Origin of the sequence: Methylobacterium oryzisoli (assembly GCF_046557895.1) — a bacterium.
Classification (GTDB): Bacteria; Pseudomonadota; Alphaproteobacteria; order Rhizobiales; family Beijerinckiaceae; genus Methylobacterium; species Methylobacterium oryzisoli.
This window is the reverse complement of record NZ_JBKIBX010000010.1, coordinates 1-55,030: the sequence shown is the minus strand read 5'-3', so window position 1 is coordinate 55,030 and position 55,030 is coordinate 1. Positions and strand designations below refer to the sequence as shown.

At 71.6% G+C, this 55,030-nt stretch carries 52 protein-coding genes, 1 tRNA gene and 1 pseudogene (1 of these 54 cut by a window edge); 26 read left to right on the top strand and 28 right to left on the bottom strand.

All coding sequences use genetic code 11. From position 1 onward, the window contains the following. On the top strand, positions 1-914 hold the 3' portion of the coding sequence (locus ACKUB9_RS12020) for an NADP-dependent isocitrate dehydrogenase (RefSeq protein ID WP_407522177.1). The gene continues 301 nt to the left of window position 1, outside the view; the window shows 914 of its 1,215 coding nt (coding positions 302-1,215); its start codon lies beyond the left edge, outside the window; the stop codon is at positions 912-914. Positions 915-960: 46 nt separating this feature from the next. On the opposite strand, the gene ACKUB9_RS12015 is transcribed toward ACKUB9_RS12020, so the two are convergent. The 6 genes from ACKUB9_RS12015 to cobD form a co-directional block, all read right to left on the bottom strand. Next, positions 961-1,632 (bottom strand): intradiol ring-cleavage dioxygenase, encoded by a 672-nt coding sequence (locus ACKUB9_RS12015; protein WP_407522175.1) that lies wholly within the window; start codon positions 1,630-1,632, stop codon positions 961-963. Positions 1,633-1,648: 16 nt separating this feature from the next. Then, complete coding sequence (locus ACKUB9_RS12010; protein WP_407522173.1) at positions 1,649-3,253, bottom strand: histidine kinase famiy protein; 1,605 nt, start codon at positions 3,251-3,253, stop codon at positions 1,649-1,651. A 153-nt stretch (positions 3,254-3,406) separates the two neighbouring features. Continuing rightward, complete coding sequence (glgX, locus tag ACKUB9_RS12005) at positions 3,407-5,680, bottom strand: glycogen debranching protein GlgX (RefSeq protein ID WP_407522171.1); 2,274 nt, start codon at positions 5,678-5,680, stop codon at positions 3,407-3,409. Positions 5,681-5,790: 110 nt separating this feature from the next. Next, complete coding sequence (locus tag ACKUB9_RS12000; protein WP_407522169.1) at positions 5,791-6,057, bottom strand: hypothetical protein; 267 nt, start codon at positions 6,055-6,057, stop codon at positions 5,791-5,793. A gap of 49 nt (positions 6,058-6,106) precedes the next feature. Beyond that, on the bottom strand, positions 6,107-7,411 hold the full coding sequence (locus tag ACKUB9_RS11995) for a KpsE/RkpR family capsule polysaccharide export protein (protein WP_407522167.1): 1,305 nt from the start codon (positions 7,409-7,411) through the stop codon (positions 6,107-6,109). A gap of 209 nt (positions 7,412-7,620) precedes the next feature. Further along, a complete protein-coding gene (gene cobD, locus ACKUB9_RS11990; protein WP_407522165.1) occupies positions 7,621-8,625 on the bottom strand; it encodes a threonine-phosphate decarboxylase CobD in 1,005 nt (334 codons plus the stop codon). Positions 8,626-8,637: 12 nt separating this feature from the next. Here cobD and cbiB point away from each other — a divergent pair, with 12 nt between their 5' ends. Beyond that, positions 8,638-9,624, top strand: coding sequence for an adenosylcobinamide-phosphate synthase CbiB (gene cbiB, locus ACKUB9_RS11985; RefSeq protein ID WP_407522163.1), 987 nt, complete (start codon positions 8,638-8,640; stop codon positions 9,622-9,624). A 6-nt stretch (positions 9,625-9,630) separates the two neighbouring features. Here cbiB and ACKUB9_RS11980 read toward each other — a convergent pair whose 3' ends face one another. From ACKUB9_RS11980 to ACKUB9_RS11945, 8 genes are all read right to left on the bottom strand, one after another. Beyond that, a complete protein-coding gene (locus tag ACKUB9_RS11980; protein ID WP_407522161.1) occupies positions 9,631-10,686 on the bottom strand; it encodes a GSU2403 family nucleotidyltransferase fold protein in 1,056 nt (351 codons plus the stop codon). Between the two features lie 145 nt (positions 10,687-10,831). Then, positions 10,832-12,157, bottom strand: a complete 1,326-nt coding sequence (locus tag ACKUB9_RS11975; protein ID WP_407522159.1) for an MFS transporter — start codon at positions 12,155-12,157, stop codon at positions 10,832-10,834. Between the two features lie 81 nt (positions 12,158-12,238). After that, a complete protein-coding gene (locus ACKUB9_RS11970; protein WP_407522157.1) occupies positions 12,239-13,192 on the bottom strand; it encodes an efflux RND transporter periplasmic adaptor subunit in 954 nt (317 codons plus the stop codon). Between the two features lie 12 nt (positions 13,193-13,204). Further along, positions 13,205-13,408 carry a DUF1656 domain-containing protein gene (locus ACKUB9_RS11965; protein WP_407522155.1) on the bottom strand — a complete coding sequence of 68 codons (204 nt, stop codon included), beginning with the start codon at positions 13,406-13,408 and terminating at the stop codon, positions 13,205-13,207. After that, entirely contained in the window at positions 13,408-15,471 is a 2,064-nt protein-coding gene (locus ACKUB9_RS11960; protein ID WP_407522153.1) for an FUSC family protein, read from the bottom strand. Before ACKUB9_RS11960 ends, ACKUB9_RS11965 begins: the two co-directional genes overlap by 1 nt. Positions 15,472-15,674: 203 nt before the next feature. Further along, positions 15,675-17,015 carry a lipopolysaccharide biosynthesis protein gene (locus ACKUB9_RS11955; RefSeq protein ID WP_407522151.1) on the bottom strand — a complete coding sequence of 447 codons (1,341 nt, stop codon included), beginning with the start codon at positions 17,013-17,015 and terminating at the stop codon, positions 15,675-15,677. Between the two features lies 1 nt (position 17,016). Further along, positions 17,017-17,976 (bottom strand): homoserine O-succinyltransferase MetA, encoded by a 960-nt coding sequence (gene metA / locus ACKUB9_RS11950; RefSeq protein WP_407522149.1) that lies wholly within the window; start codon positions 17,974-17,976, stop codon positions 17,017-17,019. A gap of 29 nt (positions 17,977-18,005) precedes the next feature. Beyond that, on the bottom strand, positions 18,006-19,304 hold the full coding sequence (locus tag ACKUB9_RS11945) for an O-acetylhomoserine aminocarboxypropyltransferase/cysteine synthase family protein (RefSeq protein ID WP_407522147.1): 1,299 nt from the start codon (positions 19,302-19,304) through the stop codon (positions 18,006-18,008). 331 nt (positions 19,305-19,635) lie between these two features. On the opposite strand from ACKUB9_RS11945, the gene ACKUB9_RS11940 reads away from it, so the two are divergent. After that, positions 19,636-21,417 carry a long-chain-acyl-CoA synthetase gene (locus ACKUB9_RS11940; protein WP_407522145.1) on the top strand — a complete coding sequence of 594 codons (1,782 nt, stop codon included), beginning with the start codon at positions 19,636-19,638 and terminating at the stop codon, positions 21,415-21,417. A 389-nt stretch (positions 21,418-21,806) separates the two neighbouring features. On the opposite strand, the gene ACKUB9_RS11935 is transcribed toward ACKUB9_RS11940, so the two are convergent. Beyond that, the gene (locus ACKUB9_RS11935; protein ID WP_407522143.1) at positions 21,807-22,796 is read right to left on the bottom strand and encodes a substrate-binding domain-containing protein; all 990 of its coding nucleotides are present in this window, start codon (positions 22,794-22,796) and stop codon (positions 21,807-21,809) included. 68 nt (positions 22,797-22,864) lie between these two features. On the opposite strand from ACKUB9_RS11935, the gene ACKUB9_RS11930 reads away from it, so the two are divergent. Genes ACKUB9_RS11930 through ACKUB9_RS11920 form a run of 3 tightly spaced genes read left to right on the top strand, consistent with a single transcriptional unit; the run spans position 22,865 to position 25,088 of the window. After that, positions 22,865-23,560, top strand: a complete 696-nt coding sequence (locus ACKUB9_RS11930) for an ABC transporter permease (protein WP_407522142.1) — start codon at positions 22,865-22,867, stop codon at positions 23,558-23,560. Continuing rightward, positions 23,557-24,279, top strand: coding sequence for an ATP-binding cassette domain-containing protein (locus ACKUB9_RS11925; protein ID WP_407522141.1), 723 nt, complete (start codon positions 23,557-23,559; stop codon positions 24,277-24,279). Before ACKUB9_RS11930 ends, ACKUB9_RS11925 begins: the two co-directional genes overlap by 4 nt. Beyond that, positions 24,249-25,088, top strand: a complete 840-nt coding sequence (locus tag ACKUB9_RS11920; protein ID WP_407522139.1) for an ABC transporter substrate-binding protein — start codon at positions 24,249-24,251, stop codon at positions 25,086-25,088. The genes ACKUB9_RS11925 and ACKUB9_RS11920 overlap by 31 nt, the downstream gene beginning before the upstream one ends. A 79-nt stretch (positions 25,089-25,167) precedes the next feature. On the opposite strand, the gene ctrA is transcribed toward ACKUB9_RS11920, so the two are convergent. After that, the gene (gene ctrA, locus ACKUB9_RS11915) at positions 25,168-25,869 is read right to left on the bottom strand and encodes a response regulator transcription factor CtrA (protein ID WP_407522137.1); all 702 of its coding nucleotides are present in this window, start codon (positions 25,867-25,869) and stop codon (positions 25,168-25,170) included. Positions 25,870-26,317: 448 nt separating this feature from the next. Between ctrA and fliI the strand changes: the two genes are divergently transcribed. From fliI to mntR, 3 genes are all read left to right on the top strand, one after another. Then, on the top strand, positions 26,318-27,679 hold the full coding sequence (fliI, locus tag ACKUB9_RS11910) for a flagellar protein export ATPase FliI (RefSeq protein WP_407522135.1): 1,362 nt from the start codon (positions 26,318-26,320) through the stop codon (positions 27,677-27,679). Positions 27,680-27,817: 138 nt separating this feature from the next. After that, the gene (gene fliJ, locus ACKUB9_RS11905) at positions 27,818-28,225 is read left to right on the top strand and encodes a flagellar export protein FliJ (RefSeq protein WP_287748372.1); all 408 of its coding nucleotides are present in this window, start codon (positions 27,818-27,820) and stop codon (positions 28,223-28,225) included. Positions 28,226-28,396: 171 nt separating this feature from the next. Beyond that, positions 28,397-28,858 carry a manganese-binding transcriptional regulator MntR gene (mntR, locus tag ACKUB9_RS11900; protein ID WP_407522132.1) on the top strand — a complete coding sequence of 154 codons (462 nt, stop codon included), beginning with the start codon at positions 28,397-28,399 and terminating at the stop codon, positions 28,856-28,858. 33 nt (positions 28,859-28,891) lie between these two features. Here the strand turns inward: mntR and ACKUB9_RS11895 are convergent, their stop codons facing one another. The 3 genes from ACKUB9_RS11895 to ACKUB9_RS11885 all read right to left on the bottom strand — a co-directional run bounded on the left by ACKUB9_RS11895 (position 28,892) and on the right by ACKUB9_RS11885 (position 30,644). Next, a complete protein-coding gene (locus ACKUB9_RS11895; RefSeq protein WP_407522130.1) occupies positions 28,892-29,938 on the bottom strand; it encodes a MaoC family dehydratase in 1,047 nt (348 codons plus the stop codon). Between the two features lie 94 nt (positions 29,939-30,032). Next, positions 30,033-30,347 carry an ACR/YggU family protein gene (locus ACKUB9_RS11890; RefSeq protein WP_407522128.1) on the bottom strand — a complete coding sequence of 105 codons (315 nt, stop codon included), beginning with the start codon at positions 30,345-30,347 and terminating at the stop codon, positions 30,033-30,035. 9 nt (positions 30,348-30,356) lie between these two features. Beyond that, entirely contained in the window at positions 30,357-30,644 is a 288-nt protein-coding gene (locus tag ACKUB9_RS11885) for a YggT family protein (RefSeq protein ID WP_407522126.1), read from the bottom strand. 107 nt (positions 30,645-30,751) lie between these two features. Between ACKUB9_RS11885 and ACKUB9_RS11880 the strand changes: the two genes are divergently transcribed. After that, a tRNA-Ala gene (locus ACKUB9_RS11880) sits at positions 30,752-30,827 on the top strand. A gap of 509 nt (positions 30,828-31,336) precedes the next feature. Here the strand turns inward: ACKUB9_RS11880 and ACKUB9_RS11875 are convergent. From ACKUB9_RS11875 to ACKUB9_RS11860, 4 genes are all read right to left on the bottom strand, one after another. After that, entirely contained in the window at positions 31,337-32,728 is a 1,392-nt protein-coding gene (locus tag ACKUB9_RS11875; protein WP_407522124.1) for a flagellin N-terminal helical domain-containing protein, read from the bottom strand. A gap of 272 nt (positions 32,729-33,000) precedes the next feature. Further along, the gene (locus ACKUB9_RS11870) at positions 33,001-34,158 is read right to left on the bottom strand and encodes a TAXI family TRAP transporter solute-binding subunit (RefSeq protein WP_407522122.1); all 1,158 of its coding nucleotides are present in this window, start codon (positions 34,156-34,158) and stop codon (positions 33,001-33,003) included. A 22-nt stretch (positions 34,159-34,180) separates the two neighbouring features. Next, positions 34,181-35,275 (bottom strand): hypothetical protein, encoded by a 1,095-nt coding sequence (locus tag ACKUB9_RS11865; RefSeq protein WP_407522120.1) that lies wholly within the window; start codon positions 35,273-35,275, stop codon positions 34,181-34,183. Positions 35,276-35,771: 496 nt separating this feature from the next. After that, complete coding sequence (locus ACKUB9_RS11860) at positions 35,772-35,996, bottom strand: hypothetical protein (protein WP_407522118.1); 225 nt, start codon at positions 35,994-35,996, stop codon at positions 35,772-35,774. 529 nt (positions 35,997-36,525) lie between these two features. Between ACKUB9_RS11860 and ACKUB9_RS11855 the strand changes: the two genes are divergently transcribed. Together ACKUB9_RS11855 and ACKUB9_RS11850 are read left to right on the top strand one after the other, a co-directional pair. Next, positions 36,526-36,969 (top strand): Ros/MucR family transcriptional regulator, encoded by a 444-nt coding sequence (locus ACKUB9_RS11855; protein WP_407522116.1) that lies wholly within the window; start codon positions 36,526-36,528, stop codon positions 36,967-36,969. Positions 36,970-37,161: 192 nt separating this feature from the next. Then, complete coding sequence (locus ACKUB9_RS11850; protein ID WP_407522114.1) at positions 37,162-37,602, top strand: Ros/MucR family transcriptional regulator; 441 nt, start codon at positions 37,162-37,164, stop codon at positions 37,600-37,602. Between the two features lie 89 nt (positions 37,603-37,691). Here the strand turns inward: ACKUB9_RS11850 and ACKUB9_RS11845 are convergent, their stop codons facing one another. Then, entirely contained in the window at positions 37,692-38,522 is an 831-nt protein-coding gene (locus ACKUB9_RS11845; protein ID WP_407522112.1) for an FkbM family methyltransferase, read from the bottom strand. Positions 38,523-38,741: 219 nt separating this feature from the next. On the opposite strand from ACKUB9_RS11845, the gene ACKUB9_RS11840 reads away from it, so the two are divergent. Further along, positions 38,742-39,506 (top strand): alpha/beta fold hydrolase, encoded by a 765-nt coding sequence (locus tag ACKUB9_RS11840; protein ID WP_407522110.1) that lies wholly within the window; start codon positions 38,742-38,744, stop codon positions 39,504-39,506. A gap of 162 nt (positions 39,507-39,668) precedes the next feature. On the opposite strand, the gene ACKUB9_RS11835 is transcribed toward ACKUB9_RS11840, so the two are convergent. Both ACKUB9_RS11835 and ACKUB9_RS11830 read right to left on the bottom strand, forming a co-directional pair. Continuing rightward, a complete protein-coding gene (locus tag ACKUB9_RS11835) occupies positions 39,669-39,926 on the bottom strand; it encodes a DUF6894 family protein (protein WP_407522108.1) in 258 nt (85 codons plus the stop codon). Positions 39,927-40,334: 408 nt separating this feature from the next. Further along, positions 40,335-40,925 (bottom strand): hypothetical protein, encoded by a 591-nt coding sequence (locus ACKUB9_RS11830; protein ID WP_407522106.1) that lies wholly within the window; start codon positions 40,923-40,925, stop codon positions 40,335-40,337. A gap of 157 nt (positions 40,926-41,082) precedes the next feature. On the opposite strand from ACKUB9_RS11830, the gene ACKUB9_RS11825 reads away from it, so the two are divergent. The 5 genes from ACKUB9_RS11825 (at position 41,083) to ACKUB9_RS11805 (ending at position 44,064) form a co-directional block, all read left to right on the top strand. Beyond that, positions 41,083-41,898: a phosphodiester glycosidase family protein gene (locus ACKUB9_RS11825; protein ID WP_407522431.1), complete on the top strand. Its 816-nt coding sequence runs from the start codon at positions 41,083-41,085 to the stop codon at positions 41,896-41,898. A gap of 71 nt (positions 41,899-41,969) precedes the next feature. Further along, a complete protein-coding gene (gene coaD, locus ACKUB9_RS11820) occupies positions 41,970-42,470 on the top strand; it encodes a pantetheine-phosphate adenylyltransferase (protein WP_407522104.1) in 501 nt (166 codons plus the stop codon). Positions 42,471-42,555: 85 nt separating this feature from the next. Continuing rightward, a complete protein-coding gene (locus ACKUB9_RS11815) occupies positions 42,556-43,116 on the top strand; it encodes a peptidylprolyl isomerase (protein ID WP_407522102.1) in 561 nt (186 codons plus the stop codon). Between the two features lie 49 nt (positions 43,117-43,165). Then, a complete protein-coding gene (locus ACKUB9_RS11810) occupies positions 43,166-43,594 on the top strand; it encodes a UCP034077 family protein (RefSeq protein WP_410823416.1) in 429 nt (142 codons plus the stop codon). Next, positions 43,591-44,064, top strand: coding sequence for a peptidylprolyl isomerase (locus tag ACKUB9_RS11805; protein WP_407522098.1), 474 nt, complete (start codon positions 43,591-43,593; stop codon positions 44,062-44,064). Before ACKUB9_RS11810 ends, ACKUB9_RS11805 begins: the two co-directional genes overlap by 4 nt. 414 nt (positions 44,065-44,478) lie before the next feature. Here ACKUB9_RS11805 and ACKUB9_RS11800 read toward each other — a convergent pair whose 3' ends face one another. Both ACKUB9_RS11800 and trxA read right to left on the bottom strand, forming a co-directional pair. Next, positions 44,479-45,147, bottom strand: a complete 669-nt coding sequence (locus tag ACKUB9_RS11800; protein ID WP_407522096.1) for an LON peptidase substrate-binding domain-containing protein — start codon at positions 45,145-45,147, stop codon at positions 44,479-44,481. A 187-nt stretch (positions 45,148-45,334) separates the two neighbouring features. Beyond that, a complete protein-coding gene (trxA, locus tag ACKUB9_RS11795) occupies positions 45,335-46,243 on the bottom strand; it encodes a thioredoxin (protein WP_407522094.1) in 909 nt (302 codons plus the stop codon). A gap of 246 nt (positions 46,244-46,489) precedes the next feature. On the opposite strand from trxA, the gene ACKUB9_RS11790 reads away from it, so the two are divergent. The 8 genes and pseudogenes from ACKUB9_RS11790 to ACKUB9_RS11755 form a co-directional block, all read left to right on the top strand. Beyond that, complete coding sequence (locus ACKUB9_RS11790; RefSeq protein WP_407522092.1) at positions 46,490-47,830, top strand: ABC transporter substrate-binding protein; 1,341 nt, start codon at positions 46,490-46,492, stop codon at positions 47,828-47,830. Positions 47,831-47,984: 154 nt separating this feature from the next. Further along, positions 47,985-49,328, top strand: a complete 1,344-nt coding sequence (locus tag ACKUB9_RS11785) for an MFS family transporter (protein ID WP_407522090.1) — start codon at positions 47,985-47,987, stop codon at positions 49,326-49,328. A 67-nt stretch (positions 49,329-49,395) separates the two neighbouring features. Continuing rightward, complete coding sequence (locus ACKUB9_RS11780) at positions 49,396-49,701, top strand: hypothetical protein (protein WP_407522088.1); 306 nt, start codon at positions 49,396-49,398, stop codon at positions 49,699-49,701. Between the two features lie 131 nt (positions 49,702-49,832). Continuing rightward, positions 49,833-51,782 (top strand): acetate--CoA ligase, encoded by a 1,950-nt coding sequence (gene acs / locus ACKUB9_RS11775; protein ID WP_407522086.1) that lies wholly within the window; start codon positions 49,833-49,835, stop codon positions 51,780-51,782. 542 nt (positions 51,783-52,324) lie between these two features. Next, positions 52,325-53,002: a hypothetical protein gene (locus ACKUB9_RS11770; protein ID WP_407522084.1), complete on the top strand. Its 678-nt coding sequence runs from the start codon at positions 52,325-52,327 to the stop codon at positions 53,000-53,002. A gap of 168 nt (positions 53,003-53,170) precedes the next feature. Beyond that, on the top strand, positions 53,171-53,761 hold the full coding sequence (locus ACKUB9_RS11765) for an acyloxyacyl hydrolase (protein ID WP_407522082.1): 591 nt from the start codon (positions 53,171-53,173) through the stop codon (positions 53,759-53,761). A gap of 60 nt (positions 53,762-53,821) precedes the next feature. Beyond that, the gene (locus tag ACKUB9_RS11760; protein ID WP_407522080.1) at positions 53,822-54,397 is read left to right on the top strand and encodes a cob(I)yrinic acid a,c-diamide adenosyltransferase; all 576 of its coding nucleotides are present in this window, start codon (positions 53,822-53,824) and stop codon (positions 54,395-54,397) included. A 186-nt stretch (positions 54,398-54,583) separates the two neighbouring features. Next, positions 54,584-55,030, top strand: a pseudogene (locus ACKUB9_RS11755) (electron transfer flavoprotein subunit beta/FixA family protein); the annotation flags it as partial.

Sequence of the window (55,030 nt, the reverse complement as noted above, 5' to 3'; positions counted from 1 at the left end):
ATATCCTCGGCGGCGTGATCTTCCGCGAGCCGATCATCTGCCGCAACGTGCCCCGCCTCGTGCCGGGCTGGACGCAGCCGATCGTGGTCGGCCGTCACGCCTTCGGCGACCAGTACCGCGCCACCGACTTCAAGGTCCCGGGCAAGGGCCGCCTCAGCATCAAGTTCGAGGGCGACGACGGCACCGTCATCGAGCGCGAGGTGTTCAAGTTCCCGGACGCCGGCGTCGCGCTCGCCATGTACAACCTCGACGAGTCGATCCGCGACTTCGCCCGCGCCTCGATGAATTACGGGCTCGCCCGCAAGTTCCCGGTCTATCTCTCGACCAAGAACACCATCCTCAAGGCCTATGACGGCCGCTTCAAGGACGTCTTCGAGGAGGTGTACCAGAACGAGTTCAAGCAGAAATTCGACGCGGCCGGCATCACCTACGAGCACCGGCTGATCGACGACATGGTGGCCTCGGCCCTGAAGTGGTCGGGCGGCTACGTCTGGGCCTGCAAGAACTACGACGGCGACGTGCAGTCGGACACGGTGGCGCAGGGGTTCGGCTCGCTCGGCCTGATGACCTCGGTGCTGCTCACCCCGGACGGCAAGACCGTCGAGGCCGAGGCCGCCCACGGCACCGTGACGCGCCACTACCGCGAGCACCAGAAAGGCAAGGAGACCTCGACCAACTCCATCGCGTCGATCTTCGCCTGGACCCGCGGCCTGTCGCACCGCGCCAAGCTCGACGACAATGCCGAGCTGGCGACCTTCGCCGCGACGCTGGAAAAGGTCTGCATCGACACCGTCGAGGCCGGCCACATGACGAAGGATCTCGCGCTCCTCGTCGGGGCCGATCAGCGCTGGCTGTCGACCACAGGCTTCCTCGACAAGATCGACGAGAACCTGAAGGCCGCGATGGCCGCCTGAGCCGCGCCATGAGGCGGGGGCGGGCGTCGCGGCGCTCGTCTCCGTCTCAGGCTCCCGCCCGCCTCACGCCCAGCGTCAGGAGGGCGGCGTATCCCTCCCCCTCCTCCAGGACCTGCGCCATCCCCCGGCGCTCCGGGTCGTCCTCGCGCAGGAGCCCGTCGCGGCCGTTGGTGATGCGGCCGCGGGCGGGCCGGCCGCCATAGGCGGGCGCCCGGTCGTGGACCGCCGCGTTCGCCGGGTCGGGAAAGTAGATCTGTCCGGTCAACGCGGTGCGGGTGTCGAGGATCACCTTGACGTGGACGTGCGTGGTGCGGCCGGGATACCAGCCCGGATAGATGGTGCGGAAGGCCGCGACGCCCTCGCGGTCCGTGAACTGGGTGCCGCGCAGGAAGGTCCGCCCGACCGTCGAGGCGCCCCGGTCGCCCTGGCCCGGGTAGCCCGAGTAGCGCCCCTGGGCATCGGCATGCCAGACGTCGACCCGCGCCCCCGCGAGCGCCCCGCAGGAGGGCGTCGCGACGACGCGCAGGCGCAGGTCGAGCGGCACGCCCGGCCGGTCCTCCCGGATGTCCGCCCGCACGAGCCGGGGGTCGAGGTAGAACGGTCCCTCGACGGCCTCCGGCGTCAGGGGGCAGACCTCGGCGGCCGAGACGGCGCGCGGTGCGAGGGTGCCGGCGGCGAGCACCGCGAGCGCGGTCCGGCGAGAAAACCCCTCGTCCATCGTCACACCCTCCCGGTCAGGTGACGCCGGTCGGACCGTCGAGGATCGTCCGGATCCGGCGCACGAGGTCGAGACGCCGGTAGGGCTTGTCGATCACCTCGAACTCGCTGCCGCCGATGTCGGTGCGCTCCACACTCGCCTCGGCGTAGCCGGTGGTCAACAGCACCTTCAGCCGCGGCTGGCGGCGGCGCGCCTCCCGCGCCAGCACGACGCCGTTCATGCCGCCCGGCGCCAGGAGGTCGGAGAACAGCAGGTCTACCTGCCGGCCGCCGTCGAGGATCTCCAGGGCCTCCCGGCCCTGCGAGGCCGCCAGCACCGTGTAGCCGAAATCCTGGAGGATCGTGCGGGCGAGGTCGGCCACGTCGCCGTGGTCGTCGACGATCAGGATCGTCTCGGTGCCGGGCCGCTCCGTGCCGCGGCTGCGGGGAGCTCCGGCCGGGCGCTCGTCCTCCCCGGCGGCCGGGAAGATCAGCCGCACGCTCGTGCCGCGGCCGACCTCGGACTCGATCTGCAGCGATCCGCCCGATTGCCGGACGAAGCCGTACACCATCGCGAGCCCGGCGCCCCGCCCCTCCTCCCGGGTGGTGAAGAACGGCTCGAGCGCGCGTGCGCGCACCTCCCGGGACATGCCGGTGCCGGTATCCGCCACCGTCACCGCGACGTAGCGCCCGGGCGGCAGCAGCCCGGGACCCACATCGTCCTGCGCGACGTCGTGGTTCTCGGTGGCGATGGTGACGCGACCGCCCTCCGGCATCGCGTCGCGGGCGTTGCTGAGGAGGTTCAGCAGCGCCACCTCGGTCCGGGTCGGATCGAGGCGGGCGTTGCGCAGGTCCGGACTCAGCGCGGTCTCGACCGTGACCGCCGCGCCGAGGGTGCGCCCGGCGAGGTCGCGCAGGCCGTCGACGAGGGTGCTGAGATTGATCGCCCGGCCCTCCAGGCGCTGGCTGCGGGTGAAGGCGAGGAGCTGCTGCGTCAGCGTGGTGGCCCGCTCGGCGGCACCCCGGATGGTCTCGGCGGCCTGCACGAGGCGGCCGGGATCGGCGTCGCGGTCGGCCAAGCCCGCCTGCAGGATGTCGACGTAGCCCACCACGACCTGCAGCAGGTTGTTGAAGTCGTGGGCGATGCCGCCGGTGAGCTGGCCCAGCGCCTCCATCCGCTGCGACTGGCGCAGCGCATCCTCGGCGTCCCGGCGACGCGACACGTCGAGCTGCGAGCCGAAGAAGTACACGAGGTCGCCGGCACGGTCGTGGACCGGCGAGATGAACAGCGCGTTCCAGAACGACGAGCCGTTCTTGCGGTAGTTCAGGATCTCCGTCGCGATCTCCCGGCCCTCCCGGATCGCCCGGCGCACCTCGTCGACGGTCTGCGGATCGGTCTCCGGCCCCTGCAGGAAGCGGCAGTTGCGGCCGACCAGTTCCTCCGGTTCGTAGCCGGTCATCCGCCGGAAGGCTTGGTTGGCGAAGATGATCGGATTGTCCGGCTGGCGCGGGTCGGTGACGATCATCGGCATCCGCGTCGTCTCGACGGCGGCGAAGAAGATGTCGCCGCGAGGATCGGTCGCCTCGCCCGCCGATCCCCGCGCGACGATCGGGCCGGCGGGCGTCGTATCGGGCGTCGTCATCCTGTCTCCGCTCGTGCTCGCACGGCTCGCCGCTAGACCGAGGAAAGTATCCCGAAGCGTCGGATTCTCAAGACGGGGCGTCAGGAGCGTACGAAGATGGATGAGACCGCGACGCAAGTCTGCGCCGCGGTCTTTCGTCCCTGCGTCAGGGGCTCAGGCGTCTTCGCCGGTCGCGAAGGCCACCGACTCCGATTCCGCCCGCTCGAAGGCCTGGATGACGTGCTGGTAGGAGCGCCAGGTCTCGGTGGCGTGGTCGACCCCGGCCGGCCGCAGGGCGAACAGCAGCATGGAGCGGCCGGTGACGTCGTAGGTGTCGCCGATGCCGAAGCGCGAGAGGTCCTGGGAGTCGGACAGGTTGGTGTCGAGCACCCGCATCCAGGCATCGCCCCCCACCACCTCGGGCAGCGTGAACTGCACCATGTCGTGGTAGGCGTTGAACAGCAGCAGCAGGGTCGCCTCGGAGCCCCGGCGGCGGATGCCGCTGGTCTGGGCCCGTCCGTCGAGCAGCACCGCCAGCGAGCGGGCGCCGCCGTCGTTCCAGTTCTCCTGGGTCATCTCGACGCCCGCGGGCGTGAGCCACGTCACGTCCCTGACGCCGAGTTCCTCGTCGTAGGCACCCGTCAGGAAGCGTCCGCGCCCCAGCATCGGCATGGCCTTGCGCAGGGTCAGCAGGCGCTGGGTGAACTCCGCGAGGTCGCGCTCTTCGGGGCCGATCGCCGTCCAGTCGACCCAGGAGATCGCGTTGTCCTGGCAGTAGGCGTTGTTGTTGCCCTGCTGGGTGCGGGCGAACTCGTCGCCCGCGAGCAGCATCGGCGTGCCGCGGGAGAGCAGGAGCGTCGCCAGCAGGTTGCGCATCTGGCGCAGGCGCACCGCCCGGATCTCCGGATCGTCGGTCGGACCCTCGACGCCGTAATTGGCCGAGAGGTTGTGCGAGTGTCCGTCGCGGTTGTCCTCGCCGTTAGCGGTGTTGTGCTTCTCGTTGTAGGAGACGGTGTCGTTGAGCGTGAAGCCGTCATGCGCGGTGATGAAGTTCACCGAGGCCCAGGGCCGGCGCCCGCGCTTGTTGAACTTGTCGGCCGAGCCGGTGATCCGCTCCGCCAGCGCCGGAAGCAGGCCCTCGTCGCCCCGCCAGTAGCCGCGCACGTCGTCGCGGAAGCGGTCGTTCCACTCCGCCCAGCCCGGCGGGAAGCCGCCCACCTGGTAGCCGCCCGGGCCGCAATCCCACGGCTCGGCGATCAGCTTGACCGAGGAGAGCACCGGGTCCTGGCGGCAGGAATCGAGGAAGCCGCCGCCCTCGTCGAACCCGTAGGGCTCGCGGCCGAGGATCGTCGCGAGGTCGAAGCGGAAGCCGTCGACCCGCATCTCGGTGGCCCAGTAGCGCAGGGAATCCGTCACCATCTGCAGCACGCGGGGGTGCGAGAGGTTCACGGTGTTCCCGGTGCCGGTGTCGTTGATGTAGTAGCGCTTCTGGTCGGGCAGCAGCCGGTAGTAGGAGGCGTTGTCGATGCCCTTGAAGGAGAGGGTTGGCCCGCGCTCGTTGCCCTCGGCGGTGTGGTTGTAGACCACGTCGAGGATCACTTCGAGGCCGGCGCCGTGCATGCGCGCCACCATCTCCTTGAACTCGGAGAAGGCGAAGTCCGGCACCGCCGCGTAGCGCCGCGCGGGCGCGAAGAACGACAGCGTGTTGTAGCCCCAGTAGTTCACGAGGTCCTTGTCGAGGAGGTAGCTGTCGTTCACGAAGGAATGGACCGGCAGCAGCTCCACCGACGTCACGCCGAGGCTGCGGATGTAGTCCAGCACCGCCTTGGTGCCGAGGCCCGCATAGGTGCCGCGCAGGCGCTCCGGCACCGCCGGGTGCAGCTTGGTGAAGCCCTTGACGTGGGTCTCGTAGAAGATGGTGCGGTCCCAGGGCACGTCCGGCTTCTGGTCGCGTCCCCAGGTGAAGGCCGGGTCGATCACCCGGCACTTGCGGTTGAACTGGGCGCTGTCGCGCTCGTCGAAGCTGAGGTCGTCGCCGCTCTCCATCACGTAGCCGAACAGCGCCGGGTTCCACGTCACCGAACCCACCAGCGCCTTGGCGTAGGGGTCGAGCAGGAGCTTGTTGGGGTTGAACCGGTGCCCGGCCTCGGGCTCGTAGGGGCCGTGGACGCGGTAGGCGTAGATCGTGCCGGGCCGCGCATCCGGCAGGTAGCCGTGCCACACCTCGTCCGTGTACTCGGGCAGGTCGATGCGCTCGATCTCGGTCTCGCCGCTGTCGTCGAACAGGCACAGCTCGACCCGGGTCGCATGGGCCGAGAACAGCGCGAAATTGACGCCGAGGCCGTCCCAGGTCGCCCCGAGGGGGAACGGCTGCCCCTCCTTGATCCGCGAGCGGCGGATGAGCGCCGCCTCGGGCGGCGCTGCTTTCGTCGTGATCTGAACGTTCATGGCGGGGGCCGGTCGATCCGTCGTGAGGGCGCGAAGCCTGACGGTGGGGAACGCATCGGCCGTGGATCAAGGTCCCGGCGCGCGGGAGATTTTTCGTGGCCGCCGGCCGGTCAGGGCGGCGGCGCGGGTCCCTTCTCGCGCTCGGCCGCGTCGATGGTCTGGCGGGCGAGATGGCGGGTGATCAGCCCCTCGACCTCCCAGATCGTCTCCTCGACGAAATGGGCCTGCAGCTGGGCGCGGGGATCCTCCGGGTCGAGGGCGTCGCGCTCCTGCAGCCGGCGCATGGCCTGGCGCACCACCCCGTAGACGGCCTCCCGCTCCGCGCGGGACATCGACGGGGAGACCGCGCGGGCGATCAGGTCGGTGAAATCCGACACGGCGGCGTCCCTCTCCGGGTCCAGGCCCCTGGTCAGAGCAGGCTCCTGCTCAGAGATTGTGGTCCTTGATGCCCGCGATCAGGAGCGACGTGCAGCCCCAGCCCACGAACAGGCAGAAGAACGCCACGAAGAGATCGTGGCCGCGCTCCGGCATCGCCGAGAAGTGCGGGATCGACGGCGGCACGAAGATCGCGAGGTAGACGTGCTGCTTGCTCGCCGCGATGCGGGCGCGCTCCAGGATCAGGATCGAGGATTCGTTCAGGCGCTCGGCGATGGTGCGCTCGATCTGCAGCTTCTCGAATTCGAGCAGCGCCTTGGCGGCGTTGGGCGCGTCGACCGCCACGCCCTCGCTGGCGATCGAGTCCTGCAGCACCTTCATCTGGTGGTCGATCGCCGCGACGTTGGCCACGATCGCCTGGATCGACCGGGATTTCTCGTCGAGCGACGAGGAGCGCAGCACCTGGAGGTCGTTCTCCAGCTTGATCTTGTCCTTGCGCAGCGTGAGCAGCGTGGTGAACGTCGCCTCCGCCGACTTGATCGGATCGATGATGCCCCAGCGATTGCGGAAGGCGTTGAGGGCCATGTGCGCGCGCTTCAGGCGTTCGCCGGCCTTCTCCACCTCCTCGCGGCTGTGGCGGACCATATCTTCCTGGGCGCGCCCCGAGATCTGGTTCACCAGCGCCTCGGCGCGCCCCACCACGTGCTTGGCGATCGCGAGCGAGTCGTCGGGGGTGAAGGCGCGCACCTTCAGGGTGATGATGCCCGAGATCAGGTCGATATGGGGCGTCACGTGCTGGCGCCAGTACTTCAGCAGCTCCTCGATCGGCGCCTCGCCGGAATACCGCGCCCAGAAATCGGCCTCGCGACGCGTGAACATGCCGGCCACGTTGAGCGCTGCCTGGGCGCTCTCCAGCATCGGCTTGCTGCGGATGAACTCCCGGACGATGTAAGTGTCCTGGCTGTTGTTCTTCTGGATCAGGCTCGAATACTCGTTCAGCCGGACGTCGCCGACCGGCTCGACCTCGCCGCGCACCGCGAAGCGGGCCTCGACCACGTACTGATCCGAGGCGATGGCGAAGAGGTAGAAGGCGATGAGCGCGGTCGGCAGGCCGACGAACAGGCCGAAGCTGCGCACGAGGCGCACGGCGATCTTCGGGGGCTTCAGTTCCTCCCCGGAGGCAGCCGGCACGCGGGTCCAGCGCAGGGGCTTCAGCACCTGCAGCAGGCGCGGGCCCTTCGGGGCATCCACGGGCTCGATCGTCTCGGCGTCCCGGCGCAGTTCGGGCAGGGAGCGCCGCGCGAAGGCGATGACGCTGCCGAGCCTGTCGCGCCGCTTGACCTCGTCCACGCTCATACCGCCTCGTCCTGCCTCCGTCCGCTCGGCGTCCCGGCCCCGTCGTCCCCGGCGCGTGCTCACGGCCACGCTTGGTTGTGCGCCCCTCGCCGGCGAGGGTCAACGAAGCGCGCCATAGGGCGGGGGAACGGGGCGGAACGGGCCCTGCGGGTCCCGCGTGAGGTCACGGTTTTTTGGGCCTTTTTGATGGCGCGGCCGTGTCGCCCCGGTCACGCCGGGGCGCGGTCGTGGAGGGCGTCCGCGAGGCGCCGCCATGCCGCCTCGTCCCCTGGCAGGCCGAAGCGCAGGCGGTCCGGCGCGGCCTCGAAGCGGCGCACGAACAGGCCGGCCCGGCCGAGCCGGGCGAAGAGGCCCGGCCCATCCGGGAAATCGGCGGTGCGAAACAGCCGCGTGCCGCCGACGATCCGCCCGCCCATCGCGGTCAGGAGACCGTCGAGGCGCTGCGCGTCCCGTCCCCGCTCCCGCGCCGCCCGCTGCCGCCACGCCGCGTCCGCGAGGGCGGCGCGCCCGATGGCGATGGCCGGCCCCGACACGGCCCACGGCCCGAGGGCCGCGCGGATCCGCCCGATCAAGGGAGCCTGAGCCACCGCGAAGCCGAGGCGCAGGCCCGCGAGCCCGTAGGTCTTGCCGAAGGAGCGCAGCACCACCGCCCCGTCCGGCACGGCCGCGCACAGGCTCTCGACCGGCTCCAGATCCGCGAAGGCCTCGTCGACGACGAGGAGGCCGCCCCGGGCCGCCAACCCGCCCGCGAGGGCCGCGAGGTCGGACCGGGCGCTCGTCCGCCCGTCCGGGTTGTTGGGAGTGACCACCACCGCGACCTCGGCCTCCGCCAGCCCGGCCGGGTCGCGCGTCTCGGCGACCGCGTGCCCGCCCCGCGCCCAGGCGGATGCGTGCTCGGCGTAGGTCGGCCCGAGCACCACGACCCGGCTCCGCGCGCGCAGCCGCGGCAACACCTCGATCAGCGCCTGCGTGCCGGGGGCGGCGGCGACGTGGTCCGGTTCGGCGCCATAGGCCCGCGCGGCCTCCTCCTCCAGGTCCCGCAGGGCGCCGGGGTCGGGCAGGCGCTGCCACAGGCTGGCCTCGAGCGCCGGGCACGGATAGGGGACCGGGTTGATCCCGGTCGAGAGATCGATCCAGGGCTCGGGCGCGTCGGGGAAGAGCCGGCGCGCCTCGCCCAGGTCGCCCCCGTGCCGGATCGGTCCCTGAGCTGCCATCTCCCGCCTACCATGCCCGCCCTGCTGCATCCGCCCGACAGCCTCCTGGTGCTCGCCCTCGCCCTCGCGGCGGAGGCGGCCTTCGGTTATCCCGACCGCCTCTACAGGGCGCTCGGCCATCCTGTCACCTGGATCGGCCGCCTGATCGCGGCCCTCGACCGCGGCCTCAACCGCGAGGGGGCCGCCCCGGCGCTGCGCCACGCCGCCGGCCTCCTCGCCCTCGCGCTCGTCCTTCTGGCGGTGGCGGCGGGCACCCTCCAGTTCGCCCTCATGGCGGAGGCGGCCGGGGCCGGGATCCTGCTCTGCGGCCTTGTCGCCGCGAGCCTGCCGGCGCAGCGCAGCCTGCACGACCACGTGGCGCGCGTCGCCGCGGACCTGACGGACGGGGGCCTCGCCGGCGGACGCCGGGCGGTGTCGATGATCGTCGGCCGCAACCCCGAGACCCTGGACGAGGCGGCGGTCTGCCGCGCCGCGATCGAGAGCCTCGCGGAGAACTTTTCCGACGGGGTCGTCGCCCCCGCCTTCTGGATCGGGGCGGCCGGCCTGCCGGGCGGCGCGCTCTACAAGGCGGTGAACACCGCCGACAGCATGATCGGCCACCGCACGCCGCGGCACGCCGCCTTCGGCTGGGCGGCGGCCCGCCTCGACGACCTCGTGAACCTCCCGGCCTCGCGCCTGACCGCAGCCCTGCTGATCGGGGCGGCGCTCCTGCACCCCGGCTGCTCGGCCCGCGGGGCGGTGCGGGCGGTGCGCCGCGACGCGCGCCGCCACCGCTCGCCCAATGCCGGCTGGCCCGAGGCCGCGATGGCCGGCGCCCTCGGTCTGCGGCTCGCCGGCCCGCGCATTTACGGCGCCACCCGGGTGGACGACCACTGGATGGGCGACGGCCGGGCGGAGGCGAACGCCGCCGACATCACCCGCGCGCTCGCCCTCTACCGCACGGCCTGCGGGCTCCTGTGGGGTTTGGTCCTCGCGGCGGCGTTCGTCGCGCTGCCGTGACCGGTCTCACCAGCCGGGCGTCAGACCGTCCTCGTCCTCATCGGAGGCCGGGCCGGCCACCAAGTCGGCCGAGAGGGCGCGCAGGGCCCGCGGCATGGCACTGAGGGCCGGATCATCGAAGCGCAGGTGCGGCAGGCGTGCGGTGACGAGGTCGGCGACGAGCCGGGCCTGCGCCGCATCCCGGCCCCGCTTGGCGGGATCCCGGTCGCCGCGTCGCGCGAGCCATGCCTTGTGCAGGGCGAAGGCGCGCGGGTCCGGCACGACGATGTCGAGAGGATAGCCCTTCTCGTCGATGATCGTCGTCGTGTGGCGCGGGACGTTGACCAGCCATGCGAGCCCTTCGATCTCGACGGCGGAGAGATCGTCGTCCGCCGAACCGATCCGGCCGCGGCGCGCGCGCGTCATCCGGTCGGTCGGCATCGGCTGGATCAGATCGACCATGTACCCATCCGCGTTCACCGCCCGGAAACTGCCCGCTCCCGTCGGTTCGAAGGAGCGGTCGACCTTGCGCAGGAGGCCGACGAGGCCGGTCGTCGCCACGCTCTCGGCAACCAGCTTCAGCCGGGCGCGGGCATCGAACAGGAGGTCGATGTCCGCGGTGGCCAGGGATTCGCTGGCGATGCGCACGCCGGCCATCCGTTCGTAGGCATAGAGCGCGTTGGTCCCGACGACCTCGATCGCCCGGCCCAGCAGGCCTGCGGCCCGGAGGGCCCGGACGATCCGCCCCGTCACCTGTGGCATGCGGCCGATGCGCAACGCGCGATTCACGGGCGCCATCGCGTCGAGGCGCCCGGTCAGCCTCGCCACGCGCTCCCGGACGCGCGATCGGCCGGCTTGGAACTGTTCGTAGGTCTTCTCGGTCTCGGCGCTGCGCGCGCCGACGGACTTCCAGATTCCGGACTTCTTCCGATACAGGTACGCGTGTCCCCCGACGGCCTTCCAGGACAGGGCGCCCGCGAAGCGTTCATCGAGTTCCTTGCGCGCGAGGCGATACGCCACGAAGACCTGCTCCGTGTCGACCATCTGGCGCACCTGCTCGCCCGTCCACTCGACGTACGACACCGCCGGACTCCGTTCGTGACGGAGGCATGATACCGGCTTCTCACATCAAAGCATTGAAAAATATGACGTTATCCCTTTCAGGCCGAGAAACTGATTCAAAGGGGATAATAGCCGCCATATCAGTGACTTAAGTCGTAGCAGCACCCTACCGCCCGGCCAGCGTCAGGTCGGACGGGGTGCTCGGGGCCGGGCGGCGCAGCACCGCCTGGGCGACGAACACCATCACCACGCCCACGAGCAGGCAGGCGGCCAGGAAGAGCATCGGGGTGAGATCGCTGCCGGTGCGGTCGCGGATCCACGGCACGGCGTTCTGCGCGACGAAGCCGCCGAGGTTGCCCACCGAGTTGATCGCCGCGATGCCCGCCGCCGCGGTGGCGCCGCGCAGGAAGGTCGGGGGCAGCGACCAGAAGACCGGCTGCCCCGCGAAGATGCCGGCGGCCGCGACGCACAGGCAGACGAATTTCAGGGCCGCGCCCGGCACCACGACGCTGAGCGTCAGGGCGGCCGCGCCGATCAGGGCCGGGCCGGCGATGTGCCACGTGGTCTCCCCGGTCTTCGCCGCGTGGCGGGGGACCCACCAGAGCGCGAAGGCCACCACCGCCCACGGGATCACGTTCAGGAAGCCGTTGACGGTGTTGGACACCCCGAAACCCTTCACGACGGTGGGCAGCCAGTAGCTCAGCCCGTAGGCGGCGAGCGGGAAGGCCACGTAGAGGAGCGCCAGGATCAGCACCCGCCGGTCGAGGAGCACCCGGAAGGGGTTGGCATGGTCGGTGCGCGGGGTGGTGGCGGCCTCGCGGGCCAGCGCGTCGGCGAGCCATTTCTTCTCGTCGGCCGGGAGCCAGCGGGCGGATTGCGGCCCGTCCGGCAGGGCGACGAAGACGTAGACGGCGAGCAGCACCGCCGGCAGGCCGGTCGCCACGAACACCCATTGCCAGCCGCGCAGGCCGAGCAGGCCGTCGAGATCGAGGAGCGCGCCGCCGATCGCCGCGCCGACCGCGTTCGCCAGCGCGCTCGCGATCATGAACCAGCCGACCATGCGCCCGCGGTGGCTCTGCGGGAACCACAGGGTGAGGGCGAACAGCACGCCCGGGAAGAAGCCGGCCTCCGCGGCGCCGAGCAGGAAGCGCAGCACGTAGAACATCGCCGTGCCCTGCGTGAAGCCGAGCAGGATCGTGATGAGGCCCCAGGTCGCCATGATCCGGGTGAACCACAGCCGGGCGCCGACCTTCTCCAGGATTACGTTCGCCGGCACCTCGAACAGGAAGTAGGCGACGAAGAACAGGGAGGCGCCGAGGCCGTAGGCGGCCTCGCTCAGCCCGAGATCCCCCACCATCTGCAGCTTGGCGTAGGAGATGTTCTGCCGGTCGATGTAGGCGATCAGGTACATCAGGCCGAGGAGCGGCATCAGCCGCCGGGTGATCCGCTGCACCGTGCGGGTGCCGAGCGCGTCCAGCTCCTGCTCTGCCATGGGATGATCCTCCCGAGCCGGCTTGCGGCGCCGGCTTCGTGGCAGGAACTAGGGCCGGTTCTCTCTCAGGGGAAGCGGCCTTCAGCTCCGGCGCAGCCCCGCCAGATTGCCCTTCAGCGCCTCCCAGCCGCGCCGGAGCGCGCCGAGGGGGCGCGGCTCGGGGCCGCCCGCGGGGTGCACCACCACGGTCGCGGTGCGCCCGACCGTCAGCTGGCTGGCCTCGGGCGAGGGGTCGAGGGCGATCCGCACCGGGACGCGCTGGGCGAGGCGCACCCAGGCGAAGGTCGGGTTGATGTTGGCCAGCAGATTCGAACTGGCGCCGCGTTCGCGGTCCTCGATGCCGGCGGCCACGCTCTCGACGCGGCCCGACAAATCCACGCCCCCGCCCATCAGGTGGATGCTGACAGGATCGCCGATCTGGATGCGGTGGAGCTTCGTCTCCTCGAAGTAGCCCTCGACGCGCAGCGTGTCGCCGTCGACGAGCGCCATCACGGCCCGGCCGGTCGCCACGTAGGCGCCGGGGCGCAGATCCAGGTTGGTGATGCGGCCGTTGACGGCGGCGCGCACCTCGGAGCGGTCGAGGTTGAGCTTGGCGAGGTCGCGGTCGGCCACCGCCTGGTCGTAGGCGGCCCGGGCGCCCTCCTCGGTGGCGAGCGCCGCTTCGAGCCGCTGCTGCGAGACCACGTTGTCGCTGAGCTGGCGGTAGCGGGCGAGGTCGGCCTCGGCCTGGGTCAGCGTGGCCTTGCGCCCGGCCACCACCGCCTCGGCCTGCCGCAGCGCCAGGGCGAAGCGCTCGGGATCGATGCGGAAGAGCACGTCGCCGCGCTTCACCGCCTGGTTGTCGTGCACCACCACTTCGCGGACCAGCCCCGAGACGTCGGGGGCGACGCCCACCACGTCGGCGCGCACCCGCCCGTCCCGCGTCCAGGGCGCCTCCAGATAGTAGTCCCAGAGGGCCGCCCCGACGATCAGAGCGAGGACGAGGAGCGCGCCGGTGACGGCGAAGCGGCCGAGGGCGTGGAGGAAGCGGGACATCGGAGGCGAGGCTCAGGTCAGGCGCCCGGCCACGGCCGCGATGGCGCCGAGGCAGACGACGGTCAGGGCGAGGTCGAAGAGCGGCCGGTGCCAGATGAAGCGGTAGAGCCCGGCCCGGGCGAGGAGGCGGCGCAGGACGAGGCTGACCCCGAAGGCCAGCACCGCATAGACGAGCAGGGCCGGCACGAACACGCCGTAGAGGTCGATGTCGGGCATCAGGCCGCCTCCCGCAGCCCGGCGGGACGGGGCTCGTAGGGCGGCGCGTCCGGGCAGAGGCCGCGGCGCAGGCCGGCGAGGCCCAGCAGCGCGTCGCGCCGGCCCTCCGGCCGGTCCCTGGGACCGGACTCGTCCTGCGGCCCGGGCTCGGCCCCGATCAGCCGCAGGGCGGCGTCGATGTCCGCGACGAGGGCCGGGTCGGCCGTGCCCTGCGGACGGCGGTAGTGGCGCGCGACGCCGTCCAGCACCCCGTCGAGGCGGGCGACGAGCGGGGCCGGCAGGGCGTGGCGGGCGCGGCGCAGCACGACGAGGTTCATGCCGACGCGCAGCTCCGTCAGGGTGTCGCCGCGCCGCAGCGCGCTCTCCGCCGGCGCGGCGGCGAGCCGGGGCACGAGGAGGCCGATCCGGTCGAGCATCAGGGACGCGAAGGCGACGCGGTCGCCCCGCCCGCGCCGCTCGGCCGCCCGCGCGAGGTCGCGGCGGTTCGCGGCGAGCAGCCGCCACGCTCCCTGCTCGGCCCCCACCGAGCGGGTGAGCTGCGTGACGAGGGCGGCGATCCAGATGCCGGCGATCAGCGCCATGCTCGAATTCACGAAGGTGGAAAACTCGGCGTTGTAGCGGTCCTGGATCGCCAGGAGCGCGTTGCCGTTGACGCCGAGCGCGGTGCCGGCGGCGGCGGTGGTGGGGTTCGCCATGAGGAGCCCGCAGAGCAGGAGCGGCGGCGCCAGCACCAGCGCCAGCGTCACGCCATCGTGCACCCGGGGCAGCACGCCGAACAGCAGCACGCCGGCCGCCACGGCCGCCACCGCCGACCATTGCGCGAAACCCAGGATCGACGGGGTCGGATCGTCCTTGGTGGCGAACAGGCAGCACAGCACGGCCGCCATCATGGCGGCGGTCGCCCCGTCCGGCCACGCGGTGGCGATCCACAGTGCCGTGCACAGGCTTATGGCGACCACCACCCCGAGGGCGGAGCGCAGGGCCATGCCGTGGTCGCGGTGGAGCGGCGCCCGGGCGGCAAATTCCCCCCCGAAGGCGAGGGTCTCGCGCAAGGGACCGCCACCGCGGGCGACGTGCTCCTCCAGCGTGCGGCAATCCCGCGACAGGGCGACGAGTTCGCGCAGCCGATCGAGCAGGCTCGCCCGCAGCAGGCAGGCCCAGTCGGGATCCGGCGGCAGGCCGCGCTCGGCCGCCGCGATGCGGGCCTGCAGCACGGGCTCTTCCTCGCGCGGGGCGCCGGCCTTCGACCACGCCTCGACGGCGCGCAGGAGATCGCGCAGGTCCGGCGTCAGGCCCGAGACGGCGCGCAGCGCCCGGATGCGGTCGTCGAGCGAGGACAGGACCGGCAGCAGCATCAGCATGCGCCCGCGCAGGGTCCGCACCCAGGGCGCGGCGGCCGCCTGCGCCGAGGTGTCGTAGGCGAGATGCGCCGCCAGCAGGTCGATCTCGCCGGCATCCGCCGCGAGGCGCAGGCGCTGCGCCCGCACCTCCGGATCCTCGGCGGCGCCCGACAGCACCTCACCGGTCCAGCGGCCGGCCTCCGCCAGCCACGCGGCGATGCGCCCGGCCACCACCGGCGCGACGGATTGCGGCAGGACGAGGCTCGACACCAGCGCGGCGCAGAGGATGCCGAGCGTGATCTCCTCGGCCCGGGCCACGGCGGTGTCGAAGATCGCGGCCGGATCGGTGACGGCTGGGAAGCCGATCAGCGCCGCCGTGTAGCCGCCGAGCATGAACAGGTAGCTGCGCGGGGTGCGGTCGAGCAGCGAGAGGTAGAGGCAGCCCGCCGTCCACAGCGCGAGCGCCAGGGTCAGGAGTTCGGGCGCGGCAACGAGGTTGGGCACCAGCACGACGGCCGCCGCGACGCCGATGAGGGTGCCGCCGACCCGGTAGGCGGCCTTGGCCCGCGTCGCCCCCGCGAGCGCCTGCGCGGTGATGTAGACGGTCGCCATCGCCCAGTAGGGCCGCGGCAGGTCGATCCAGAGCGCGAGGCCGAGCGCGAGCAGAGCCGCCGCGCAGGTCTTGGCGGCGAAGAGCCACGCGCGCCAGGAGGGAAGCGTCATCGCGCGCTCTTCGCCGCGCCGCCGGGCGCCGGGCCGATCCGGGAGTGCATGAGGCCACAGATAGGGAGCGGGCGCCGCGTTCTCCACCGGCGCGTTCCTCGCGACCGGTCGCGGTCGAGCGCGGGGAACCCCTCTCCCGTGCGGGAGTGGGGTTCCCGCGCGGCCGGTGTGTCCCTTTCAGGCGAGGGTGGAATGCCCTGGCCTTACGCCGCCGCGATCCGGGCGGGCCAGAGCGCCAGCACGTCGGTGCGGATCTCGCCGAGCCGCCGCAGCGTCACGGCGGTGCCGAGGATCCAGGCGGCGTAGCTCGCCAGCACCGAGAGCGCCGCCCCGGTGACGCCGAAGGCGGGCGTGAGCGCGAGGTTGGCGAGCACGAGGACGGCGAGCGCCGCGACGCTGAGGCGGGCGTTGAGCCCCTGCGCGCCCGTGAGGATGAGGAGCTGGGCGCTCGGGCCGGCGAGCGCCCGCAGCAACTGGCTGCCGATCAGGATCGCCAGCGCGGGCACGCCCTGCCGGAACTCGGGGCCGAACAGGCCGAGCAGCGGCTCGCCCGCGAGGAGAACCAGCGCGAGGGCACCCAGCGTCGCGGCGGTCGGCAGCCGCATCGCCCGGCGCACGATGCGCCGCATGGCCGGGAGGTCGCCCACCCGGCGTGCATCCGCGAAGTCCGGCACCGCCATCTGCTGGGTGACCTGCACCACGTAGCCCACGAGAAGCGCGAGTTTCAGGCACAGGCCGAACACCGCGACCTCGGCCGGGGCGAGGATCGGCGCCACGCACAGGATGCCGAGATCGGCGAAGATGTTGGTGTAAAGCGAGAGCAGCACCAGCGCGCGCGCCTCGGCCCGCCAGCGGCGCGCGAGCCGCCGCTCCGCCGGCTGCGGGCGGCGCCACGGCGGCAGGTGGCGGCGCATCAGCCGGAATTGCACCACGGCGATGAGCCCGGTGAGGCCTGCAAAGAGCCCCGTCACCACCGCCCCCGAAACTCCCGGCCACGCGAGCCCGAGCCCGACCACGAGGAGCAGGAAGCAGGCCGGCCGCACGATGCCCTCGGGCACGTAGCACAGGCCGAACAGGCGCAGCGCGCCCGCGAGATTCGTGAAGGTGGTGAGCGCGGTGGTCGCCGCGACCATCAGGCCGGCGATGACGCCGCAGGCGCGCGTCTGCGGCGGCAGCCCCGGCCAGAGCAGGCTGCCGGCCACGATGAGCGCCCCGAAGGCGAGCGCCGCCGTGAGGCCGTCGAGGACCGCGCGCGTCACGAAGGCGGCGAACAGGGGCTGCCGGGCCGCCGCCCGGTAGCGGGCGGCGAAGCGCGGGGCGATTTGCGGGTACCCTTGCGCGGCGACGAGCCCGGCGACGATCGCGAGGCTCGTCGCGGCGTAGAACAGACCGAGTTCGTCCGCGCCGACGATTCGGGCGAGCAGGGCCTGGGCGGCGAAGCCGAAGCCCGCGCCGCCCAGGCGCAGCGCCGCGAGTGCCGCCGAGCCCCGCATCAGCCGGGACAGGCGGGCGGCCAGAGGGGCGGGAAGCAGGCCGAGGAGCATTTCAGGACGCCGCGAGCGCGTCGGCCCGGGCGAGGTGGCCCCGGCGCGCGGCCACCAGCGCCAGCCAGTTCGCGACGAGGCCCGTGGCGGCGTCCGGCCAGGGCGCGTGGGCCGGGGCGCGGCAGGGCGGCGGTTCCTCATGCCCGCCGGGGGCGAGCCGCGCCGCGAACGCCGCGAGGTCGGCGGCGACGTCCGGGTCGAAGTAATGGGCGGGCGGGTGCGGCCGGTCGCTGCGCGCCCCGTCGCGATAGCGCAGGAGGTCGCGGCGGTACTCGCGGGCGAGGCTGTCGGAATCGTATTCCGGATGCCCCTGCAGGAAGACGAGCAGGCTCGGTCCCGGTTTCACGAACAGGTCGACGCCCGCCTCCTCGGAGCGCGTCAGCACCGCGTAACCGGCGGCCGCGAGGTCGGCCTCGGGCAGGTCGTTGTAGCGGGAATGCGGCACCGGGAGGGGATCGGGCAGCCCCGCGAGCAGCGGGTGGCGGCCGGTGGCCCGGCAGGCGAACACGCCCGAGCGCTTGGACGGGAGCCGCCGCCGGACGATCCCGTCGCGGTGCAGCACGGCGGCATGCGCGGCGAGGCAGGAAAAAAGCGTCGAGAGGGTGTGCTCGGCCGCCCAGTCGATCGCCCGCGTCAGGGCCGCCCAGTAGGGCTCGTCGGTGAGGCAGGCCGCCCGGGGTTCGCAGCCCGTGACGATGAGCGCGTCGAGCCCCGCGCTCTCCATCGCGTCGGCGGGGGCCGAGCGGGGCGCGAGGTAGTCGGCGGCCTGCGGGCCGCGGGCGATCTCCGGCAGGTGGAAGCGCAGCAGGCGCACGCCCGGACCGAGCAGGCGCTCGAACTGGCGCTCGGTCGCCGCGAGCGCGGCGTCCGGCATGTTGTTGAGGAGGCCGACCGTCAGCCGCTCCGGCACGCCGGCCGGGCGCGGGCGCTGTGTGGGCAGGTCGATGGCGGATGGGTGCATCGCGGCCTCCTGCGGAGATCGGCCCGGAATCACTCGGCGGCGCGGATCAGGCTGCGGCTCGCGGCCGTCAGCGCCTGGTCGAGGTCGGCCAGGATGTCGTCGCTGTGCTCGATGCCGACCGAGATCCGGATGGTTTCCGGGAGCACGCCCGCGTGGCGCTGCTCCTCGGGCGACATCTGGCGGTGGGTGGTCGAGGCCGGGTGGCAGGCGAGCGACTTGGCGTCGCCGATGTTGACGAGCCGCTTGACCAGCCTGAGCGCGTCGTAGAAGGCCGCGCCGCCCTCGTAGCCGCCCCGCACCCCGAAGGTGAGGAGCGAGGAGGCGCGCCCGCCGAGGTACTTTTGGGCCATGGCGTAGTGCGGGCTGTCGGGGAAGCCGGCGTAGTTCACCCAGGCGACGCGCGGGTCGTCGCGCAGGAAGTCGGCCACGCGGCGCGCGTTCTCGACGTGGCGCTCGACGCGCAGGGCCACGGTCTCGATGCCCTGGAGCAGCAGAAAGGCGCTCAAGGGGCTGAGCACCGCGCCGGTGGTGCGCTGGTAGACGCTGCGCGCCCGGGCCGCGAAGGCGCCCGCCCCGAACCGCTCCGCGTAGACGAGGCCGTGATAGGAGGCGTCCGGCTCGCAGAACATCGGGAAGCGCGCGGCCTGCGCCATCCAGTCGAAGCGCCCGCCATCCACGATGATGCCGCCGAGCGTGGTGCCGTGGCCGCCCATGAACTTGGTGAGGGAGGCCACCACGATGTCCGCCCCGTAATCGAGGGGGCGCATCAGGATCGGGGTCGCGACCGTGTTGTCGACCACGAGCGGCACGCCGCGGGCGTGCGCGACCTCGGCGAGCGCCGCGATGTCGCAGATGTTGCCGGCCGGGTTGCCGATGCTCTCGCAGTAGACCGCGCGCGTGTCGCGGTCGATCAGGCGGGCCACGTCCTCCGGCCGGTCGCTGGTGGCGAAGCGCGTGTGGATGCCCTGGCGCGGCAGCACGTGGGCGAACAGGGTGTGGGTGGTGCCGTAGAGCTGGGGCACCGAGACGATGTTGCCGCCGCAATCGGCGAGCGTCGCGATGGCATAGTGGAGCGCGGCTTGGCCCGTGGCGACGCTGAGGGCCGCGTGCCCGCCCTCCAGGTCCGCGACGCGCCGCTCCAGCACCGCGTTGGTCGGGTTGGCGATGCGGCTGTAGCGGTAGCCCTCCTGTTCCAGGTTGAACAGGGCGGCGCCGTGGTCGGCGCTGTCGAACGCGTAGGCGACGGTCTGGTAGATCGGCACCGCCACAGCCTTGGTGGTCGGGTCGTCCTCGTAGCCGGCGTGGATCGCGATCGTCTCAGGCCGCATCGTCCCGTTCCCCAACCCTCGAACCTGCCCCCGGCCCTGCAAGGCGCGCACCCGCCGATTCTGTGCCGTTCTCGGACAGGCGGGCGCCGCCCCGCGGCCGGGACGCGGGCAGACTGGGCCGGCGAGGGTTGCGGCTTGCTTCCCGAAGAATCGGAAAGGCCGGCCGGGTCCGGATAACCGGACGGCATGCTGAAGGATGTCTTGCGGCGGTCGGGAGGAAGCGCTGCGATATCAGGCAGGCCGGTCCGGTCGGCTATCGATTCAATCGTTTCTTCAGGCTTCGCCCCCATCGTGACCCGCATGTCACTGGGGAAGGCGGGGGACCGGGCGCATGGCGGCGGCAGGCGGATCGGCCGTGCGGCAGGGGCAGGCCCCCTCCCCGCCCGGCGGCTGGCTCGGGGCGCTGGAGCGCACGTCCCGGATCGGGACGCAGCCGTCCCGCATCCTGCCGCGGGTGATCGACGACCTCGGGGCCGAGCACGGTGAGGCCCCGGCGCTGATCGGCGAGGCCGACACCCTGAGCCATGCGGGCCTCGCCGCCCGCGCCCGCCGCTACGCCCGCTGGGCGCTCGCGGCCGGCATCCGGCCCGGCGACGCGGTCGGGCTGCTGATGCCCAACGGCCCCGACTACATGGCGGCGTGGCTCGGGATCAGCCGGGTGGGCGGCCGGGCGGCGCTCCTCAACACCCACCTCGCGGGGCCGGGCCTCGCCCATTGCCTGTCGGTGGCCGAGCCCCGCCACCTGATCGTCGCGCCGGGGCTGCGCGCCGCCTACGAGGGGGCGGCGGGCCACGTCGCCGACCGGCCCCGGCTCTGGGCCGAAGACCTCGCCGAGGCCCTCGCGCAGAGCGACGACGCGCCGTTCGCGGCGGCCGAGGAGCGCCCCGTCACCCTCGCGGACGCGGCCCTCTACATCTACACCTCGGGCACCACCGGCCTGCCGAAGGCCGCGCGCGTGAGCCACCACCGGGTGATGACGTGGAGCCACTGGTTCGCCGGCCTGATGGCGACGACCCCGGAGGACCGGCTCTACACCTGCCTGCCGATGTACCACAGCGTCGGCGGCGTCGTGGCGACCGGGAGCGTCATCGTCGGCGGGGGCGCCGCGGTGGTGCGCGAGCGCTTTTCCGCCCGGCGCTTCTGGGACGACGTGACGGCGCAGGATTGCACGCTGTTCCAGTACATCGGGGAACTGTGCCGCTACCTGCTGGCGGCGCCCTCCCATCCGCTGGAGCGCGACCACCGCCTGCGGCTCGCCGCCGGCAACGGCCTGCGCCCCGAGGTTTGGGAGGCCTTCCAGGCGCGCTTCGCCATCCCCCGCATCCTCGAATTCTACGCCGCCACCGAGGGTACGCTGTCGCTCGTCAACGTCGAGGGCCGGGTCGGCGCGGTGGGCCGGGTGCCGCCCTTCCTGCGCCACTCCTCCCCGGCGGCGATCGTCCGCCACGACCCCGAGACAGGGATGCCGGTGCGGGGGGCGGACGGCCTCTGCCTGCGCTGCGCGCCCGACGAGCCGGGCGAGCTGATCGGACGGCTGAGCCGGGAGGTCGGCGCGCAGCGCTTCGAGGGCTACACCAGCGCGGCGGCGAGCGACGCCAAGGTGCTGCGGGACGTCTTCGCCCCCGGCGATGCGTGGTTCCGCACCGGCGACCTGATGCGGCTCGACCGCCAGGGTTTCTACTTCTTCGTCGACCGGGTCGGCGACACCTTCCGCTGGAAGGGCGAGAACGTCGCGACGACCGAGGTGGCGGCAGCGCTGGCGGACGCGCCGGGCGTCGCCGAAGCGGTGGTGTACGGCGTCGCGGTGCCGGGGGCGGAGGGCCGGGCCGGGATGGCGGCCCTGCGGGTCGCGCCCGGCTTCGATCCCGCGGTCGTGCGCGCCCACCTCGCCGCGCGCCTGCCGGCCTACGCCCGGCCGCTCGTCCTGCGCCTGTGCGCCGCCTTCGAGATCACCGAGACCTTCAAGCAGAAGAAGCAGGGCCTCGCCGCCGAGGGCTTCGACCCGGAGCGGATCACCGACCCGCTCTTCCTCGACGATCCCGCGGCGGGCGCCTACCGGGTGCTGGATGCGGCGCTCTACGCGGCGGTGGTGCGGGGAGAGGTGCGGGTGTGACGCCGCTTGGAGATCGGGCACAGGCCTCGCGGGATCCCCTCTCCCGTGCGGGCTTCCAGATGCACACATCGCCGAATGAAGCGGGGGTCTCCTCTCCCCGCGTGCGGGGAGAGGGCTGCTTGCACCTCGTCGTGCAAGCAGCGAGCCCGTAGGGCGAAGGTGAGGGGGCGTCTCCGGATGAGGCTTCTCCGGCAGCGCCCCCTCACCTTCGGCTGCCGCCTCGCTTCGGCGACCACAAGGTCGCGTGGGATCTTCGATCCCCTAGCCCTCTCCCCGCACGCGGGGAGAGGAGAACGTGCACGACCCGACGTGTGAATCCACAAGCCCGTGCGAGAGAGGGGTTCTCGCGCTGTCTGCGCCTGACCCGGTGATGGCGGAGGCTGGCCCGATCACGCCGCCGCCGCATACCCCACCTCCCCGGCCGCCGCCCGTCCGGCAGCCTCCGCCAGCTCCGCGCTCCAGGCGCCGTCGGCCTCGCGGCGCACGGCCAGGAAGTAGGTCTCCGTCCCGAGCGGCAGGAAGGCGAGGCCGAAGCGGGCGGCGACCGCGCGGGTGCCCATGCCGGCATCGGCCGCCCCCGAGGCGATCAGGGCCGCGACCGCCTGATGCGTGAACTCCTCCGTGCCCGCGGGCGCGAGTGCGGCGGGATCGAGCCCCGCCTCGGCCCAGAGGCGCTCGAACCACAGCCTTGTGCCCGAGCCGCGCTGGCGCTGGACGAGGCGCGCGCGGGTGCGCGGCAGGTCGGCGAGCGCCGCGATGCCGAGCGGGTTGCCCGGCGCCAGCATCAGCCCCTGCTCCCGGCGAAAGAGCGGGCGCACCGCGAGCGCCGGGTCGGCGAGCGCGGCCGCGAAGGCCGACCCCGGCGGGGCCGCGTGCGCGCCGAAATGGAACCCCGCCGCGGCCGCGCGCCCGTCGCCGACCTGCGCCAGGGCCTCCAGGCTCCCGGCCGTGACGAGGTCGAGGTCCGGCCGCGTCGCGGCGAGCGCGGCGAGGAGCGGGTCGTGGCTCGCCGCGAGGCGCAAAGGCGAGGAGGCCGGCCCGAGGAGCCCGGCGAGGCGCCGGCCGAGCGCCCGCTCCTCGGCCGCGAGCGCGTCGCCGAACGCCCCGAGGCTCGCGCCCAGGGCCTCGCGCAGGCCTTCGCCGAACGGGGTGAGCACGGTGCCGTGGCCCTTGGTCTTCTCCGCCACCGGCCGGCCGAGCGCGGCATCGAGGGCGGAGAGCCGGCCCCAGACCGCCCGGTAGGACAGGCCGAGCCGGGCCGCCGCCCCCTGGACGGAGCGCTCGACCGCCAGCGCGTCGAGGAGGGCGAGCGTCGGCGCGAGCGCCACCTCCTCCCGGCCGTCGCACCACGAGCCCGTCAGGGCGAGCTGCACGCGCATATGCAAGCCGTTTCCTATTGAGTCGGCGGACCTGCTCATAGCATCAGCGGCCCGGGAGGGGCAGCCGCATGCTCGCCACGCTGCAGGAGACGCTGGCCAAGCTCGCGAGCCTCGACCGCGAGGTCGTGGCGATCGCGTGGCTGTCGCTGCGGGTCAGCGTCTCGGCGGTGCTGCTCGGCTCCTGCCTCGGCATCCCGCTCGGCGCGCTCGTCGCCGTGACGGATTTTCCCGGGCGCCAGACGGTGATCGGGCTCCTCAACGCCCTGATGGGCCTGCCGCCGGTCATCGTCGGCCTCGTCCTCTACCTGCTCCTGTCCCGCTCCGGGCCGCTCGGGCCGTTCGGCCTGCTCTTCACGCCCGGGGCGATGATCGCGGCCCAGACCGTGCTGGTGGCGCCGCTCGTCGCCGCCCTCTCACGCCAGATCCTCGCCGATGCCGAGGCGCATCTCGGCGAGCAGCTGCGCTCGCTGCGGCTCGGGACGGTCCGGCGGGCGGCGGCGCTGGTGTTCGACGCCCGCTTCTCCCTCGTCACCGTGGTGCTGGCGGCCTTCGGGCGGGCGATCTCGGAGGTCGGGGCGGTGCTGGTGGTCGGCGGCAACATCGCGGGCCAGACCCGCACCATGACCACCGCGATCTCGCTCGAGACCCAGAAGGGCGACCTGCCCCTGGCACTCGCCCTTGGGGCGGTGCTGATCGGGCTGGTGATCGTGCTGAACGCGGCGGCCTCGCTGCTGCGCGGCTACGCGCTGAGGGCCTACGGATGAGCGCCGGGCTCCCGATCATCCTCGACCGGCTGGCCTTCCGGGCGGGCGGGCGGGCGATCCTCGACGGCGCCAGCGCCCGGATCGAGCGGCCCGGCATCACCGCGGTGATCGGCCCCAACGGCGCCGGCAAGAGCGTGCTGCTGCGCCTCCTCGACGGGCTCCTGGCGCCGAGCGGCGGCGCCATCCGGATCGGGCGCGGCGAACCGATCCGCCGCGCCTTCGTGTTTCAGCGTCCCGGCCTGCTGCGGGCGAGTGCGCGCCGCAACGTGGCGCTCGCCCTCCCGGGCCTGTCGCGCCCGGCGCGGGCCGAGCGGGTGCGGGCCGCCCTCGCCCTGGTGGGGCTGGAGGGACGGGCGGACGACCCGGCCACCAAATTCTCGGGTGGCGAGCAGCAGCGGCTGGCGCTCGCCCGGGCCTGGGCGGTGGAGCCCCACCTCCTCCTCCTCGACGAGCCGACCGCGAACCTCGACCCCGCCGCCACCGAGGCGGTGGAGCGGGTCGTGGCCGGGATGGCGCGGGAGGGCACCAAGGTGCTGATGGTCTCTCACCACCTGGGCCAAGTGGCGCGCCTCGCCGACGACGTCCTCGTCCTGGCGGCCGGTCGCGTGGCCGAGCACGGCCCGGCCCGCCAGGTTCTGTCCGATCCCCGTTCGCCCGATGCCCGGGCGTATCTCGCCGGAGAATTGCCGTGGACCGCCTTCGCCGCCTGCTATGCCTGAATTTTTTGGCCGTCGGCCTCGCCGCCCTGACCCTCGGGAGCGCTCGCGCCGCCGAGGGCATCACGGTCGCCTCCACCACCTCGACCGAGCAGTCGGGCCTCTTTGCCCACCTGCTGCCGCGCTTCACCGAGGCCACCGGCATCCCCGTGCGGGTGGTGGCGCTCGGCACCGGCCAGGCCCTCGATGTCGGGCGCCGGGGCGATGCCGACGTCGTCCTCGTCCACGACACGGCCGCCGAGGAGGCGTTCGTGCGCGACGGGTTCGGGGTGAAGCGGCTCCCCGTGATGTACAACGACTTCGTGGTGGTGGGGCCGAAGGGGGACTCCGCCGGCGCGTCCGGCCGCGACGTCGCGGCGGCCTTTCGCCGGATCGCGGAGGCGAAGGCGCCCTTCGTGTCGCGCGGCGACCGCTCCGGCACGCACGCGGCGGAACTGCGGATCTGGCGCGAGGCCGGCCTCGATCTCGGGGCGGCGCGGGGCGCGTGGTACCGGGAGATCGGCCAGGGCATGGGGCCGGCGCTCAACGCGGCCTCCGCCACCGGCGCCTACCTGCTCGCGGACCGCGGCACGTGGCTGTCGTTCAAGAACCGCGGCGATCTGGCGGTCCTGGTCGAGGGCGACCCGCGGCTGTTCAACCCCTACGGGGTGATCCTGGTGAACCCGGCGCGGCATCCGCACGTGAAGGCGCGGGAGGGGCAGGCCTTCATCGACTGGCTGGTCTCGCCGGCCGGCCAGCAGGCGATCGCGAGCTACAAGATCAACGGCGAGTCGCTGTTCATTCCCGACGCGGCCGGGGCGGCGGGGCGCTGAGGCGTCCCGGCGGCACGCGGGCGTCGCCGTGCGGGCCCGGGCGCCGCGGCCCTGAGGGCCGAGGCGTCCGTCGGGGGGATCAGACCGCGATGCGGTCCTCGTCGTCGGCGGGCTCGCGCAGCACGTAGCCGCGGCCCCACACCGTCTCGATGTAGTTCTTGCCCTGGCTGGCATTGGCCAGCTTCTTGCGCAGCTTGCAGATGAAGACGTCGATGATCTTCAGCTCGGGCTCGTCCATGCCGCCGTAGAGATGGTTGAGGAACATCTCCTTGGTGAGCGTGGTGCCCTTCCGGAGCGAGAGGAGTTCCAGCATCTGGTACTCCTTGCCGGTGAGGTGGACGCGCGAGCCGGACACCTCGACGGTCTTCTGGTCGAGGTTGACCACGAGGTCGCCCGTGGTGATGACCGACTGGGCGTGGCCCTTCGAGCGGCGCACGATCGCGTGGATTCTCGCGACCAGTTCATCCTTGTGGAAAGGTTTGGTGAGGTAGTCATCGGCCCCGAAGCCGAGGCCCTTCACCTTGTCCTCGATCCCGGCCATGCCGGACAGGATCAGGATCGGCGTCTTGACCTTGGCGACCCGGAGCGAGCGCAGCACCTCGTAGCCCGACATGTCGGGGAGGTTCAGGTCGAGGAGGATGATGTCGTAGTCGTACAGCTTGCCGAGATCGACGCCTTCCTCGCCGAGGTCGGTGGTGTAGGTGTTAAAATTCTCGGACTTGAGCATCAGCTCGATGCTCTGCGCCGTGGCGCTGTCGTCCTCGATCAGAAGTACGCGCATCTCAGGTCCCCAAGCCCTGGCCCTTAAGGGTGAGGCAAGCCCCCGCCGCCCATCCGCCATCGGCCGCTGGCGGATGCCCGTCTGTTTCCGAATCGCGACGCTATGCCATGAGCGTTAACAAAGCCTGATTCACTCCCGCAAGCGTCTTGTATCGCCCTGTTGTGCCGGGAGTTTCGGCGTTGTCGTTCCGTTCTGGCCGCCCTCGCGTCGCGTCCACGATCCTTCTCGTGTGGAATCCGCCTAAGCGACTCCAAAGATTCAACCCTGTCATGGTTGTGGCATCGGCGACACTCGCCGGCTGTTCTTGCCGGCGGGCATCACCCGCCCTCTCCTGACCAGTGTTAAGGAGAGGGGTAAACGGAAGGTTGATGCGACGCGGCCGGAGGCCGGGCGCCCACAGCGCCGGAAGCCCTTGTGGCGCGCGTGTGACGGTGACGGGAGCGGCGCGATGGCGGCGGAGGACGCGGGGCCGGTGGGACGTCTCGCGGCGGCGCGGGCGGTGCTCGACGGTATCGAGGGCCTGGAGGTCTTCGGCCGGGTGGTGGCGATCCGCGGCCTGCTGATCGAGGTCGCCGGGCCGGTGGCGGCCATGCGGCTGGGCGGGCGCCTCGACATCGTGGTGGAGGAGCGCCCCGGCCAGGAGGGCGTGGTGCCCTGCGAGATCATCGGCTTCTCGGGCGCCCACGCGCTCGCGATGCCGTTCGGCTCGCTCCAGGGGGTGCGCCGCGGCTGCCCGGCCCGGGTGCGGGCGGAGGGGGCGGGGGCGATCCGCCCCAACCGCGGATGGCTCGGGCGGGTGGTCGACGCCCTCGGGCGGCCGATCGACGGGCTCGGACCGTTGCCCGCCGGTCCCCTGCCCTACCCGCTCCAGGCCGACCCGCCGCCCGCCCATGCCCGCCGCCGCGTCGGCCAACCCCTCGACCTCGGGGTGCGCTGCATCAACACCTTCCTGACCATGTGCGCGGGCCAGCGCATGGGCATCTTCGCGGGCAGCGGCGTCGGCAAATCGGTGCTGCTGTCGATGCTCGCCCGCTACACCGCCGCGGACGTGGCGGTGATCGGCCTCGTGGGCGAGCGCGGGCGCGAGGTGCAGGAGTTCCTGCAGGACGACCTCGGGCCGGCGGGCCTCGCCCGCTCGGTCGTGGTCGTGGCGACTTCGGACGAGCCGGCCCTGATGCGCCGCAACGCCGCCTACGTGACGCTGGCGCTCGCCGAGCATTTTCGCGATTCCGGCGCGCAGGTGCTGTGCATGATCGACTCGATCACCCGCTTCGCCATGGCCCAGCGCGACGTGGGGCTCGCGGCGGGCGAGCCGCCCACCGCCAAGGGCTACACCCCCACGGTCTTCAGCGAGCTGCCGCGCCTCCTCGAACGGGCCGGGCCCGGCACGGGCGAGGGGTCGATCTCGGGGCTGTTCACGGTCCTGGTCGAGGGCGACGACCACAACGAGCCGGTGGCGGATGCGGTGCGCGGCATCCTCGACGGGCACATCGTGATGGAGCGGCGCATCGCCGAGACCGGCCGCTACCCGGCGATCAACGTCCTGCGCTCGGTCTCGCGCACCATGCCGCGCTCCTGCGACCCGGCCTTCCTGCCGGTGGTGCGCCGGGCGCGGCGGGTCCTGTCCACCTACGCCGACATGGAGGAGCTGATCCGGCTCGGGGCCTACCGGGCGGGATCCTCGGCGGAAGTGGACGAGGCGGTGGCCCTGATGCCCGATCTGGAGGCTTTTCTGGGGCAGGGTAAGGAAGAAGCAACCTCCCTCCGCGAAGGTTATCAGCGCCTGGCCGCGATCGTCGGCGGGCCTTGAGCCGGCGCGTCGCCACGGCCGAGCCCGCGAGCCTGAGGCGTCCTCGCAGAGGCCTTCCGGCCGCGCGGGCCCGGGGCGGCGGACCGGCGGACGAGGACGAGCGGCCATGCCGTCCCGAGCGCGTGGAGTGGGGAAACGATGAAATCGCGCGAGACGCTCATCCGGCTGCGACGCTTCCAGGTGGACGAGAAGCGCCGACGCGTCACCCAGATCGAGACGATGATCGCCGACTTCGCCCGCATGGCGGCCGAACTCGACCGCGAGATCGCCCAGGAGGAGCAGCGCGCCGGCATCTCCGATCCGGCCCACTTCGCCTATCCCACCTACGCCCGCGCCGCCGCCCAACGCCGCGACAACATCCGCCGCTCCGCCAGCGACCTCGACGCCCAGCTCGCCGAGGCCAAGGGGCATCTGGCGGACGCGTTCGAGGAGCTGAAGAAGGTCGAGATCCTCGACGATCGCGAACGCTCCGCCGAGCGCGCCGCCGAGAGCGCCCGCGAGCAGGCCGACATGGATGCGATCGGCCTCGGCCGCGCCCGGGCCTGAGCGGCCGATCGGCGAATGCCGGTTTTCGGGCGGGACGCCGGCGGTACGCCGGCCATCCGGCGGAACGCCGGACAGGAGGGCGCCCCGCGCCCTCTGCACACCCGGTCCGTCCTCGGATAGAAGGAACGCGTGGCGCGAGATCCCATCCCGAGAGGCGGACGAACCCGATCCATGCAGGACCTGTCCCGAGACCGCCGGGACGAGCCCGGGCTCGTCGATGCCGAGGCTCATTCGGCCGGCTTCCGCCAGGTCCGCGAGGCGCGCCGCCTCGAACTGGTGGAGGATTACGTCGAGCTGATCGCCGACCTGATCGGCGACGGCGGCGAGGCGCGCCAGGTCGACATCGCGGCCCGCCTCGGCGTCGCCCAGCCCACCGTCGCCAAGATGCTCAAGCGCCTCGCCGAGGAAGGGCTGGTGCAGCAGCGCCCCTACCGCGGGGTCTTCCTCACCGAGTCCGGCCGCGCGCTCGCCGAGGAGGCCCGCGAGCGCCACCGCATCGTCGAATCCTTCCTCATCGCCCTCGGGGTCAGCCCCGAGGTCGCGCGCTGCGACGCGGAGGGCATCGAGCACCACGTCAGCCGCGAGACCCTGGAGGCCTTCCGCCGCTTCGTCGCGGGCCGCTCCGACGCCTGAGCGCGGTGCGCGTCCGGGACCGGACGCGCGGTCTCAGCGCGGCATCAGCGCCCAGTAGTCGAGGTCGAGGATCACCGCCGGGTCGAAGCCTTCCCCGGCCTTGTCCGGGAAGGCGCCGCAGGGCTGGTTCTTGGTCGCGACCAGGCGCAGGCGCAGCGCCCCGACATCGCTGCGGCCGGGCAGGTCGGCCACCTCCAGCACCTCGCTCCAGGCATAGACCGTGTCGCCGGCAAACAGCGGCGCCACGTGCCGCCCGGCATTGATGCCCGCGATCCCGAAGGCGTTGCCCAGCCCGTTGAAGCTGAGCGCCCGCGCGAGCGAGATCACGTGCCCGCCGTAGATCAGCCGGCGCCCGAACCGGGTCTCCTTGACCGCGTGGGCGTCGAAATGGACCTTGGCGGTATTCTGGTAGAGGCGGGTGGCGATCTGGTGCTCGGCCTCCTCGACGGTCATGCCGTCGACGTGGTCGATGCGCTCGCCCGCCGCGTAATCCCCGAGCCGGTAGGGGCTGCCCGCCAGCGCCGCGTCGTAGGCGCGGGGATCGAGGGTGGGCAGAGCCGCCGCGAGGTCGGCGGGCGCCACCGCCTTGGCGAGCTGCGGCACCGCCTCCTCCGGCACGGTCGCCTGCGGGTCGCGCTTGCGCACCAGCACCCAGCGGCAATAGGTCAGCACCGCCGCGCCCGTCGCGTCGTAGCCGGTGGAGCGCACGTAGACGACACCGGTCTGCCGGTTCGAACTCTCCTTGAGGCCGATCACCTCCGAGACCGACGACAGGGTCTCGCCCGGATAGACCGGCCGCAGGAACCGGCCCTCGCCGTAGCCGAGATTGGCCAGCGCGTTGAGCGAGATGTCCGGCACCGTCTTGCCGAACACCACGTGGAAGACCAGGAGATCGTCGAGGGGCGCCTGCGGATAGCCGAAGGCCCGCGCGAAGGCGTCGGACGACTGCACGGCGAAGCGGGATCCGTAGAGCGCCGTGTAGAGCGAGGCGTCGCCCGTGGTGACGGTGCGCGGCGTGGCGTGCCGGATGGTCTCGCCGAGGCGGAAATCCTCGAAGAAGCGGCCCGGGTTGGTCTTCATCGTCGTCCCTCGAAGACGGCTGCGGGAGAGGCGGCCATACGGCTGCGCCGCCGCCTTGTCGCACCGCAGCAGGGCGCGTGCGAGTGGCCTTTCGTCAAGCCCCGGCAGCGGCCGCGAGACGGGCCGCCAGGGCCTCGCCGTCCCCGGCGATGCGAAACAGCTTGCTGCGCGCGCTCGCCCCGGCGGCGAGCGCGATCGCGCCGGCCGGGCAGCCGAGGGCCTGCCGCAGCACGTCGCGGATCGCCGCGTTGGCGGCCCCGTCGGTCGGTGCCGCCCGCACCCGCACCTTGAGGAGGCAGGAGCCGTCCGCCCGCGCCTCGACCCCGTCGATCGCATCGCGCCCGCCCCGCGGCGTGGCGCGCACCCGCACCTCCAGGCCGTCGGCCACCACGCGCCAGGGCCGCGCCATGCCGCCGCCTCAGGTCAGCGAGGCGAACACCTCGAACATCAGGTTGCGCAGGAAGAACAGCAGCAGCACCAGGATGATGGGCGAGATGTCGATGCCCCCGAGGTTGGGCAGCACCCGCCGGATCGGCCGCAGCGCCGGCTCGGTGACGCGGAACAGGAATTCCCCGATCTGTGACACGACCGGGTTGCGCACGTTCACGACGTTGAAGGCGACGAGCCAGCTGAGGACCGCGCTGGCGATCAGCAGGTAGACGTAGAGGGTGATGATGTTGTCGATGAGCCAGAGAAGCGAGCGCATGCGCGGTCCGTAGGTCCTCGTCGCCCGAAAAGGCACGATGTGCGGTTCGAGCCGGGAAGGGAATTGACAGGCTGAAGCGGGCCGGCCTACAAGGCCCCCGCCTCGCCGGGGCTGTAGCTCAGATGGGAGAGCGCCGCAATCGCACTGCGGAGGTCAGGGGTTCGAATCCCCTCAGCTCCACCACCCTCTTCGCCGTGACGGATCGCCGTCGAGAAGCCGAGGGGTGATGGAGGGCGCGAGGCACCTGCTCCACCACACTGTCATCATTGGTGATGATTTCGCCCGTTGATGCGGCGCGCGCAGGGACGTCCCGCAGGCGGTTCGGCATGCCGCGTCGATGCGAGGCCCCGCGGTCGCGGTCAGGCGCTGCCCGACGGCCGGCGCCGATGTCGGGTTCGATGCTCGGCCCAGGCACGATTCAATTCAGTGTGGCGGCGCGATCAGTTCAGGCGAAGCTCGCGGTCCATTTCCACTTGTCTGCGACGTGGCGCTTTATTTTGATGTCAAGCTGGAACGGGCGCGTGTGGCGGCCGTTTGTCATCTGTCGCGCGATGATCGACGAACTGAGCAACAGGTGACAGTAAACTGACAGTCTCATCAGCAGGCGCCCGGTCCGGGTTCTGAACCCCGGCCGGGCGTTCTGCTGTTCAGGCGATGGCAGCGAGGACCGGCTGCGCTCCGCGTGGCGCGGCTCAGCGGAACAGCGACAGGATGGTCTCGCCCGAGGAATTGGCGATGCTGAGCGCCTGGATCGCCAGCTGCTGCTGGGTCTGAAGCGCCTTCAGCTTGGTCGACTCCTCCTCGATATCCGCGTCCACCAGCGTGCCGACCGTGCGGTCGTTCGCCTTCATCAGCGTGTCGACGAAGCTCATCTGGCCGTCGATCTGCGTCTTGTTGGCGCCGAGCTTGGTGCCGGCATCCGTCACCTTCGCCAGTGCCCGGTCGACCTGTGTGATGATGGCCTTGAGGCTGGTGTCGCCGGCGGTGCCGACGAGGTTCGAGATGTTGATGGTGTTGATCGAGAAGGTGGTGCCGCCATCGACGGTGTCGAGGATGCCCCGGCCGGTGGTCGTGCCGGCGGCCGAGCCGGCCCCGGTGCGCGCGTCGGCCGCCGTGACGCCGGTGCCGAAGCCGACGTCGATCAGCGTGTAGGTGGCCGTCGCCGCCGCGTTCTGGATGGTGATCTGGGCGTTGGTGCCCGCACCCGTGGCGGTGGTCTGGAAAGTCAGGCGGCCGGAGGTGTCGAGCGAGGCCGTGACCTTGCCGGCGAGCGGGGTGGCGGCGGTGTCGGCGGCGATCTGGTTGTTGATCGCGTTGAGGAACTCGGTCGTCGTGACCGCAGCGAGGTTTCCGACCGCCGAGGACAGGGTGGTCCTGTTGAGCGTGATCGTGGCGGTGGAACCGTCGGCGAGCGACAGATCGAACTTCACCTCGTTGGTGCCGCTGAAGTTCGCGGTGCCGCCGCTGAAGCCGGTCGTGCCCGTGAGGGTGGCCGCGCCGAACACCCTGCCCTCGGTCGCCGGCGTCGTGACGCTGGTCCCGTTCACATCGTAGAGCTTGATGCCGTTCACGTCGACGTTGATGGTGGAGAAGGCGAGCGCACCGCCGACGCCGCGGGAGAAGCCGGCCACGACCTGCTCGGTGGCTTGGTAGGCCGGGTTTGTGGGCGACGAGTCCACCGACAGCCAGTTCTTGCTGTTCGAGACCGATGAATCGGCGGTGGCCTTCATCTTGTTCTGGATGGCGGTGATCTCGGTCTGCACCTTGGATCGGTCGGTGCCGGGCTGCAGGGCGGTCTGCAGCTTCGCGCGCAGGTTCTGAAGGTCGGAGATGACGCTGTTGAGGCCGTTATAGGTCGTATCCACCGAGGAGGAGCCGAGGCCGAGCGAGTCCTTGACGGCGCCGAGCGAGGCGTTGTCGGTGCGCACCGCGGTGGCGATCGACCAGTAGGCGGCGTTGTCGGAGGCGGCCGAGACGCGCTGGCCGGTGGAGACCCGGTTGCTCGTCATGTCGAGCTGCGCGTTGATGCCCTTGAGCGTCGTCAGCGCCGTCATCGCGGCGCCGTTGGTGAGCAGGCTCGTCACTGTCGTCGACCTCGTCGTGCGGCGGCCCGCCTCACCCCGCACGCACCAGCATGGCGTGGTCCGGGGAAGCGGTCGCGGGATCGGATGGTTGTGCCGGAGCGGCCCGCCGATGGAGGGATGGACCGACGCGGCGGCGCGCGGGTGCTGCGCCGATCGCGACTAAGCCATGGGCATGGTAAATTGCGGGTTAACCTAAACCAATTGCTGCACAAATCGTATCGCGCCGCGCGGCCCGGACGTTACGTCAATCCGGACCGCCCGCCCCGTCGCATCTAGAGTCCGCTCGCGGCGCTGCGCCGGCTCTTCCGCCATTTCAGGAAGGCTTGGTACAGCTCCTCCTTGTCGGCCGTCGCGCTCGGCTGATGCTCCTTCAGGAACTGCGCCGATTCGGAGGCCGCCATCGCCTCCTGGGGGCGTCGGGCGTCCAGCCAGTCCTGTGCCGGCCGGAACCGCGTCCAGCCGCTCACGCTCGCGGCGAGGTTCACGTCGCGCCACTTGGGATGGCGCTGCGGCGACAGAAATTCGTCGAACTTGCCGAAGAACGCCTCGACGAAGCGGGTCAGCTTCTTGTAGCGGGCCGATCCCTTGGGATGGTTGTAGACGCCGAGCACCGAGCCGACCGCCAGCGTGTCGATCGGTCCCGCGGTCAGCAGCTTGGGATAGTCGCTGGTGTTGAGGCTGGCCGGGATATAGGCCTCGTGCACGGATTCGGTGAAGCGCGCCGGGATGAGGTGGAATTTGTCGCCCGGGTCGAAGCCCGCGATGATCGAGACCGGCTTGGCAGCCACCGACACCACCGCGTCGAGCTCTCCCTTGCGCAGCATCTCCAGGGCGGTGGGCTGGTCGACGTTGACGACCTCCACGGCGATGCCGAGGCTGCGGAACATCGCCCGCCCGCTGTAGTCGGTGCCGCTGCCCTTGACGTCGAAGCTGACCCGCTTGCCCGCGAGCTTCCGGGCGTCATCGATGCCGACCGGGCCGATGATGTGCAGTTCGTCATCGAACAGCTTGGCGATGTACTGGATGTGCCGCTCGACGTTGATGAGCCGCTTGTCCTGGCGCAGTTGCTCGATCGTATCGGTGCGCAGGAAAGCGAGGTCGATCCCCTTCAGGAAGCGCAGATCGTAGGCGTTCTGCCCGGCGCCCTTGCCCAGGACCGGCAGGACGCGCAGGCGATCGGTCTCGTCGAGCACGAAGGCGAGATCGGCACCGATGCGGAAGTAGGTTCCGCCGGGCGTGCCCGTGATCACCGCGACCGTCGAGGCGTTCATCCGCTCGCCGAGGGTCAGTTCGGTCGCGGCCTCGTCGGCCGCCTGGGCCTGGCCGGCTTGGGGCTGTTCGGCCGCCCGGACCGCCACGCTCTGGCCCGCCAGGAGGCCGAGACAAGGTGCGGCCATCGCGACGAGAAACCCGGCTCGTCTTCCACGCATGGTGTCCTCCCTGGATTGCTGGTTACCGGGCCGAGATCTCCCGCACGGTGGTCGCGAGCGCCGGCGCCGCCTTGCCCGAGGCGCGGTCGGCCGCGTCGTAGTAGTGGCGGGCACGCTCGGGGTCGGGTTGCAGGCCGTGCACCTTCCACGTCCGCAGCACGGCCGGGTCGTAGGTCTGGGCCAGGAGGCGCAATGCCTCGGGATCCTCGCGGGCCGCCGCCCGCTGCAGGAAGAGCCGCGCCCCGCTGATGTTGCCGAGCGTGATGGCCTGACGGGCCCGCGCGACGAGCGCCTTGGCGGAGGGATCGGCGGATGGGGGCCCGGCATCGCGCGCGGGCGTCGCTTGAGGTGTCGCTTGAGGTGCGGCTTGGGACGTCGCTTGGGGTGCGGCCTGGGGTGTTGCCTGGAGTGTAGCTTGGACCGCCTTCGGCTCCGGCATCTCCTTCGGGGCGGCAGGCGGCGCGGATGGTGCGACGACGGCCGCCGCCGGGGCCGGGGCGGCGTGGCGCATGGGTGCGATGCTGCGCGTGGCCGGCTCCGGGCTGGCCCAGGTCCGGGCCGCGGACTCGTCCGCGCGCGGGGTCGGGGCCGCGGCAGGCGCCGCGGCGGGGGGCGGAGCGGCCCGCTCGGCCGGCGGCGCCTTGACGGCCTCGGTCGGGCGCGCGGCCCGCAGTTCGGGGACGATCACCGTCGTCGACAGGGTTTCGGTTCGAAGCGACGCCGACCGTTCCGATTTCGGCAGAACCGCCACCACACTCGCCACGATCGGCGAGGACAGGCTCGACGGCGCCAGCGTCGGCAGGGTGATCGAGATGTTCTCGAGGTTCCACGAACTGATGTCGACGGTGCGCGCCTCGCTCGACACCGTGGCGTTGTGGACGATGTCGGAGACGATCGTGCCGAAGGGCAGGCCGACGATGTACACCGACCCGAGCTTGCCGCTCAGATGCGCCACGTTGCGCACGGGGAGCGACAGCCGTTCGCCCTGCGCCGCCTTGATGGTCGTCAGCGGCCTGGCGTCGCCGAGGACGACCTCCTGCGGGGGCGGCACGGCATCCGCCGAAGGTCCGCTGATCTGCGCGAGGGCCGATGTGCCGGCCACATTCAGGCCTGCCAAGGACAGGCCCGCCGAGAACAAGGCGATCGGCCTGCGCGCCGCCCCGGACGGCCATCGGAGAGCGTGCGATCCTGCGCGCATGGCGTGATCTCCCTGGTTCTTCTTATGCGCCTGCGTCCCGTGACTGCGGATCGACGCCGGTTCCGCGCGAGCGGCCCGGCTCGCCCCGTTGCGGGCCTTCGTCTGAAATCCGCGGGGCCGGAGGTCTCGCGGGCTCGCCGTGCGCGCGCGATCCGGATGGCCGTAGTGGCAGCACGGTTGCTGGCCCGGCTCATCTGTGAGCCGGATCACGCTTGCGGTCGGATGTTGACTTGGAAATAAAAGTTCGGACTTGCTTTATTTAAGTTTTGCTTGCGCCTTTATTCGCAGGTTCGCGTCTCTTTGGGGGTAGTCCGTTCGCCCCCGGCGGGCGCGGGAACCGCGCCGTCCGGCCGAGCCGGCGCCGTCGGCACGGCGGTCTGGCGCGCCGCCGCCGCAGGTTCCGGCCATGGATCGGTCACGGTTTGGCGCGGTAGGCCTTGAGCCACGCCGGCGTCAGGATCACGCCATCGGCCGTCGTGATCCAGGGCTGCTGATCCGGCACCATGAGAGCCCGCCGCGCCTCGCGCAGGGCCGCCCGCAAGGTCGCGAACGCCACGGGTTCGACCGCCTTCGTGGCCTGCGGGTTCGTGTTCCAGACCGTCAAGTTGGCCGGCCGATCCAGATCGGTGACCTTCACCATTCTCCTCCCTGCGCATCATCTGACTTATCAAAAATCATGCGCGCGTTTGGATCAGCATAACACGCGCGGACAGGAGCATCATCCGCTTTGTGGACTTCTGGTGGAGTGGCGGGTGCCTTCGCCTCACTGTCGCGATCTGCGCCTCGTCTGTCGATCAAGCGGCCGTAGGGTCCGGTGCAAGTTGGCCCAGTGTTTCCCGCCGGACGCGGCCCGTGATCGGCGTACGGTTCATGACCAGTCCGGTCGACCTCGTCCCTGTGACCTACCGATCCGCCCGCATCGGAGATGCCGAACATCGGTCCTCGCCTCCCGGGTGTCTCGGGAACCGTCCGTTCGGCAACCGCAAGAGCGCCGGTGCTCCTGACGGAAATGGCCGCGTCCGCAAGCGGGGCGGTTGTATTGCAGCCTTGCGTCTCCGACTAAAGGCTAATGCCGCCGTGTAGAGTTTTGCGTGGGCTGTCGGAGAACAGCGCATTGACTTGCGCGTTGGCACTCTAGTTATTGGTATGCTGTATTACGGAGTATAGCGGTGAACGATTCGACAATGAATGATGAGGCCGAGTTCGTGCCTGCCGACATCGGCCCGATCGAGATGGTGAGCGACATCGTCGCGGCGTACGTCTCGCACAATAGCCTGCCGTCGAGTGAACTGCCGAGATTGATCGAGGTCGTGAGCGAGGCGATCAGTACCCTGCGGTCACCGCCTGCCCCGGCGGCGGAGGAGCCGGCCAAGCTGACGCCGGCGCAGATCAGGAAATCGATCACGCCGGATTTCCTGACGAGCTTCCTGGATGGCCGCTCCTACAAGTCGCTCAAGCGCCATCTGACCAAGCATGGCATGACGCCCGACGAGTACCGCAGCCGGTTCGGGCTGCCGCGGGACTACCCGATGGTGGCGCCGAACTACGCCGCGCAGCGCTCCGAACTCGCCAAGAGCCTCGGGCTCGGCCGTGCGCGGAAGAGCCGGACTTGACCCGTCTCCGGAGGGGATGATGCCGCCGCTCGGGCACGGACCGGGCGATGGCCTTCGGTCCGCACCGATCTTGCATGCATCATGTCCGGCGGAATACAGTCTTTACTATTTGTTAACAGAATAGTTCTGCAGCTGCCTCTGACTAGCCATATTCCACGTCCAAGTTTCACGCGTAATTGCGTGGAGTATGGCATGACAGTATCAGCCGAAGGCAATGCCGGAACTGGGGCCGGCGCGGTCGAGATGGCAGCCGACTTGGTCTCGGCCTACGTCTCGCACAACCCGCTGCCGATCTCCGAGCTGCCGGGCCTCATCGAGAACATTCACGGCGCGCTGGTGCAACTCGCCCAGCCCGCCGCCGTCCCGTCCGAGCCTCTGGTGCCGCCGGTCCCGATCCGCAAATCGGTGACGCCGGACCACATCATCAGTCTGGAGGACGGCAAACCCTACAAGACCCTCAAGCGGCACTTGGCGCGTCTCGGGCTCACACCCGACCAGTACCGCCAGAAATGGGGCCTGCCCTCGACCTACCCGATGACCGCCGCCACCTATGCGGCGCAACGCTCCGAACTGGCCAAGAGCATCGGCCTCGGTCAGCAGCGCAGCAAGGGGCGGCCGGGCAAGGCGTCCTGAGCCTTCATCGCCGGACCGGCCACCCGGTTCGGCGGTCGCGCGGCGTGGACGCCGGGCGGAACGGCCTCGAGCCGGTCCGCCTGGATTCGTCAGCCGCGCTCGAAGATCAGGTTGAGGCGGGTGCGCTCGATGCGCCGGTAGCCGTGGCTGGTCAGCAGCGCCGCGAGGTCGGTCTGCCAGAGATCGGTCCCGTCCTCTAGGATGATGAGACCGGGATGCAGGCTGCGCGGCGCCGTGCGCAGGAACGGCTCCAGGATCAGGTCCTCGGCGCCCTCGGTGTCGAGCTTGATCGCGTCGATGCGCGCGATGCCTTCGCCGCGCACCAGATCGAGGAGCGTGACGGCCGGCACCTGGATCGCCGCACCCTCGTTGGTGCCGACGACCTTGAGGCTCGACTCGCCGCTGTTGCGCTGGTCGACGAAAAGGGTCAGCTCGCCCGCCGTGTCGGCCACCGCGCAGGCCACCGCCTTGACGGTGCCGAACGGATTCTGGGCGATGTTGAAGGCGAGCTTGTCGAAGATGTCGGGCTGGGGTTCGACCGCCAGGATGCGCGCCCCCGGTCCGCTCAGGCCCGCCACGAACAGCGTGTAGGCGCCGACATTCGCGCCCACGTCGATGAACACGCAATCCGGCCGCATCCGTTCGGCCAGCAGCCGCCGCTCCACCGGATCGAAGAACTGCGGGGTGAAGAGCACCTTCTTCTCGCAGTTGTTGTTGTAGGGGTGCAGGCGCATGCGGGCGCCGTAGCGCTCGACGTCGAGGGGCCGCCCGCGCAGCATGCGGATGGCGAAGCGGCGCAGGATCAAGGCGAGGCGGCGCGCGCCCCAATCCTCGTCCGGCAGGCGCTGGGTCTGCGACACGATCCAGCGCACGAGGCCGGTGGGGGCGTAGGTCCCGAAGGGTTGCGTCGAGTGAGTCATCTCGTCGGGTCGTGAGAGCGGATGCGCGCCTCTTGCCACCGTGCGCCCGCGCCCGCAACGGGACGGCGCTTGCGGCGGCGCGGCGCGCTGGCTAGACGCGACGGCGCCCTCCGCCGAACGGCCCCGAGCAACTCGGCTGAGAATTCCCGTCGTCGCATCATTCTCGCCGCCGAACCGGTGCCCCTTTCGGCGAAGGATGCCGAGCCCGGAGCCGCCTCCATGCTGACCTTCGATTCCGACGGCGTGCGGATCGCCTACATCGACGTCGCGCCTTCCGCGGGTGCCGGCGATCCGGTGCTGCTGATCCACGGCTTCGCGTCCAATCACGCGACCAACTGGGTCAGCACTTCCTGGGTGCGCACGCTCACGGAAGCGGGCTACCGGGTGATCGCCCTCGACAACCGCGGCCACGGGGCGAGCGAGAAACTCTACGATCCGGAGGCCTACGCCTCCGACCTGATGGCGGAGGATGCCTGTCGCCTCCTCGACCATCTCGACCTCCCGCGGGCCGACGTGATGGGCTACTCGATGGGCGCGCGCATCACCGCCTACCTGGCACTCATGCATCCCGAGCGGGTGCGCTCGGCGCTGCTCGGGGGGCTCGGCATCCACCTCGTCGAGGGCAAGGGGCTGCCCGCCGGCATCCCGGACGCCATGGAGGCGCCGTCGAGCGAGGACGTGACCGATCCCGTCGCCCGCTCGTTCCGGATCTTCGCCGAGCAGACCCGGGCCGATCTCCGGGCGCTCGCGGCCTGCATGCGCGGCTCGCGGCAGACGCTCACGCGGGGCGAGGTGGCCCAGATCGACGTGCCGACTCTGGTCTCGGTGGGAACGCGGGACCCCATCGCCGGCCCCGGACCGGCGCTGGCCGCCCTGATGCCGAACGCGCGCGCCCTCGACATCCCGAACCGGGACCACAACCTCGCGGTCGGCGACAAGGTGCACAAGGCGGGCGTGCTGGCCTTCCTGGCCGAGCGGCCCTGAGCCGGGCCGCGGGGCGGATCCCCGCGTCCCGGCCTCTCGCTCGGGGTCCGGTCCGCGAGACATCCGCGGTTCAGTCGAACGCCGTCCCGGAGCGCTGCTCTAAGCCTTTGATATAGAAGAATTTTCTGCGACGAGCCGGTGACCACTTCGCCGGACAATGCGCTAATGCGGCCGCGGCCTCAGCCGGCTGTAGCGGGCGCGCACGCTGGTCATCGCCAGCTCGAAGACGCGGCGCTGGTGCTGGTCCTCGACCCGGATCGCGCTCCGGCTCCAGTCGCAGGCCAGTTCGTCTTCGCAGAGCAGATCGGTGGCGAGGCGGGCGGCCCGCTCCAGCGCGTCGGCCGGGCTGGCCAGATCGATGCCCTCCGAATCCAGGATCAGCCGGGGGCCAGTCTGGAAGTGGAAGAAATACGTGGTCATCGGGCGCTCGCGTCGCGGGGCGTCGGTCTGTCTCGACCACTTTGCGTCGGGCACAATCCAATAACTTACAATCACCGCCGAGAGAATAGGCTCCTTCGTGCCGAGTCGGCTTTGGAAGCGCTGCCTGTCGTATTTTTATACTGTTCTGGGGTATGGATAGCCTCGCGTGGTCTCTCGAGAGCCGCGTCGGAGACACGGATATCGCCCCACTTGCAGGGTGGAGGGCGGGCGGGATCACGCCTGAAGGCGGATCGGCGCTCGTGGCCGGCGGCGTGACATCGAGGAGGGCAACAAGGTTCGTACCGGCGCGCGGTCTCACGTCGTTCGGTCGGGATGGATCGGCGATGCGGAGCCCATGAACGAGTAGGGACCGCCCGAAGGCGGTCCCCCGTCCGGCGCGCGGCCGGCTCAGTAGCAGCGGGTCACGAAGACGCGCTGCCAGCCGTAGGGCGTCCAGCGCGTCCGCGGGACTTGGTAGCAGGAGCTGCCGTAATACCCGTCGTCGTAGCCGTAGTAGCTGGCCGGGGCGTAGCCGCCGTAGTAGCCACCACCGTAGTAGGGGTAGGTCGAGGCCGCTGCGAGGCCGAGCCCCAGGCCTAGCCCGAGGCCGGCCGCCCCGTAGCCCCAGCCCCGGCGATAGCCCCAGCCGCCGTAGCCGAAGCGAGCCCCACGGAAGCCGTAGCCGCCGAAGCCGCCGCGGTAACCGCCGAAACCACCCCGATAGCCGCCGAAGCCGCCCCGGAAGCCCGCCCCGGCGAGCCCGCCCCGGAAGCCGCCGCCGCCGAAACCGCCCCGGAACCCGCCGCCGCCGAGGCCCCCCCCGAAGCCACCGCCCCGGAACCCGCCGCCGCCGAAGCCACCGCCGCGGAATCCGCCGCCGCCGAAGCCGCCGCCCCGGAATCCGCCGCCGCCGAAGCCGCCACGCTGCGCCTCGGCTATGGTCGGCACCAGCATCAGCGCTCCCGCGAGCGCCGCGGACGCGAACATCACCCGTTTCATCGTGCACTCTCCGAGTGTGAGGACATGGGCCCCCAATGCTCCACTCGAAGAAACGCTGCGGGAGCCATTTCGGTCCGTGCTGCAAAAAGTCGTGATCGGCTGCTATCGGGGCGGGGCGGCCGGACGGTGCCGCGACTCTCCGGGACACTCGATGCGCATGACCCGTCGCGGTCCGACCTTCGCCGCCCTCGCGGCCCTCCTGGCATGGCCGGCTCTGGCGTGGCCGGCTCTCGGGCAGCCGGCTCCCGCCGCCAAGATCGCTCCCGCCAAGATCGCTCCCGCCAAGCCGGCTTCTGCAGCCGGTCCGGCCGCCTGCCAGCCGGTGATGCACGAGGGCGAGCGTTTCGTCGTCTGCATGGTCGATCTGCGGCGGGCGCGGGTGAAGCTCTTCTGGCGCGGCGCCGATGGCCTGCCCTACGGCTCGCTCACGCGTCTCGCCTCGGCGCAGGGGGCGAGCCTCGTCTTCGCGATGAACGCCGGCATGTACGATGCCGGGCTCGCGCCGGTCGGCCTCTACGTGGAGGAGGGCCGCGAGCTGAAGGCCGCCAACACCCAGGGCGGACCGGGCAACTTCCACCTCAAGCCGAACGGCGTCTTCTACGTCAGCGGCGACAAGGCCGGGGTGGTCGAGACCGGGCGCTACCTGCGCGGGCGCGTGAAGGCCGACTACGCCACCCAATCCGGCCCGATGCTGGTGATCAACGGCCGCATCCACCCCAAGATCTCGACCAACGGCCCCTCGCTCAAGATCCGCAACGGGGTCGGCGTGCGGCCGGACGGGCACAGTGCGGTGTTCGCCATCTCGGAATCCCCGGTGACCTTCGGGGCCTTCGCCCGGCTCTTTCGCGACGGCCTGAACTGCCCCAACGCGCTCTTCCTCGACGGCAGCGTGTCGAGCCTCTACGCGCCCGCGCTGAACCGCTCCGACCTCAGCCGGCCGCTCGGGCCGCTGGTCGGCGCCGTGCCTCGCTGAGGCGGAGGCGGACACCTGTACCGGCGCCGGCCCGTTTCCTTCTCGCCCGAACTGCCCTACCTGGGGCGGCGATGAACCGCACAGCCCTCTACGCCGGGTCCTTCGACCCCATCACCAACGGCCACCTCGACGTCATCCGGCAGGCCTGCCGCCTCGTCGGACGGCTCGTCATCGCCATCGGGGTGCATCCCGGCAAGACGCCCCTGTTTCCGGCGGACGAGCGGGCCGACCTGATCCGCGCCACCTGCGGGCCGCTCGCGGCCGCCGAGGGTGCGGGCCTCGACGTCGTCACCTTCGACGACCTCGCGGTGGCGACGGCGCGGCGCGTGGGCGCGACCCTGTTCATCCGCGGCCTGCGCGACGGCACGGATCTCGACTACGAGATGCAGCTCGCCGGCATGAACGGCGTGATGGCGCCGGAGGTGCAGACCGTCTTCCTGCCCGCCTCCACGGGCGTGCGGCCGATCACCGCCACGCTCGTCCGCCAAATCGCCGCCATGGGCGGGGACGTGCGGCCGTTCGTGCCGCCGCTGGTGGCCGAGCGCCTCGCCGCCCGGTTCGCCCGGTCCTGACTCACGTGGGCCCTACGCAAGGGGGCCTACCGCGCGGGGGCCGTCGACCGCCCTCGCTCACCCGCACGAGAAGGAGTGTTTTCGGATGACCCGCTGGATCGCCGCCCTGGCGTTCACCCTCGCGGCGGCGCTCGGCGTCGCCGTCACGCCCGCCGCCGCGCAGGGCGCCCCCGACGCCAACACCGTCTACCTCGACACCAAGGACGGCCGCATCACCATCCGGCTGCGCCCGGACCTCGCGCCCAAGCACGTGCAGCAGATCAAGGCCCTGACCAAGCAGGGCTTCTACAACGGCGTGCCGTTCCACCGGGTCATCGACGGCTTCATGGCCCAGACCGGCGATCCCACCGGCACCGGCACCGGCAAGTCGAATCTGCCCGACATCCCGGCCGAGTTCACCGCCACCCCGTTCCGGCGCGGCACGGTCGGCATGGCCCGCTCGCAGAGCCCGAACTCGGCGAACTCGCAGTTCTTCATCTGCTTCGGCGACGCGTCCTTCCTCAACAACCAGTACACGGTGGTGGGCGAGGTCGCGTCCGGCATGGACGTGGTCGACAAGATCAAGAAGGGATCGAGCGCTGCCAACGGGCAGGTGCAGAACCCCGACAAGATCGTGCGGATGCAGCTCGCCCAGGATGGCCGGTAGGCGGCGCCTCGCCGCCGCGGCGGTCGCGGCCGCTGCGGCTGTGGCCGCCATGATCGCGGGACACGCCGCGGCGCAGGACGAGGACCTCGACGAGTTGCCGCCGGTGCTCTCGCTGCCCACGACCCTGCGGGCGACGGTGCGGGTGCCGGTGGACCGCGACAACCTCGTCTCGCCCGCCGACACCCTGGTCCAGCTCTACCCGGCGCTCGCCGCCTGCTGGAACCCTTTCTCCGGCCTCGGCCGGGCCCAGATCACCGCCCGGCTGAGCCTGGCGCGGGACGGCAGCCTCCTGGGGCCGCCCCGCATCACCTACGCGAGCGTCGCCCCGGGCCAGCGCGGCGCGCTCATCGACGCCACCCTGACGGCCTTGCGCGCATGCACGCCCGCGCGCCTGACGCCGGGCCTCGGCGGTGCCGTCGCGGGGCGTCCCATCGCCCTGCGATTCGTGTATTCGGGAACCAAGGAGAGCATCCCATGAGCGATCAGAACACCCTCGTGCAAGACACCCTCGTGATGGAGACGACCAAGGGCCGCGTCGTCATCCAGCTGCGCCCCGACCTCGCCCCCGGCCACGTCGAGCGCATCCGCACCCTGTCGGAGCGCGGCTTCTACGACGGCGTACCGTTCCACCGGGTCATCGACGGCTTCATGGCCCAGACCGGCGATCCCACCGGCACCGGGACGGGCGGCTCCGACCTGCCCGACCTCAAGGCCGAGTTCAATGCCGAGCCGCACGTGCGCGGCACCTGCTCGATGGCCCGCACCAACTTCCCGCACTCGGCCAACTCACAGTTCTTCATCTGCTTCTCCGACGCGCGCTTCCTCGACCGCCAGTACACAGTCTGGGGCAAGGTCACGGAGGGCATGGAGATCGTCGATCAGATCAAGCGCGGCGAGCCGGTGCGCGATCCCGACCGGATCGTCTCGATGCGGGTGCAGGCGGCCTGAGCCCAGAGCATTGTCCGACGACGTGGATGCCGGTTCGTCGCAGACGATGCGGCCAAGCAAAGACTGAGAGCAGCGCCATCAAGCGGTGCTCTAGTGGGCGTCCCGGTCCCTCCCCGGTCCACGCATGGCTGTCCGGGGACAGTCAATGGCGCGAGGAACCCCTCTCCCGTGCGGGAGAGGGGCAGGGGTGAGGGTCCCGGGAGGAAGCCGCAGTGAAGCGCGGAGGGTTGTGAGGGGAGCGGAACGCTTCAGGTTCAGCAACCAACCTCAGTGCTGGTAGCGGCAGCGTCGCGTCTTTCTACGGCCCCACCTGGACCCTCACCCCTACCCCTCTCCCGCACGGGAGAGGGGATCCCGCGCCATCCTTGTCGAGGATTTTTTCCCGGACAGGCCCGCGGTCCGCGGGAGGGACCGTCACTGCAGCGTCGGCTCGGAGCCCGAGCCGCGCACCAGCTCCATCTCGGTCACGGCGATCAACACCTCGGCCCGGGTCTTGAGGTCGGGGGCTTCCAGCATCGCCTGCTTCTCGCGCGGACCGAACGGGCTCATCATGCAGAGCGCGTTGACGAGCGCCTCGTTGGGCGCCTCCTCGATCCCGGCCCAGTCGACCTTGAGGTCGTTGGCCTCCACGAAGTCCTTGAGCGCCCGCAGCACGCCGGCCCGGTCCACCGCCTCCTCGCCCGCGCGGGCGTGGAAATCCGCCGCGAAGGGATCGAAGCTCACCCGGCACAGCCGGTAGGCGGTCGTGGTCGACATCTCCTCCTCGACCCGGAACCGGGAGATGCCAGTGAGCGAGATCAGGTAGCGGCCGTCCCCCGTCTCGGCGAACTGCGTGATCCGGCCCGCGCAGCCGACGCGGTAGAGCCGCGGGGCGAGCGGCTGCTCGCCGGCCTCGGCGTCGGGCTGGATCATGCCGATCACCCGGTCGCTGCGCAGCGCGTCGTCCACCATCGCGAGGTAGCGCGGCTCGAAGATGTTGAGGGGCATCTGGCCGCGCGGGAGGAGCAGCGCTCCCGGCAGCGGGAAGACCGGGATCACCACCGGGCAGTCGCCCGGGCCCTTGTAGGCCACGTTCATGCTCATCCCGCCGCTCCCGCCCCTGTCGCGGCCGGCCCCCGGGGCGCCTCCGGCCGGCATCTCCTTCTGGCGACGGCCCTGCGGTGAGGACGCCTGCGCCGTCGCATCATCCCGGACCGCCACGCCGGGGCCGTCGGCCCGGCGCAGCGCCGGGGACCGGAATCGCGGGGATCTCCAGAACGTTCCCGGCCCCTCAGGAAAACATCAGCGACGAGAGCCTGCGCCGGCCGCGGATGGTCATCGGGTCCATCGGGCCCCAGGCCTCGAAGAACTGCAGCAGCTGCTTGCGGGCCGCGTCCTCGTTCCAGCCGCGGTCGCGGCGCACGATCTCGATCAGGTGGTTGACCGCATCCTCGCGGCGGTCACGGGCGTTCAGGCCGAGCGCGAGGTCGAACCGCGCCTGATGGTCGCCCGGATCGGCCTCGACCTGCCGCTGCAGGGCGCCGAGATCGCCCAGCGAGGCCGCCTGCTCGGCGAGCTCGATCGCCGCCCGCACGCTCGCCACGGCCGGGCTCTTGGCGGCCTCCGGCGGCGCGGAATCGAGGAACTGCTTGGCGCGCTCGATGTCGCCGCCGTCGAGCACCAGCTTGGCCAGCGCCGCGATCGCCCCGGCATGGCCCGGCTCCTGCGCCAGCACCGCCGCGTAGATCTCGGCCGCGGCGTCCACGTCGCCGGCCTCCGCCGCGGCCTCGGCCTCGGCCATCAGGTCCTCGGCCTGGGTCGGGCCGAGGGGGCCGACGAGGCGCTCGATGAAGCCCTTCACCTGCCCCTCGGGCAGGGCGCCCATGAACCCGTCCACCGGCTGCCCGCGCTGGAACGCGATCACCGCCGGGATCGACTGGATGCCGAGCTGGCCGGCGATCTGCGGATGCTCGTCGATGTTCATCTTGACGAGCTTCACCTTGCCGCCGGCGTTCCGGACCGCCTTCTCCAGCACGGGGGTGAGCTGCTTGCACGGCCCGCACCAGGGCGCCCAGAAGTCGACCAGCACCGGCTGGTGCATCGACTCCTGCATCACGTCCTGCCGGAAGGCCGTCGTGGTGGTGTCCTTGATCAGGTCGTCCGCGGGAGGCTGGCCGGCCGCGGGGGTATCGGTGAGCATGAAAACCTCGGGGAAACGGCGAGCGGCGTTTCGACGAATACCGCGAACATGGGGTCCTGCCGCCAGCCTGACTAGTGCGACCGCCGCGCCGCGGCCAAGCGAAATCCACCCCGGTCCCCCGCCTCCGCCTCCTCCCGCGCGCCCGGGAGCCCGCGCCGCCGCTCACCCCTCGCGCGAGGCCGGCCGCGGCGCTACATCCGGGTGGCGCCGCCGCGACGGGACGGGCGCCTTCTCCGAGGTGAGGGTATGCCGCTCCGCTCCGCCCTGACCGCCCTCCTCGGCGCCCTGGTGCTGACCGCCCCCGCCCAGGCGCAGGGGGCAGGCGGGCAGGACGGCCTGCCGGTGGCCCTGTTCACTCAGCGCGACGGGCCGCTCGCGGCGGCCGGGAACGCGGTCGCCAACGGCTTCTCGGACTATGTCGCGATGATCAACCGCCGCGACGGCGGCATCGGCGGCCTGCGCATCGCCGTGCGGGAATGCGAGACCGGCGGGGAGTCCGCCCGCGCGCTCGCCTGCTACGAGGAGGCGAAGGCCGCGGGCGCGCTGGCGGTGAGCCCCTGGAGCGCCGACACGGCGGCAGCCCTGCTGATGCGCACCGGCGCGGACCGCATCCCCCTCGTCGCCGTGGGCAACGGCCCGCCGCTCGCGGCGCGTGGCGCCGTGTTTCCGTTCGCCTTCGCGCCGCCCGCCACGGTGTGGGACGGCCTCGGCGTGGCGCTGGCCGCGCTGATGGAGGGGCTCGGCGGGCCGGAGGGCTTGCGCGGCAAGCGCCTCGCCTATCTGCACAGGGACAGCCCGGCGGGTCGCGAGCCGGTGCGGCTCCTCGACGCGCTGGCGGCCGATCTCGGCGTGGCGCTGCGCACCTACGCGCTGAGCCCCGACCCCGGCGAGGCCGCGGCGGCTCCCTGGCGCGCCGCCAAGGCCGGCGCCCCCGACTATCTGATCCTCGACGGCTCGGCGGGGCTCGCGGGCTCGCCCCTGGCGGAGGCTGCCGCCGCCGGCCTCCCGCTCAACCGCATCGTCGCCCTCGGCGGCCCCGGCGAGGCGGAGCTGCGCCGGGCGGGGCCGGCCGCGCGCGGTTTCCGGGAGGTGACGTGGCATGCCGTCACCGACAGCTTCCCGGCCTTCGACCAGATCGACCTCCTGGTGATCGACGCGGGCGCCTCGCGCACGCCCAAGGAGGAGGCGACCGGGCTCCTCTACAACCGCGGGGTCTACAACGCGGTCGTGGTGGCGGAGGGCATCCGCAACGCGCAGCGCCTCGCCGGCACGGCGCGCGTGGACGGCGAGACGCTGCGGCGCGGCCTCGAAGCGGTCCGGCTCGACGGCGCGCGCTGGAAGGAACTCGGCCTCACGGGTTTCGGCGCCTCCCTGACCCTCACCTGCGCCGACCACAGCGGGCATCTCGCGGGCTTCCTGATGGAGTGGACCGGCGCCAAGTGGGTGCAGGTGAGCGACAAGCTCAATCCCCTGCGCCAGAGGGTGCGCCCGCATGTCGACGCGGCCGTGCGCGACCTCCTGGCGCGCCACGCGGCCGAGACAGGACGGCCCTGGCCGGAGCGCCCGGACCCCTGCGACCGCAGCTGACGCTCGGAGCTGCATCCGATCGCGGCGCGACGGGATGCAGCTCTGAGGGTTGTCCGAAAGTCGAAGACCTCCTAAGCGGACGCCGTCGCGGCGTCGGCCGGCCCGCTCGTTCCGGGCGCGGGCGCCGTCGGCCCCCGAGGAGTGCCCGTCGCCGATGAACCGTCCCATCCCCGCCGCCGCGCACGACGCACTGTCGTCCCAGAACCCGACCATCGCCGCCTACGATAACCGCGCCCGTATCCGCGCGATCATCGGCTCGTCGTCGGGCAACCTCGTCGAGTGGTACGACTTCTACGCCTACGCCTTCACGGCGATCTACTTCAAGGACGCGTTCTTCCCCGGCGCCGACCCGACGGTGCAGCTCATCAACACCGCGGCGGTCTTTGCCATCGGCTTCCTGATGCGGCCGATCGGCGGCTGGGTGTTCGGCCGGGTCGCCGACCGCTACGGCCGCAAGACCTCGATGCTGATCTCCGTGATGATGATGTGCGCGGGCTCGCTCGTCATCGCGATCCTGCCGACCTACGGGCAGATCGGCCTCCTGGCGCCCATCCTGCTGCTGCTGGCCCGCATGGCGCAGGGCCTGTCGGTGGGCGGCGAGTACGGCACCAGCGCCACCTACATGAGCGAGGTGGCCCTCAAGGGGCGGCGCGGCTTCTACGGCTCGTTCCAGTACGTGACGCTGATCGGCGGGCAGCTCCTCGCCTCGCTCGTCGTCGTGCTGGTGACGATGGCGCTCTCCGACCAGGAGATGAGCGCCTGGGGCTGGCGCATCCCGTTCTTCATCGGGGCCGGCGCGGCGGTCGTCGCGCTCTACCTGCGACGCTCGCTGCACGAGACCTCGACCGAGGATGCGCGCGGATCGAAGGAGGCGGGCAGCGTGCTCGCCCTCTGGCGCCACCACCGCCGCGCCTTCCTGACGGTGCTCGGCTACACCGCCGGCGGTTCGCTGATCTTCTACACGTTCACCACCTACATGCAGAAGTACCTGGTGAACACGGCCCACATGGACAAGAAGACCGCCAACCTGACGATGACGGCGGTGCTCTTCACCTACATGGTGGTGCAGCCGCTGTTCGGCATCTTCGCCGACAGGTTCGGCCGCAAGACCGCGATGCTGATCTTCGGCGCCTCGACCACGCTGCTGACGGTGCCGCTGCTGCACGCGATCGGCGGCACCACGGACCCGATCACGGCCTACGGGCTGATCACGGCGGCGCTCCTGTGCGTCTCGTTCTACACCTCGATCAGCGGCCTCGTGAAAGCCGAGATGTTCCCGGCGGAGGTGCGGGCGCTGGGCGTCGGCCTGTCCTACGCCATCGCCAACGCGCTGTTCGGCGGCTCGGCCGAGTTCGTGGCGCTGAGCTTCAAGGACTGGGGCGTGGAGACGTGGTTCTTCTGGTACGTGACCGCGATGTGCCTGATCGCGTTCCTGACCTCGCTGCAGATGCCCGACAGCCGCCGCTCCGGCTACCTGCAGGGCGACGGCGCCGCCTGAGCCGGAATGCCCGCCCTGAACCTGGGCCGCGGAAAGGCGTTGACTCGGCAACAGATGGAGCCCCGCGATGCGCATTCGTCGATTGCCGAGCCTGACCCTCCCGACCGCCGTGGCCTTCACCCTCATTGGAGGCGTCCTCCTGGCGGCCGGCCCCCTGGCCGCGCAGACCGCCGACCCGGGCGCCCTGCCCTCCTCCCGGTCGGGCGATCCCAGCAGCACCGGCGCGGTCAACCGCAGCATCACCGCGACCGGCCAGACCAAGCCTCCGGGCGCCGCCGTCGGCCCCCGCGAGGGCCAGTCGGGCGAGCAGCGCGACAAGATCCGCGACATCAACCGCAAGGTCGATACCGGGATCTGCATCGGCTGCAACTGACGGCGCGCCGACGAGGCGGCGTTAGACGGAAGAAGCCGTTGCCGCCTCGTCGCCCGGGTGGTTAGACCTCTCACAAATGTCCCCCGTCGCCCGACCGACGCGCGGGCCGGGACTGCGAGAGGGAGAGCGCCATGAACCAGCGGATCGTCGCGGTGCCCGCCGCCGTGCGGGAGCACGCCCACATCGACGACGCGAAGTACCGCGCGTGGTACGAGGCCTCGATCCGTGACCCGGACGCGTTCTGGGGCGAGCACGGCAAGCGCATCGACTGGTTCAGGCCCTACACGCAGGTCAAGAACGCCACCTTCGGGCCGGGCGAGGTCTCGATCCGCTGGTTCGAGGACGGCGTGACGAACGTCGCCCACAACTGCATCGACCGGCATCTCGCCACGCGCGGCGATCAGGTGGCGATCATCTGGGAGGGCGACGATCCGGGCGATTCCCGCCACATCACCTACCGCGAGCTGCACGCGGAGGTCTGCCGGATGGCCAACGTCCTGCGCAACCGCGGCGTGGGCAAGGGCGACCGGGTGACGATCTACCTGCCGATGATCCCGGAGGCCGCCTTCGCGATGCTGGCCTGCGCCCGGCTCGGCGCGATCCACTCCGTGGTGTTCGGCGGCTTCTCGCCCGATTCCCTCGCCGGCCGCATCCAGGGCTGCGACTCGAAGCTCGTCATCACGGCCGACGAGGGCCTGCGCGGTGGTCGCAAGGTGCCGCTCAAGGCCAATGTCGACGCCGCCATCGCGCGCCTGCCCGCCGACAGCGTCGACCACGTCGTCGTGGTGCGCCGCACCGGCGGCACGATCGAGATGGATCCGGTCCGCGACGTCTACTACGACGCGGCCGCCCGCGAGGTCACCGACCATTGCCCGGCCGAGCACGTCGAGGCCGAGCACCCGCTCTTCCTGCTCTACACCTCGGGGTCGACCGGGCAGCCGAAGGGCGTGGTGCACACCACGGGGGGCTATCTCGTCTACGCGGCGATGACCCACCAGTACGTCTTCGACTACCACGAGGGCGACGTCTACTGGTGCACCGCCGATGTCGGCTGGGTCACGGGCCACTCCTACATCGTCTACGGGCCGCTCGCGAACGGCGCCACGACGCTGATGTTCGAGGGCATCCCGACCTACCCGTCGATCTCCCGGTTCTGGGAGGTCGTGGACAAGCACAAGGTCACGATCTTCTACACCGCCCCGACCGCCATCCGCTCGCTGATGGGCGCGGGCGAGGAGCCGGTGAAGAAGACCTCGCGCTCCACCCTGCGGGTGCTGGGCTCGGTGGGCGAGCCGATCAACCCGGAGGCCTGGGAGTGGTACTACCGGGTCGTCGGCGACGGGCGCTGCCCGATCGTCGACACGTGGTGGCAGACCGAGACCGGCGGCATCCTGATCACCCCGCTGCCCGGCGCCACCGACCTCAAGCCCGGCTCGGCCACCCGCCCGTTCTTCGGCGTGAAGCCGGTGGTGGTCGACGGCGACAACAAGGTCCAGGAGGGCGCCTGCGAGGGCAACCTCTGCATCGACGAGTCCTGGCCGGGCCAGATGCGCACGGTCTGGGGCGACCACGAGCGCTTCGTGCAGACCTACTTCTCGACCTTCCCGGGCCGCTACTTCTCGGGCGACGGCTGCCGGCGGGACGCGGACGGCTACTACTGGATCACCGGCCGCGTCGACGACGTCATCAACGTCTCGGGCCACCGCATGGGCACGGCGGAGGTCGAATCCTCCCTCGTGGCGCACCCGAAGGTCTCGGAGGCGGCGGTGGTGGGCTATCCCCACAGCCTCAAGGGCCAGGGCATCTACGCCTACGTCACCCTGATGCAGGGCGAGGAGCCGTCCGATGCCCTGCGCAAGGAACTCGTCGCCTGGGTGCGCAAGGACATCGGCCCGATCGCCTCGCCCGACCTGATCCAGTTCGCGCCGGGCCTGCCCAAGACCCGCTCGGGCAAGATCATGCGCCGCATCCTGCGCAAGATCGCCGAGGACGACTTTTCGGCGCTCGGCGACACCTCGACCCTGGCCGATCCAGCGGTGGTCGACGACCTGATCGAGAACCGGCAGAACCGCGCCGGGTGAGCCGGAGAGGCGTTGCTTGCCTCTCCCCGCACGCGCACGGCTGTCCGGGGAAAACCCTCGACAAGGATGGCGCGGGAACCCCTCTCCCGTGCGGGAGAGGGGTAGGGGTGAGGGTGGGAATGGTGCCGCAGTGAAGCACGGAGCGTGGTGAGGGGACCGGAAGGGATCACAATCCGCCGCCCACATTCGTGCTGGCAGCGGCACCGCCGAGACTTCTTGCTGAACCCTCCCGCACCCTCACGCGGGATCTTCGATCCCCAAGCCCCTCTCCCACTCGGGAGTGGGGTTCCCCGCGCCAATGATTTCACCCGAGAATCTGTGCTTCACGGCAGAGGCGACCCGCACCTCCGGCGCGGCGCGACCGAACCCGGTGACCGCCGGCGAGGCGACAGCGCGCCCAGGCCGTGCGAGACTTCCCTGTTCATCGCGTGCGGATCGACTGTCCGGAGTGCGGCGCCACACTGCGTTCGACTGTCGCGGCGGTGAGACAAGGAGGCTTCCTCTCGGAAGCTCTCCTTCTTCCGTTCTGGAGGAACATCGTCATGAAAGCTTCTCCCATCCTGCTGACGGTGACGCTGCTGCTGGCCGGCCCGGCCTACGCGCAGGGCACCGACGCGCAGCGGGCCGCCTGCACGCCGGACGTGTGGCGGCTGTGCGCGTCCCACATCCCGAATGTCGGGGCGATCACCGCCTGTCTGCGGCGCGAGACGCCGAATCTCAGCGCCGGCTGCCGCACCGTGATGGACAGCACGGGGGCGCCCGCGCAGCGACTCGCCACACCGCGTCCGGTCGCGCCGCGGGTCGCCGAGCGGGTGCCGGTCGCGCCGCGCCCGTCCCTTGCGCGCCGGGCCGAGCCCCGGGTCGTGGTGGTGGAGCGCCGCGCCTCCCCGCGGATGACCCCGCGTCGGCCCGTCGTCGTCCAGGCGACGCCGCGTCGCCCGGCCTATGCCGGGCCGATGAGCCGCCGCACCGTCGTCGCCCATGCGGTGCCGCGCCGTCACGCCGTCCGGCACGCGCCGCAGCGCTACGCCTCCGGCCTCGGCGGTCTGGCCGGCCTGCCGGGCCTGCGCGGCAACCGCGCCGCCCTGCGGGAGGCCGATTACTGGATGCGCCAGGTCGGCGGGATGATGGGCGGCATGGGCGGTGGCATGGGCGGCGGCATGTCCCTGGACTCCATCCGCGACATGCGGGTGGGCGACCTCCTCGGCATGATGGAGTGAGCGGACCGGGGCGCTCCGGCTCCGCCGGGGCGCCTCGTCCGGGAACTGTGGCCGTACCGCCGCAGGATGTCGAATTCGGCGCCGCACGGGATGATGCGGGGAGACGCCGGCGCGCCGGCCCGGTTAACGTCCGGTGTCGGGCCGCTGCGTCCGTCCGGACCAGTCTTCATGCGCGTCCTCTTCCCGAGCCTCGCCGCCTTCCTGCTGTCGGCCGTTCCGATGGCGCAGGCCGCCGACGCCCCGGTGCCCGCGCCGGTCTACCGGCCGCCGGTGCAGCCGCTCAGCATCGTCTCGGAGTTCCGCATCGGCGGCACCGTGCAGGATCCGGGCAGCAACGAGGGCAACACCGCCAACGTCGCCTTCGAGGTGCTGCTCGCCAAGCCGGTGCAGCTGCAGGACCGCTTCTGGAGCGCCTTCGTGCCGCGCCCGACCGTGGGCGGCAGCTACAACACCGCCGGCCGCACCAGCTACGCCTATCTGGGCGCCACCTGGACCTTCGACATCACCGACCGGATCTTCGTCGAGGGGTTCTTCGGCGCGGCCTTCCACAACGGGGCCACCGGGCCGGGAGCCTTCGTGCCGCCGGGCTTCAACGCGCTGGGCTGCTCGCCGCTCTTCCGCGAGGCTGCCGCCGTGGGTTTCCGCCTGACCGAGCGGTGGAGCGTGATGGCGACCGTCGAGCACATGTCGAATGCCGGCCTGTGCGCGGCCAACCGCGGCCTCACCAATTACGGCGGCAAGATCGCCTATACGTTCTGAGGGCAGCCGCCCGGGCCGTTCCGGTGTAGAGAGGCGGGGCAGCCCGCACGAGGTCCGAACGTGGTCGTCCTCAACCGCATCTACACCCGCACCGGCGATGCCGGCACCACCGCGCTGGCGAGCGGCGAGCGCCGCTCCAAGGCGGATCTGCGCATCGAGACCTACGGCACCGTCGACGAGACGAATGCCTGTATCGGGCTCGCCCGCCAGCACACGACGGGCGAGCTCGACGCGATGCTGTCGCGCATCCAGAACGACCTGTTCGATCTCGGGGCCGACCTCGCGACCCCGGAGGGCGACGCTCCCCTGCCCTACGAGCCGCTGCGCATCGTCGCCGCGCAGGTCGAGCGGGTGGAGCGCGAGATCGACGCGCTGAACGCGGGCCTGCAGCCGCTGCGCTCCTTCGTGCTCCCCGGCGGCAGCCCGGCCGCGGCGGCGCTCCACCTCGCCCGCACGGTCTGCCGCCGGGCCGAACGTCTCGCCGTGGCGCTGGCCGCCAACCCCGCCGAGCGGGTCTCCCCGGTTGCGATCCAGTACCTCAACCGCCTGTCGGATTTCCTGTTCGTCGCCTCCCGGGTGGCGAATGACGGGGGTGCTGCGGACGTGCTCTGGGTGCCGGGCAAGAACCGGGCGTGAGGCCGGCATGAGCCTGCCGGGTGCTCCTTCGCGCCCGCGTTGACAATTCGAAAAAACGGCCGTTACGGTCCGGCACCTTGCTCCCCAGCGGGATGGTCGGCGGCCGGGCGCGGGACGCGCGCGGGCGTCGCATCGTCTCGCGCGACGAAGGATTCGGCGATCATGAAGGTTCTGGTGCCCGTCNTCGCCGTCGAGGAGGCGATCCGCCTCAAGGAGAAGGGCAAGGTCACCGAGATCGTCGCGGTCTCGATCGGCCCGCAGCAGGCCCAGGAGACCATCCGCACCGCGCTCGCCATGGGCGCCGACCGCGGCATCCTGGTCAAGACCGACGCCGCGGTCGAGCCGCTCGCCGTCGCCAAGCTCCTCAAGGCGCTGGTCGAGAAGGAAAGCCCCGACCTCGTCATCCTGGGCAAGCAGGCGATCGACGATGATTCCAACCAGACCGGCCAGATGCTCGCCGCCCTGCTCGGCTGGCCCCAGGGCACCTTCGCCTACAAGCTCGAGGTCGGCGAAGGCGCGCTCGACGTCACCCGCGAGATCGACGGCGGCCTGCAGACGCTCTCGCTCACGCTGCCGGCCATCATCACCACGGACCTGCGCCTCAACGAGCCGCGCTACGCCAGCTTGCCCAAC

Excerpts from the sequence above, each read along its gene's own strand:
- ACKUB9_RS12015 (WP_407522175.1), bottom strand. The coding sequence starts at position 1,632 with ATGGACGAGGGGTTTTCTCGCCGGACCGCGCTCGCGGTGCTCGCCGCC.
- ACKUB9_RS12010 (WP_407522173.1), bottom strand. The coding sequence starts at position 3,253 with ATGACGACGCCCGATACGACGCCCGCCGGCCCGATCGTCGCGCGGGGA.
- glgX (WP_407522171.1), bottom strand. The coding sequence starts at position 5,680 with ATGAACGTTCAGATCACGACGAAAGCAGCGCCGCCCGAGGCGGCGCTC.
- ACKUB9_RS11995 (WP_407522167.1), bottom strand. The coding sequence starts at position 7,411 with ATGAGCGTGGACGAGGTCAAGCGGCGCGACAGGCTCGGCAGCGTCATC.
- cobD (WP_407522165.1), bottom strand. The coding sequence starts at position 8,625 with ATGGCAGCTCAGGGACCGATCCGGCACGGGGGCGACCTGGGCGAGGCG.
- cbiB (WP_407522163.1), top strand. The coding sequence starts at position 8,638 with ATGCCCGCCCTGCTGCATCCGCCCGACAGCCTCCTGGTGCTCGCCCTC.
- ACKUB9_RS11975 (WP_407522159.1), bottom strand. The coding sequence starts at position 12,157 with ATGGCAGAGCAGGAGCTGGACGCGCTCGGCACCCGCACGGTGCAGCGG.
- ACKUB9_RS11970 (WP_407522157.1), bottom strand. The coding sequence starts at position 13,192 with ATGTCCCGCTTCCTCCACGCCCTCGGCCGCTTCGCCGTCACCGGCGCG.
- ACKUB9_RS11965 (WP_407522155.1), bottom strand. The coding sequence starts at position 13,408 with ATGCCCGACATCGACCTCTACGGCGTGTTCGTGCCGGCCCTGCTCGTC.
- ACKUB9_RS11960 (WP_407522153.1), bottom strand. The coding sequence starts at position 15,471 with ATGACGCTTCCCTCCTGGCGCGCGTGGCTCTTCGCCGCCAAGACCTGC.
- ACKUB9_RS11955 (WP_407522151.1), bottom strand. The coding sequence starts at position 17,015 with ATGCTCCTCGGCCTGCTTCCCGCCCCTCTGGCCGCCCGCCTGTCCCGG.
- metA (WP_407522149.1), bottom strand. The coding sequence starts at position 17,976 with ATGCACCCATCCGCCATCGACCTGCCCACACAGCGCCCGCGCCCGGCC.
- ACKUB9_RS11945 (WP_407522147.1), bottom strand. The coding sequence starts at position 19,304 with ATGCGGCCTGAGACGATCGCGATCCACGCCGGCTACGAGGACGACCCG.
- ACKUB9_RS11940 (WP_407522145.1), top strand. The coding sequence starts at position 19,636 with ATGGCGGCGGCAGGCGGATCGGCCGTGCGGCAGGGGCAGGCCCCCTCC.
- ACKUB9_RS11935 (WP_407522143.1), bottom strand. The coding sequence starts at position 22,796 with ATGCGCGTGCAGCTCGCCCTGACGGGCTCGTGGTGCGACGGCCGGGAG.
- ACKUB9_RS11930 (WP_407522142.1), top strand. The coding sequence starts at position 22,865 with ATGCTCGCCACGCTGCAGGAGACGCTGGCCAAGCTCGCGAGCCTCGAC.
- ACKUB9_RS11925 (WP_407522141.1), top strand. The coding sequence starts at position 23,557 with ATGAGCGCCGGGCTCCCGATCATCCTCGACCGGCTGGCCTTCCGGGCG.
- ctrA (WP_407522137.1), bottom strand. The coding sequence starts at position 25,869 with ATGCGCGTACTTCTGATCGAGGACGACAGCGCCACGGCGCAGAGCATC.
- fliI (WP_407522135.1), top strand. The coding sequence starts at position 26,318 with ATGGCGGCGGAGGACGCGGGGCCGGTGGGACGTCTCGCGGCGGCGCGG.
- fliJ (WP_287748372.1), top strand. The coding sequence starts at position 27,818 with ATGAAATCGCGCGAGACGCTCATCCGGCTGCGACGCTTCCAGGTGGAC.
- mntR (WP_407522132.1), top strand. The coding sequence starts at position 28,397 with ATGCAGGACCTGTCCCGAGACCGCCGGGACGAGCCCGGGCTCGTCGAT.
- ACKUB9_RS11895 (WP_407522130.1), bottom strand. The coding sequence starts at position 29,938 with ATGAAGACCAACCCGGGCCGCTTCTTCGAGGATTTCCGCCTCGGCGAG.
- ACKUB9_RS11890 (WP_407522128.1), bottom strand. The coding sequence starts at position 30,347 with ATGGCGCGGCCCTGGCGCGTGGTGGCCGACGGCCTGGAGGTGCGGGTG.
- ACKUB9_RS11885 (WP_407522126.1), bottom strand. The coding sequence starts at position 30,644 with ATGCGCTCGCTTCTCTGGCTCATCGACAACATCATCACCCTCTACGTC.
- ACKUB9_RS11870 (WP_407522122.1), bottom strand. The coding sequence starts at position 34,158 with ATGCGTGGAAGACGAGCCGGGTTTCTCGTCGCGATGGCCGCACCTTGT.
- ACKUB9_RS11860 (WP_407522118.1), bottom strand. The coding sequence starts at position 35,996 with ATGGTGAAGGTCACCGATCTGGATCGGCCGGCCAACTTGACGGTCTGG.
- ACKUB9_RS11850 (WP_407522114.1), top strand. The coding sequence starts at position 37,162 with ATGACAGTATCAGCCGAAGGCAATGCCGGAACTGGGGCCGGCGCGGTC.
- ACKUB9_RS11845 (WP_407522112.1), bottom strand. The coding sequence starts at position 38,522 with ATGACTCACTCGACGCAACCCTTCGGGACCTACGCCCCCACCGGCCTC.
- ACKUB9_RS11840 (WP_407522110.1), top strand. The coding sequence starts at position 38,742 with ATGCTGACCTTCGATTCCGACGGCGTGCGGATCGCCTACATCGACGTC.
- ACKUB9_RS11835 (WP_407522108.1), bottom strand. The coding sequence starts at position 39,926 with ATGACCACGTATTTCTTCCACTTCCAGACTGGCCCCCGGCTGATCCTG.
- ACKUB9_RS11830 (WP_407522106.1), bottom strand. The coding sequence starts at position 40,925 with ATGAAACGGGTGATGTTCGCGTCCGCGGCGCTCGCGGGAGCGCTGATG.
- ACKUB9_RS11825 (WP_407522431.1), top strand. The coding sequence starts at position 41,083 with ATGACCCGTCGCGGTCCGACCTTCGCCGCCCTCGCGGCCCTCCTGGCA.
- coaD (WP_407522104.1), top strand. The coding sequence starts at position 41,970 with ATGAACCGCACAGCCCTCTACGCCGGGTCCTTCGACCCCATCACCAAC.
- ACKUB9_RS11815 (WP_407522102.1), top strand. The coding sequence starts at position 42,556 with ATGACCCGCTGGATCGCCGCCCTGGCGTTCACCCTCGCGGCGGCGCTC.
- ACKUB9_RS11810 (WP_410823416.1), top strand. The coding sequence starts at position 43,166 with ATGATCGCGGGACACGCCGCGGCGCAGGACGAGGACCTCGACGAGTTG.
- ACKUB9_RS11805 (WP_407522098.1), top strand. The coding sequence starts at position 43,591 with ATGAGCGATCAGAACACCCTCGTGCAAGACACCCTCGTGATGGAGACG.
- ACKUB9_RS11800 (WP_407522096.1), bottom strand. The coding sequence starts at position 45,147 with ATGAGCATGAACGTGGCCTACAAGGGCCCGGGCGACTGCCCGGTGGTG.
- trxA (WP_407522094.1), bottom strand. The coding sequence starts at position 46,243 with ATGCTCACCGATACCCCCGCGGCCGGCCAGCCTCCCGCGGACGACCTG.
- ACKUB9_RS11790 (WP_407522092.1), top strand. The coding sequence starts at position 46,490 with ATGCCGCTCCGCTCCGCCCTGACCGCCCTCCTCGGCGCCCTGGTGCTG.
- ACKUB9_RS11785 (WP_407522090.1), top strand. The coding sequence starts at position 47,985 with ATGAACCGTCCCATCCCCGCCGCCGCGCACGACGCACTGTCGTCCCAG.
- ACKUB9_RS11780 (WP_407522088.1), top strand. The coding sequence starts at position 49,396 with ATGCGCATTCGTCGATTGCCGAGCCTGACCCTCCCGACCGCCGTGGCC.
- acs (WP_407522086.1), top strand. The coding sequence starts at position 49,833 with ATGAACCAGCGGATCGTCGCGGTGCCCGCCGCCGTGCGGGAGCACGCC.
- ACKUB9_RS11770 (WP_407522084.1), top strand. The coding sequence starts at position 52,325 with ATGAAAGCTTCTCCCATCCTGCTGACGGTGACGCTGCTGCTGGCCGGC.
- ACKUB9_RS11765 (WP_407522082.1), top strand. The coding sequence starts at position 53,171 with ATGCGCGTCCTCTTCCCGAGCCTCGCCGCCTTCCTGCTGTCGGCCGTT.